We start from the raw sequence: 57671 nt of genomic DNA on the forward strand, positions 1-57671 counted from the left end.
GCCGGTTCGGGCACTGCGCGGCTGCGAAATATCTTGAGCGTGGCGTCGTCGAGCCCGTCGAGGCTGCTGCCTTCGGCCTCGAGTTCGGACCACGACGGAAGCGGGATCTCGGTGACCGAAGCGTCGAGATCCTCCCGGAGCGCGGTGCCGGTCTGCAGCGGTCCCGAGTCGACGTAGACGATGCGGGCCAGTCGGTCGGGCACCCGATCGCTCGCCGCGTAGGCCACCGGACCCGCACCGCTGTGCGCCACGAGCACCACCCGCTCCGACGACGGTGTGGCCGCGACGGCGTCCGCGATCGCGGAGATGTGATCGTCCAGTCGGATGCCTGCACGGTCGCTGTCCGCGGAGTCGAGTCCGGGCAAGGTCACCGCGGTGACGTGGTGTCCTCGCCGGACCAGGTCGGAAGCCACTGCCTCCCAAGCCCATGCGCCGAGCCAGAATCCGGGAGCCAGGATGATGTGAGTGCCTGTGCTGTCGTGTGCTTCGCTTGTCTGGGTCATGAGACAAGAGTGAACCCGTAACGGTGACAACTGCGTGTCACCGTATGTGTCACAGTCGCGTAACGGAATCGGTCGGCGAGAATCGGGACTTTGCCGCGGTCGTTCGGCAGACTGCCCTCATGGACCGTCCAGCCCGCCTCCACGCCATGACGGAAGAACTGCGCCGCGCGGGGAACCGGGGCCGGACCGCGGAGCAGTTGGCGGCGCAGTTCGAGGTGACCACCCGGACGATCAAGCGGGACATCGCCGTGCTGCAATCCTCGGGCGCCCCGATCCGGGCCACTGCCGGGCCCGGCGGGGGATACGGGATCATCGGGAACGGCACGTTGCCACCGGTGAATTTCACTCCCGCTCAAGCGGTCTCGGTGGCGTTGGCCCTCACGGCGTTTCGCGATGCGCCGTTCGCGACCGACGGCCGGGCCGCGCTGGCCAAACTGCTCGACGTGATGGACGCCGAGTCGAGGGAGCGAGTGGAGCGACTGGGCGCGAAGGTGTGGATCAGGCGAGACGCCGACACGGCGAGCGCGGAACCACGCATCCGCCGCGTCGTCGAGGACGGCGTGCAGCGCGAGCTGATGGTGTCGCTCCGGTATGTGGACCGGGACGGTGAGCGCACCGAACGCGTCGTCGAACCGCACCTTCTCGCTCACACGAGGGGATCGTGGTTCGTCGTCGCGTGGTGTCTGAGCCGCGCGGGTGTGCGGTGGTTCCGGCTGGATCGGGTGTCCGACGCCACCCTCACCGGCCGGTCGTTCGTCCCACGCGATCCGAGCCTCTTCGGCGAACCGCCGGCCGACGCGCGCAGCGTGTTCGAACGGTGAGATCCGATCAGAGCGCGCGGGCGGCGGCCACGGATCGGTTCAGCAACGAGACGAGAACCGATTCGTCGACGTCGGCGAGCTTCTTGACGTAGAGGCAGCCCTTGCCGAGTGTGTGCTTGCCGAGGGTGGCGAGTACGGCCTCGTGCTCGGTGAAGTCGAGCGAGAGGTACAGGGTGAGTGCCGCGGCCCGGGGCGAGAAGCCGATCAGTGCGGTATCGCCCTCGTGTCCGCTGGCGTACCTGTAGTGGCGGGAGCCGAACCCGACGATGCTCGTGCCCCACATCGCGGCGGGCTCTCCGCTCGCGGCGGTGAGCAGTTCCACCAGTCGTGCGCTGTCGGCGCGCTTGACCGGGTCGGCGATCGCGGCGAGGAACTCGTCGACGCCGGCGGGCGTCCGCGCGGTCTTGTTGCGGCTCGCCATGTCAGTACACGGGACCGGTGTACTTCTCGCCTGGACCCTTGCCCGGCTCGTCCGGGTGCGACGACGCTTCGCGGAACGCGCGCTGCAGCGCCTGGAGGCCTTCCCGGATCGGTCCCGCGTGCGGTCCGAGGTACTCGATGGACGCGGTCACCAGGCCGGCGAGGGCGGTGATGACCCGCCGGGCCTCGTCGAGGTCGCGGTGGGGGCTGGAGTCGGGATCGGCGTCGGAGAGGCCCAGTTTCTCGGCTGCCGAACTCATGAGCATGACCGCGGCGCGGCTGATGACCTCGACCGAGGGAACGTCGGCCAGTTCCCGGACGTCGGTATTCTGGTCACCGCCGGTCAGGGTGCCGTCGTTCGGGGTGTCATCGATGTTGTCCGTCATGCCTTAGAGGATTCCACCAGCGTCCGCCGGCGCAACGTCCCGGTATCGATTAGCTCACGACGTGCGCAAATGTTACTCTTGACGCAACGACCGCCTTCGGATTTGTCGGGGGCAGCAAGTGGAGTCCGACTCCCACCTCTGCGCGGCAGGTAAAACTGCAGTTCAGTGGTCCGGTCGCTCGGTCCGAGGCTACTCGGTTCGAGTTCCTCGAGTGTGAGGAGACGAGGGATCGGCGTGAGCCGTGAGTTCGTCTGACCGGTCGACATCGGGCCCCGCATGGTGAGAGTCATTCACCGCAGCGGGGCTTTTTTGTTGGGAATCCGGGCGTACGGGCTGCTGGCGGTCTCGAGACAAGACCGTTCAACCTAGGAGGCCCCATCAGCACTGAGACCCGCATCAACGATCGCATCCGAGTTCCCGAGGTCCGCCTCGTCGGACCCGGAGGTGAACAGGTTGGCATCGTGCGTGTTGAAGATGCACTCCGCTTGGCCCTCGAGGCCGATCTCGACCTGGTCGAGGTGGCCCCCGACGCTCGCCCGCCGGTCTGCAAGATCATGGACTACGGCAAGTTCAAGTACGAGGCCGCGCAGAAGGCGCGTGAGTCGCGCAAGAACCAGCAGCTCACGGTCATCAAGGAGCAGAAGCTCCGCCCCAAGATCGACGATCACGACTACGAGACGAAGAAGCGCAACGTCGTGCGCTTCCTCGAAGCCGGATCCAAGGTCAAGGTCACGATCATGTTCCGCGGACGTGAGCAGTCGCGTCCGGAGCTCGGATTCCGGCTGCTGCAGCGTCTCGGTGCAGACGTGGCGGATCTCGGGTTCGTGGAGACGTCCGCCAAGCAGGACGGTCGAAACATGACGATGGTGCTCGCTCCGCACAAGGGCGCGAAGACCCGTGTGAAGGCGCAGGAAAGCGCCGCTGCGCCGCCGGCGCAGCGGGCAACTCCCGCGCCGGCCGCGCCGGCACAGGCTCCTGCGGCACCTGCGGAGCAGGCGGGCGACAGTGCGCCCGGCGAAGCGCCGACCAGCTAGTCCGACTACACCAGCACGACCCGGATCACCGTCCGGATACAGAGAACTGAGGACTCCATGCCCAAGTCGAAGACCCACAGCGGCACCGCGAAGCGATTCAAGGTGTCCGGCAGCGGAAAGATCCTGCGCCAGAAGGCCGGTCGCCGCCACCTGCTCGAGCACAAGGCCACGAAGGTGACCCGTCGCCTCGATGGCGTGGCTGTCGTCAGCAAGGCTGACACTCCTCGCATCAAGCGCCTGCTCGACATCTGAGTCGACACCCTTTTACTGACCACCCGGGGCAGCTCACCGCCCCAAGATTGACAGGATTTTTCAGTGGCACGCGTAAAGAGGGCGGTAAACGCCCAGAAGAAGCGTCGTTCGATTCTCGAAGCCTCCAGCGGCTACCGCGGACAGCGCTCGCGCCTGTACCGCAAGGCGAAGGAACAGCAGCTCCACTCGCTGACCTACGCCTACCGTGACCGTCGCGCGCGCAAGGGTGACTTCCGCAAGCTGTGGATCACGCGTATCAACGCTGCTGCACGGGCGAACGACATCACGTACAACCGGCTGATCCAGGGTCTGCGTCTGGCCGAGATCGAGGTCGACCGCAAGAACCTCGCCGAGCTGGCCGTTTCCGACGCGGCGGCATTCGCCGGCCTCGTGGCCCTCGCCAAGGCGGCGCTCCCGGCCGACGTGAACGCTCCGGCCGGAGAAGCAGCCTGAGTCTCGCACCCCGGCCTTCAGAGCCTCGGAAACGACCCGTGGACCCGCTCACCGAGCGCACCCCACGGGTCGTTTCTGCTGTCAAGCTGCTGCGCACCGCGGAACGCCGCAAGGTCGGGCGCTTCCTGGTGGAGGGCGAGAACTCCGTCGGCGAGGCACTCGACACCCGCCCCGTACACGACCTCTTCTACACCGAGGACGCGGAGCAGCGGTACTCGCGGCTGATCGACCGGGCACACACGGCGGGCGTCCGTACGTCGCTGGTGACGGACCGGGCGGTCCGAGCTCTCAGCGACACGGTGACCCCGCCGGGTCTCGTCGCGGTGTGCGATCTCCTCGACGTTCCGCTGGCGGAGGCGATAGGCCCCGGAACTCGTCTGCTCGCGGTTCCGGTCGCGGTCGCGGAGCCCGGTAACGCGGGCACCGTCATCCGGGTCGCGGACGCGGTGGGCGCGGACGCGGCGATTCTCGCGGGCGACAGCGTCGACCCGCACAACGGCAAATGTGTTCGGGCGTCCGCCGGAAGCCTCTTCCACCTTCCCGTCGTGCGTGAACGGGACACCGCTGCGGTCCTCGACAGCATCAGCGCGGCGGGAATTCAACTGCTCGCCACGGCGGCCGACGGCGAAGTCGATCTGGACGATGCCGACGAACTGCTGGCCCGCCCCACGGCGTGGCTGTTCGGCAACGAGGCCCACGGCCTCGACGCAGCCACCTCGGCGCGAGCCGATCACCGTGTCCGGATTCCGATCCACGGTCGAGCCGAGAGCCTCAACCTGGCGACGGCGGCGTCGATCTGCCTGTATTCGAGCGCGCGGGTCCAGAACCGCAAGCGAACCGACAGCTGAAACGGCGAAAATCGGATCGCATAGGATTTGACGGCGAGCTGTTTCGGTTTCGTCGAGAGTGTTGACTGAAAGAACTTAAGGAGTGGCACCGGTCGTGGCTAAAAAAGAGGGCGCTGCCTCCACGGGGGTCGAAGGCGGCGCGGTCGATGCGAGTGCGCTCACCGAAGACGCTCTGACTGCGGCGGCGGAGAGCGCCGAGAAGGCGTTCGCGTCGGCGGCGGATCTCGACGACCTGGCGAAGGCCAAGGTCGAGCACATGGGTGACAAGTCGCCGATCGCCCTCGCCCGCCGCGGACTCGGAGCCCTCCCGGGCAAGGAGAAGGCCGACGCAGGCAAGCGCGTGAACGTCGCACGCACCCGGATCAGTGCGGCGTTCGACGAGCGCCGCGCCGTCCTGCTCGCCGAGCGCGACGCGGCCGTCCTCGTGGCCGAGGCCATCGACGTGACCCTGCCGTCGCAGCGTCAGCCGGTAGGCGCCCGCCACCCGATCAGCATCATCTCCGAGCAGGTCGAGGACGTGTTCGTGGCGATGGGCTGGGAGGTCGCCGAGGGCCCGGAGGTGGAGACCGAGCACTTCAACTTCGATGCCCTCAACTTCCTGCCCGATCACCCCGCGCGGACGATGCAGGACACGTTCCACATCGCACCGGAGGGCTCGCGCCAGGTGCTCCGCACGCACACGTCGCCGGTACAGGTGCGCACGATGCTCTCGCGCGAGGTGCCGATCTACGTGGTGTGCCCGGGGCGGACGTTCCGCACCGACGAACTCGACGCGACCCACACCCCGGTCTTCTCTCAGGTGGAGGGACTCGCCGTCGACAAGGGCCTCACCATGGCCCACCTGCGCGGGACACTCGACGCGTTCGCCCGCGCCCTGTTCGGTCCCGAGACCCGCACCCGGATGCGCCCGAACTACTTCCCGTTCACGGAACCGTCCGCCGAGGTGGACGTCTGGTTCCCGAACAAGAAGGGCGGCGCAGGCTGGGTCGAGTGGGGCGGCTGCGGAATGGTCAACCCGAATGTGCTGCGCGCTTCCGGAATCGACCCCGACGTGTACACCGGGTTCGCGTTCGGCATGGGGCTCGAGCGCACACTCCAGTTCCGGAACGGGATCCCGGACATGCGCGACATCGTCGAGGGCGACGTGCGATTCACACTGCCCTTCGGTGTCCAGGGCTGACCCCGCGTCACCCGGATCCCGTCCACCACAGTCACGACATTTTCACGAACGAGAGAGCTGAGCAGACGTGCGAGTAGCGCAATCCTGGCTGACCGAGATCCTGCAGCGTGCCACCCCGGACTGGGACGTCACCGCCGAGGAACTCGACGCAGGTTTCGTCCGGGTCGGGCTCGAGGTCGAGGAAGTCGACCGGCTCGAGCCCGTCGACGGCCCCCTCGTGGTCGGCAAGGTTCTCGAGATCACCGAGCTCACCGAGTTCAAGAAGCCGATCCGCTTCTGCAAGGTCGATGTGGGGGCGGCCGAGCCGCAGGGCATCGTGTGCGGCGCCCGGAACTTCGACGTAGGCGACCTCGTGGTGGTCGCACTCCCCGGCGCAGTCCTTCCCGGTGGTTTCGCCATCGCGTCCCGCAAGACGTATGGGCAGGTCTCCGACGGGATGATCTGCTCGGTGGCCGAACTCGGCATCGGCAAGGACCACTCGGGCATCCTCGTCCTCGAGCCGGGCACCGCGCTCCCCGGCGCGGACGCCAACGAGTTGATGGGCCTGCACGACACGGTCATCGAACTCAACATCACCCCGGACCGCGGCTACTGCTTCTCCGTCCGCGGGCTCACCCGTGAACTGGCGTGCGGGTTCGACCTCGACTTCGCCGACCCGGCGTCGGTGGCGCCGTACCCTGCGGAGGGGGAGGCGTGGCCGATCCGCGTCGAGCCGGAGTCGAAGGCGACGCGTTTCGCGGCCCGCCGGGTGACGGGTATCGATCCGAAGGCGGTCAGCCCGTGGTGGCTGCAGCGCCGGTTGCTGCTGTCGGGGGTCCGCCCGATCTCGCCGGCCGTCGATGTCACCAACTACGTTCTGCTCGAACTGGGCCAGCCGTTGCACGCGTTCGATGCCGCGAAGATCAGCGGCGAACTCGTCGTGCGCCGCGCGGTGGCGGGGGAGAAACTGACCACTCTCGACGAGACCGAGCGCGTCCTCGACCCCGAGGACGTCGTGATCGCCGACGATTCGGGCGTCCTGTCGCTGGCCGGGATCATGGGTGGCGCGTCCACCGAGGTCGGCTCGGAAACCACCGACATCCTGCTCGAGGCGGCCACCTGGGATCCGCTCGCGGTGTTCAAGACCGCGCGCAGGCACAAGCTGTCGAGTGAGGCCGGCAAGCGTTTCGAGCGTGTGGTCGACCCCGAGATCCCCGTGGCGGCACTGGACCGGGCGGCCGCGCTGCTCGTCGACATCGCCGGCGGGCGGGTCGAGCCGGCGCTCACCGACATCGGTGAGGTCACCCCGCACGAGCCCATCCACATGGACATCGACCTCCCCGACCGCGTGGCGGGTGTCGACTACCCCAACGGCACCGCTGCACGCCGGCTCACGCAGATCGGCTGCAACGTCGAGGTCGGGGTCAGCGACAGCGGACACGGTCAGCTCGTCGCCGGCCGGCCGTCGTGGCGGCCCGATCTGGTGCAGCCCGCCGACCTGGTGGAGGAGGTGCTGCGCCTCGAGGGACTCGAGAAGATTCCGTCGGTGCTGCCCGCAGCCCCCGCGGGTCGTGGGTTGACTCCGGCGCAGCGCCGCAAGCGCGCCGTCGGCCGGGCCCTGGCGTTCTCGGGATACGTCGAGATCCTGCCTCCGGTCTTCCTGCCCACGGCGATCTTCGACACGTGGGGGCTGGATCCCGAGGATCCGCGCAGGAACACCAGCAGGGTGCTCAACCCGCTCGAATCCGATCGGCCGGAACTGCCCACCACGTTGCTGCCCGGACTTCTCGAGGTCCTCGCCCGCAACGTCTCCCGCGGTCAACGCGACCTGTCGCTGTTCGGCATCGCGCAGGTCGTGCTGCCCGGTGCGGACACCAAGCCGGTCGAGGCGCTGCCGGTGGACCGGCGCCCGACCGACGAGCAGATCACGGCACTGCTGCAGTCGTTGCCGGATCAGCCGGTGCACGTGGCGGCGGTGCTCACGGGGCAGCGTGAGCCGAGCGGTCCGTGGGGCGAGGGCCGAGCGGCCGACGCCACCGACGCGTTCGCCGCCGCCCGGACGGTCGCTGCCGCTGCCGGTGTCGAACTGGAGTTCCGCGCGACGCAGTACCTGCCGTGGCACCCGGGTCGCGGCGCGGAGCTGCTCGTGAACGGTGTCGTCGTCGGACACGCGGGCGAGTTGCATCCCGCCGTGCTCGAGCGCGCCGGACTTCCCCCGCGGACGAGTGCCGTGGAGATCGATCTGGACGCCCTGCCGCTGGTGGAGAACCTGCCCGCGCCGAAGGTCTCGCCCTTCCCCGCGGTCCTTCAGGACGTGGCGGTCGTGGTCGACGCCGCGGTACCCGCTGCCGAGGTCCAGGCGGCCCTGCGGTCGGGCGGAGGGGAGCTGCTCGAGGACATCCGGCTGTTCGACGTGTTCGAAGGTGAGCAGGTCGGGGAGGGCCGGAAGTCGCTGGCGTTCGCGCTGCGATTCCGCGGCGTCGACCGCACCCTGACCGAGGACGAGGCGAGCGCCGCCCGCGACGCCGCGGTGGCTGCGGCGTCCGCTGCCGTGGGTGCCGAACTCCGCAGCTGACCCGTAGCCTGGGTGGAGGGCCCGGGACGGTGAGGAGCGGTGCGATGACCGAAGTGCGCGACGTCGTGGCGGCGGCGAGTCAGTTGACCGACGCCGAGTTCCTCCAGGTGGTGCGTGCGGTGGCCGCGGGTCGTCCGGGCCTCGGTGCGCTCCTCGCGGCAGTGGACGTGGGTGCGGCGATTCCGGCCGAGGATCCGGTGACCGCGGAGGTCGTGCCCCACATCGCACCGGATGTGCCCGAGCCGGACTACACGCCGAGTGGGGTCCCGACGTTCGACCGGGTGCGTGAGCGGATCGAGGGACGGTTCGGGACGGCGATGGGCTCCTCCGAACTCGCGCACGACAGCCCGTCGGGGCAGTCGCTGGACGAGGCGTGGGAGAAGCGGGAGAAGGCGGGTAAGGCCAAGCTCGACGAGATTCGGCGGTCGCTCGGCAAGCAGTGACCACGGATTGCGGCCCGTCGAGAGACCGCGGTGTGTATTAGCTTGCATGATGATGCATAATCAATCGTATGACTGAGCACGCGGGAAAACCGATCAGGATTGCCGTCGCCGGCGCGAGCGGATACGCCGGTGGCGAAGTGCTGCGTCTGCTGCTGGGGCACCCGTCGTATGCGGACGGTTCGCTCGTCATCGGCGCGCTCACAGCCGGCGGCAACGCCGGATCGACTCTGGGCTCGCACCATCCGCACCTGCTTCCCCTCGCCGACCGAGTGCTCGAGGACACCACCGTCGAGACGCTCGCCGGACACGACGTGGTGTTTCTCGGTCTGCCGCACGGTAATTCGGCGCAGTACGCGAAGGCGCTGCCCGAGTCCACGGTCATCATCGACTGCGGCGCCGACTTCCGGCTGACGAACGCCGAGGACTGGGAGCGGTACTACAAGAGCCCGCACGCGGGCAGCTGGCCGTACGGACTTCCGGAACTCCCGGGTGCCCGCGAGAAACTCGTCGGCGCCACCCGCATCGCCGTCCCCGGGTGCTTCCCGACGGTGTCGAGCCTGGCGATGGCTCCGGCGGTCGCGGCGGGTGTCGTCGAACCGCGGGTCACGATCGTCGCCGTCACCGGCGCCTCCGGCGCGGGACGCGCACCCAAGGCCGATCTGCTCGGCTCCGAGGTGATGGGTTCGGTTCGTGCCTACGGTGTCGGCGGCGTGCACCGCCACACCCCGGAGATCATCCAGAACCTCTCCGAACTCGCCGGTGAGCGCGTCACCGTGTCGTTCACCCCCGTGCTGGCGCCGATGCCGCGCGGCATCCTCGCCACGTGCACCGCGGCCACCACCGCGTCCGAGGACGAGGTGCGCGCGATCTACGAAAAGGCTTACGCGGACGAGCCGTTCGTGCACGTGCTGCCCCGGGGCGTGCTGCCACAGACCGGTGCCGTCGTCGGATCGAACGCGGTCCAGATCGCGGTGACGGTCGACGCCGACGCCGGTCAGATCGTCGTGGTCGCGGTGATCGACAACCTTGCGAAGGGCACCGCCGGGGGAGCGGTGCAATCGATGAATCTTGCGCTTGGACTACCCGAGACCGCCGGTCTCTCGACAGTGGGAGTTGCCCCGTGAGCAGTGACAGCACGATCGATCCGCATCCGACCCGGGAGGTCGCCGGCGGCACCCTGGTCCGAACCCAGGGAGTGTCGGGGCCCGCGGGCTTCCGCGCGGCCGGGATCAAGGCGGGTATCAAGGCGAGCGGCAACGCCGACCTGGCTCTCGTCGTCAACGAGGGACCCGAGCTTGCAGCGGCGGGCGTCTTCACCGCGAACAAGGTGAAGGCCGCCCCCGTGCTGTGGTCGCAACAGGTGCTCACCACGGGCAGGCTGCGCGCCGTCGTGCTCAATTCCGGTGGGGCCAACGCGTGCACGGGTGCAGGCGGGTTCCAGGACGCGCACAAGACGGCCGAGGAAGTGGCGTCCGCGCTGAGCAACTGGGGAACCGAGACCGGCGCCGTCGAGGTCGCGGTGTGTTCCACCGGCCTGATCGGCGACCGCCTGCCCATGGACAAGGTCCTGGCCGGGGTCACGGAGGCCGTGCACGAGCTCGCCGGGGGAATCTCGGGTGGCACCGACGCCGCGTACGCGATCATGACCACCGACACGGTGCCGAAGCAGGCCGCCCTGCACCATGCGGACAAGTGGAACGTGGGCGGAATGGCGAAGGGCGCGGGCATGCTGGCCCCCGCGCTGGCGACGATGCTGTGCGTGGTGACGACCGACGCCGTCGCGACCGCCGCGCAACTCGACGCCGCGCTGCGGGCGGCCACCCGGGTGACGTTCGACCGGCTGGACGTCGACGGCGCCACGTCGACCAACGACACGGTGCTGCTGCTCGCGTCCGGTGCGAGCAACGTGACACCGACCCAGGAAGAACTGAACGCGGCTGTGACGGCCGTCTGCGACGATCTGGCCGATCAGATGATGGCCGACGCGGAGGGCGTCACCAAGCGGGTGCGGGTCACGGTCAGCGGCGCCGTCAGCGAGGACGACGCCTTGATCGGCGCCCGGACGGTGGCGCGGGACAGCCTCGTCAAGACGGCGCTGTTCGGATCCGACCCCAACTGGGGCCGGGTGCTGGCCGCAATCGGCATCGCGCCGATCGAACTGGACCCCGACACGATCTCGGTGTCGTTCAACGGCGCCCCCGTCTGCATCGACGGCGTCGGCGCACCGGGTGCGCGGGACGTGGACCTGAGCGACATCGACATCTCCCTCGACATCGACCTCGGTCTCGGCGAACACGCGGTGACCATCCGGACCACCGACCTCTCGCACGCGTATGTCGAAGAGAACTCGGCGTATTCGTCATGACAGCGACCAGCGAGGCACTCAGCGGCATCACCGATCACCAGAAGGCGCACGTCCTGGCGGAGGCGCTGCCGTGGCTGCAGCAGTTCCGCGACAAGGTCGTCGTCGTGAAGTACGGCGGCAACGCCATGATCGACGAGGCGTTGAAGACGGCGTTTGCGGCCGACATGGCGTTCCTGCGGACGGTCGGAATTCAGCCGGTCGTCGTGCACGGCGGCGGCCCCCAGATCAATGCCATGCTCGGAAAGCTCGGCATGACAGGTGAATTCAAGGGCGGCTTCCGCGTCACCACCCCCGATGTCATGGACGTCGTCCGGATGGTGCTGTTCGGTCAGGTCGGCCGCGAACTGGTCGGATTGATCAATGCGCACGGACCGTACGCCGTCGGCATCTCCGGCGAGGACGCGCACCTGTTCACCGCCACCAAGCGCACCGTGATGGTCGAGGGCACGCCGACCGACATCGGTCTCGTCGGCGACGTCACGACGGTGAACCCGGAGGCGGTCCTCGATCTGATCCGTGCGGGCCGAATTCCCGTGGTGTCCACCATCGCCCCCGACTCGGACGGTGTGGTGCACAACATCAACGCGGACACCGCCGCCGCAGCGCTCGCCGAGGCCATCGGCGCCGAGAAGCTCGTGGTCCTCACGGATGTCGAAGGGCTGTACACGAACTGGCCGGACCGCGATTCGCTCGCCACCGAGATCGACGTGGACGCGCTCGCGCAACTGCTGCCCAGCCTCGACGCCGGCATGGTGCCGAAGATGGAGGCCTGCCTGCGCGCGGTCCGCGGCGGCGTGCCCACCGCGCACGTCATCGACGGCCGTGTCGCCCATTCCGTTCTGCTCGAACTGTTCACCGGCGAGGGCATCGGCACGATGGTCACGCCCGGCCCGACTTCACCTACCGAGGGAGTTGCCTCATGACCGGAACCCCGGAACTCCAGCAGCGCTGGTCCGGCGCTCTGATGAACACGTACGGCGTCCCCCGGGTGGCACTCACGCGCGGGCAGGGAGCGGTGCTGACCGACGCCGACGGCAAGGAGTACGTCGACTTCCTCGCCGGCATCGCCGTCAACATCCTCGGACACGCCCACCCGGCGATCATCGAGGCCGTCACCACGCAGTTGTCGACCCTCGGGCACGTGTCGAACCTGTACGCCAGCGAGCCGGCGATCGAACTGGCCGAGAAGCTGCTCTCCCATCTGGGCGCCCCCGGACGTGTCTTCCTGTGTAATTCCGGCACGGAGGCCAACGAGGCGGCGTTCAAGCTCGCGCGGGCCACGGGACGATCGAAGATCATCGCCGCGGAGAACTCCTTCCACGGCCGCACGATGGGTGCTCTCGCGCTCACCGGTCAGGCCGCCAAGCGCGCGCCGTTCGAGCCGATGCCCCCGGGCGTCGAGCACGTGCCGTACGGCGATCTCGACGCACTCGACCGCGCCGTCGACGCCGACACCGCGGCCGTGTTCCTGGAGCCGATGATGGGTGAAGGCGGTGTCGTCGTTCCGCCGGAGGGGTACCTCGCGGGCGCGCGACAGATCACCGCCGATCGCGGCGCCCTGCTCGTGCTCGACGAAGTGCAGACCGGGATCGGCCGCACGGGCTGGTTCTACGCACACCAGGCGGTCGGGATCGTGCCCGACGTCCTGACCCTCGCGAAGGGTCTCGGTGGCGGGATGCCGATCGGCGCGTGCATCGCGACCGGCGCGGCCGCGGACCTGTTCGGGCCGGGCAAGCACGGCACGACGTTCGGCGGGAACCCCGTCTGCGCGTCGGCGGCGCTCGCCGTGCTGCGGACGATCGCCGAAGACGACCTCATCTCCCGCGCCGACACGCTCGGCAAGTCGCTGTCGGCCGGGATTGAACGTCTCGGACATCCGTTGATCGACCACGTCCGCGGGGCCGGGCTGCTGCTCGGCATCGTCCTGACCCAGGACGTGGCCCCCGCGGTGGAGAACTCCGCGCGTGAGGCCGGATACCTGATCAACGCCGCACAACCGGGCGTCGTCCGGCTGGCTCCGCCCCTGGTCCTCACGGACGATCAGGCCGAAGGATTCGTCGCGGCGCTGCCCGCGATTCTCGACAACGCGCAATCGGCCGCTCAGCCGGGAAAGCAGTGACGACCGTGGTGAAACACTTTCTCCGGGACGACGACCTCACCCCTGCACAGCAGGCCGAGGTCCTCGAGCTCGCCGCCAGGCTGAAGAAGGCCCCATTCGCGGAGCGCCCGCTCGAAGGCCCCCGCGGGGTCGGCGTGATCTTCGAGAAGAATTCGACGCGTACCCGGTTCTCGTTCGAGATGGGCATCGCCCAGCTCGGCGGTCACGCGATCGTCGTCGACGGGCGCAGCACCCAGCTCGGCCGTGAGGAGACCCTGCAGGACACGGGCCGCGTCCTGTCGCGGTACGTCGACGCCGTGGTGTGGCGCACGTTCGGGCAGAAGCGGCTCGAGGCGATGGCGTCGGGCGCCGACGTCCCGATCGTCAACGCGCTGTCCGACGAGTTCCACCCGTGCCAGGTCCTGGCCGACCTGCAGACGCTCGGGGAGCGGAAGGGTTCGCTGAAGGGACTGAAGCTCACCTACCTCGGCGACGGCGCCAACAACATGGCGCACTCGCTGATGCTGGGCGGTGTGACCGCAGGCGTCGACGTGACCATCGCCAGCCCCGAGGGGTTCGCACCGCTGCCGTGGGTGGTCGAGGCCGCCCGCGCGCGGGCGGGCGAGACCGGCGCGACCATCACCCTCAGCGGTGACCCGCAGACGGCGGTCGTCGGCGCGGACGCACTCGTCACCGACACCTGGACGTCGATGGGCCAGGAGAACGACGGGCTCGACCGGGTCGGTCCCTTCCGCCCGTTCCAGATCAACGAGGCGCTCCTCGCGAAGGCCGACGCCGACGCGGTGGTCCTGCACTGCCTGCCCGCCCACCGCGGGGAGGAGATCACCGACGAGGTTCTCGACGGACCGCAGAGCGTCGTGTGGGACGAGGCGGAGAACCGGCTGCACGCGCAGAAGGCCCTGCTCGTGTGGCTGCTGGCGCAGCGAACCGGGGACCGTCCGTGAGTGCGGCACCCCCGCAGCGTGCAGGTGCGGCTCAGCCGCAGCGTGCAAATGCGGCTCAGCCGCAGCGCGCCGCCAACGCGGCGACGGCACCCACTCGGGCGGGACGGCAGGCGCGCATCGTCGCGATCCTGTCGAACAACCCCGTCCGCAGCCAGACCGAACTCGCGGCGCTGCTCGCGGCCGAGGGCATCGACGCCACCCAGGCCACGCTGTCGCGAGACCTCGAAGAACTGGGTGCCGTGAAACTTCGCGCCGCAGACGGCGGCGCCGGGGTCTACGTGGTGCCCGAGGACGGAAATCCCGTCCGCGGCGTCTCCGGCGGAACCGACCGGCTGTCGCGGTTGCTGGGGGAGTTACTGGTGTCGACCGATGCCAGTGGCAACATGGCGGTGCTGCGAACTCCCCCGGGGGCAGCGCACTATCTGGCGAGTGCACTCGATCGGGCATCATTACCTGACGTCGTGGGAACCATCGCGGGGGATGACACCATTCTCGTGGTGGCACGCGAGCCGCTGAGCGGGGCGGAACTCGCGGCCAAGATCGAATCCCTCGCCTGACAACTGAATCATCTCTACAGATCTTCAACCTAAGGAGCACAAGGACCATGGCCGATCGCGTCGTACTCGCCTACTCGGGCGGGCTGGACACCTCAGTCGCCATCAGCTGGATCGGCAAGGAGACGGGCAAGGAAGTTGTTGCTGTCGCCATCGATCTCGGCCAGGGCGGCGAGGACATGGAGGTCGTGCGTCAGCGTGCACTCGACTGCGGTGCGGTCGAGTCGGTCGTGGTGGATGCGCGCGACGAGTTCGCCGACGAATACTGCCTGCCGACCATCCAGGCCAACGCCCTCTACATGGACCGCTACCCGCTCGTGTCGGCCATCAGCCGCCCGCTGATCGTCAAGCACCTCGTCGAGGCGGCGCGCGCCCACGGCGGCACCACGGTCGCGCACGGCTGCACCGGCAAGGGCAACGACCAGGTCCGGTTCGAGGTCGGCTTCGGATCGCTCGCTCCCGACCTCGACGTGATCGCACCCGTCCGCGACTACGCGTGGACCCGTGAGAAGGCGATCGCGTTCGCCGAGGAGAACGAGATCCCGATCAACGTCTCCAAGAAGTCGCCGTTCTCGATCGACCAGAACGTGTGGGGCCGCGCCGTCGAGACCGGGTTCCTCGAGGACCTGTGGAACGCGCCGACCAAGGACGTCTACGACTACACGCAGGATCCGACCGTCAACTGGCAGGCCCCGGACGAGCTGATCATCAGCTTCGAGGCCGGCCGCCCCGTCGCGATCGACGGCAGGCCGGTCAGCGTCCTCGAAGCGATCCAGGAGCTCAACCGCCGCGCCGGCGCTCAGGGCGTCGGGCGCCTCGACGTCGTCGAGGACCGTCTCGTCGGCATCAAGAGCCGTGAGATCTACGAGGCTCCGGGAGCCATGGTCCTCATCAACGCCCACCAGGAACTCGAGCACGTCACGCAGGAACGCGAGCTCGGCCGCTACAAGCGTCAGACCGAACAGCGCTGGAGCGAGCTGGTGTACGACGGCCTCTGGTTCTCCCCGCTGAAGGTCGCGCTGGACACGTTCATCGAGAAGACGCAGGAACGCGTCTCCGGCGACATCCGGCTGGTGCTGCACGGCGGCGCGATCATCGTCAACGGCCGCCGCAGCAACCAGTCCCTGTACGACTTCAACCTGGCCACCTACGACGAGGGCGACACGTTCGACCAGTCCTACGCAAAGGGATTCGTGCAGATCCACGGACTGTCCTCGAAGGTCGCGGCGAAGCGCGATCTGGGCCTCTAGGTATGAGTGCTCACGGCACCAACGAAGGAGCCCTCTGGGGCGGCCGGTTCGAGTCCGGACCGGCCGCCGCCATGGCGGCGCTGAGCAAGTCCACCCACTTCGACTGGGTGCTGGCTCCGTACGACGTGCGCGCGTCCCAGGCCCATGCCCGGGTGCTGCACAAGGCCGGCCTGCTGGCTGACGACGACCTGGCGGCGATGCTCGACGGTCTCGGCAGGCTCGCGGCCGACGTCGCGAGCGGCGAGTTCGTCCCGAGCGAATCCGACGAGGACGTGCACGGGGCGCTCGAGCGCGGCCTGATCGATCGGGTCGGTCCCGAGGTCGGGGGACGCCTGCGCGCCGGGCGTTCGCGCAACGATCAGGTGGCGACGCTGTTTCGGATGTGGCTGCGGGACGCCGTCCGCCGCGTGGCCGCGGGTGTCCTCGACGTCGTCGACGCACTCGCGACGCAGGCCGCGGCGCACCCCTCCGCGGTGATGCCGGGCAAGACTCACCTGCAGGCCGCGCAGCCGGTGCTGCTCGCGCACCACCTGCTGGCACACACGCACCCGTTGCTCCGCGACGTTCAGCGGCTGCGGGACTTCGACGTGCGGGCGGCCGTGTCGCCGTACGGTTCCGGAGCGCTGGCCGGATCGTCACTCGGACTCGATCCCGAGGCGATCGCCGCGGAGCTCGCCTTCGATTCGTCGGCCGAGAACTCGATCGACGCCACGTCGTCGCGGGACTTCGCGGCCGAGGCGGCGTTTGTGCTCGCGATGATCGGCGTCGACCTGTCGCGGATGGCCGAGGAGGTCATCCTCTGGAGCACTCCGGAATTCGGCTACATCACGCTCGCCGACGCCTGGTCGACCGGCTCGTCGATCATGCCGCAGAAGAAGAACCCGGACGTGTCCGAGCTCACCCGCGGCAAGTCCGGGCGGCTGATCGGCAACCTGACCGGTCTGCTGGCCACCCTGAAGGCGCAGCCGCTCGCGTACAACCGGGATCTGCAGGAGGACAAGGAGCCGGTCTTCGATTCGGTGGCACAGCTCGAGTTGCTGCTCCCGGCGATCACCGGACTGGTGTCCACTCTCGAATTCCACACGGACCGGATGGCGGAACTGGCACCGGCGGGCTTCACGCTGGCCACCGACATCGCCGAGTGGCTCGTTCGTCAGGGCGTCCCGTTCCGGGTCGCGCACGAGGCGGCGGGGGCGTGCGTCCGCGTTGCCGAGGCGCGGGGCGTCGGACTCGAGGATCTCACCGACGACGAACTCGCCGGGGTCGATCCGGCGCTCACTCCGGACGTGCGGGAGGTGCTCACCGTCGACGGCTCGATCGCCTCGCGTAACGCCCGCGGCGGTACAGCCGGTATCCGTGTGGCCGAACAGTTGGGCGGGGTCCGTCAGCTGTCCGAGTCGCTGCGTGAGTGGTGTCGATGACGCCCGTGTCGGACGCCCCGGATTAGGGGCTGTGTGACGCGTCGAGCGCAGTAGGGTGAGGGCGGGCGGCAGTGAGACGTGCGTCACAGTTCGAGAGTCTGGGAGAGTGTTCGTGGGACTGAATACCGAAACGGTGATGGGCCCGATCCGTCGCGTGGTGGCGACGGCGCAGAACGGGTTGGAGGTAGTTCGCCTCGGTGGACTCGAGACGGACCTCACCACGTCGCCGTTCGAGGTGGTCGAACGCGCACCGATGTATCGGCTCCGCAGGTATTTCCCCGACACCGACCCTGCCGACGCCGGGCCCCCGATCGTTCTGGTCCCGCCGATGATGATGTCGGCCGACGTCTACGACGTGACCCGCGATCAGGGCGCAGTCGGCATCCTGCACTCGATGGGGATCGACCCGTGGGTGGTCGACTTCGGATCGCCGGATTCCGAAGAGGGCGGGTGGGATCGGAATCTCGCCGACCACATCGTCGCGATCAGCGAGATCATCGACCAGGTGCGGGCGCACACCGGTCGTGACGTCTACCTGTCCGGATACTCGCAGGGCGGCATGTTCGCCTACCAGGCCGCCGCCTACCGCCGCAGTCGCAACATCGCCGGCCTCGTGACGTTCGGCAGTCCGGTCGACACGCTCGCCGGGTTGCCGTTCGGTATTCCGGCGGGGTTCGCCACCGACGCTGCCGGCTTCCTCGCCGACCACGTCTTCAACCGGCTCGCGGTCTCGGGGTGGATGGCGCGCACCGGTTTTCAGCTCCTCGATCCCGTAAAAACGCTGAAGTCGAGGCTCGACTTCCTGCGTCAGTTGCACGACCGGGAAGCGTTGTTGCCGCGGGAGCAGCAGCGGCGGTTCCTCGCGACCGAGGGCTGGGTGGCGTGGTCCGGTCCGGCTGTTGCGGAGTTGCTCAAGCAGTTCATCGTGCACAACCGCATGATGACCGGCGGGTTCGTGATCAAGGACCAGGTGGTGTCGCTCGCGGAGTTGACCTGCCCCATCCTCGCGTTCGTCGGGGAGGTCGACGACATCGGTCAGCCGTTGGCTGTCCGCGGTATCCGCCGGGCCGCCCCACGGGCGAATGTGTACGAATCAACTTTGCGGGCAGGACATTTCGGCCTCGTCGTCGGTTCGGCTGCGGCGACCCACACGTGGCCCACGACTGGGAAATGGGTGCTGTGGAACGAGGGTCTCGGCCCACGGCCCACCACTATCGAGCTCATGCGCTACGACGAACATTTCGGCAGCGAATCCGGAGTCTCCATCAGCGACCGCATCATTCACACCGTGGCGTCGGTCGCCGAGGTCGGCGTCGGTGTCGGCAAGGGGATCAGTGATTTCGCTTCGGGCGCGCTGCGGGGAACGGTGGAGCTGTCCGGCGAGGCCACGCGGGCGCTGCCGCGGCTGGCCCGGCTCGGTCAGATGCAGCCCCACACCCAGATCTCGCTCAGCCGGTTGCTGGCCGAACAGGGTCGGAAGGCGCCGGGCGGCGAGTGCTTCCTCTTCGACAATCGCGTCCATACCTACGCGGCGGTCAATCAGCGGATCGACAACGTGGTGCGCGGCCTGATCCAGGCCGGTGTCCGTCCCGCCGCTCACGTCGGCGTCGTGATGCAGACGCGCCCGAGTGCGCTCGCCGCCATCGCGGCGCTGTCCCGTCTCGGTGCCGTGGCTGTCCTCCTGCCCCCGGGCCGGGAGGTCCACACCGCGATCCGCATCGACGGTGTCGAACGCATCGTCGCCGACCCGGAGAATCTCGACGCGGCGATCGCGACCGGGATGCAGGTCCTGGTTCTGGGCGGTGGCGACCAGCGCGACCTCGACGTGGATCCCTCGGCGAACGTCGTGGACCTCGAGAAGGTCGACCCCGCCGCCGTGACACTGCCGGGCTGGTACCGGCGCGATCCCGGTCTCGCTCGTGAACTGGCATTCATCATCTGCAGTGAGTCCAACGGCCACTGGGAGACGAAACAGATCACCAACTACCGGTGGGCGCTGTCGGCGTTCGGAACGGCCTCGGCCGCCGATCTGGACCGTGGCGACACCGTGTATTGCCTTGCACCCCTGCATCATTCGTCGAGCCTACTGGCCGCGATCGGTGGTGCCGTGGCAGGTGGCTCCCGGATCGCGCTCTCACGCGGAGTCGATCCCGAGCGGTTCGCCGAGGAAGTCCACCGCTACGGGGTGACCGTGGTGAGCTACACGTGGACGATGATGCGAGAAATCCTCGACGCCGAGAACCTCGCGCTCGACGGCAGTCACCCCGTCCGGCTCTTCATCGGATCCGGAATGCCGCAGGGGTTGTGGCGTCGCACGACGGAGCGGTTCGCACCGGCGAAGGTCCTCGAGTTCTACGCGTCCACCGAGGGCGACGTGGTTCTCGCGAACGTCGCAGGCGCGAAGGTCGGGGCAAAGGGGCGCCCCCTCCCGGGGAGCGCGGAGGTCCGGCTCGCGGCCTACGACCCGATCGCCGGGCGACTGCTGGAGGACGAGCAGGGGTTCATCCGGGAATGCCAGGACGATGAGGTCGGTCTGCTCCTCGGCAGGGCGGGCGTGCACGCCGAGATGTCCGGCGGCGCGATGCGGGGGATCTTTGCCGCGGGCGACGCCTGGATTCCGACGGAGAACCTCTTCCGTCGCGACGCCGACGGGGACTACTGGCTGGTCGACCACAGGAAGACCGTCATCGCGACTTCGAGGGGAGCCGTGTTCACCCAGCCGATCGTCGATGCGCTCGTGTCCGTCGATCGCGTCGACCTCGCGGTTGCCTACGGGGTGGAGGTCGGCGGCCGGACACTGGCCGTGGCCGCGTTCACCCTCCGCGAAGGGCGGGCGCCGAGGCTGGCGGAGATCTCCGACGCCTTCGAGGTGCTTCCTCCCGCGCTGCGACCCGACATCATCCAGGTGGTGGAGGACATCCCGCTGGGGTCCTCGTACCGTCCGAACGCCGAGGCGCTGAGCGCGGCCGGACTGCCCAAGCCGGGAACCCGTGTGTGGTACGTCGATCCGGAATCGCAGCAGTACAAGCGACTGACCAAGGCGGTGGCCGCGGAGTTTCGGAACGGCTCGGCCGGGGTGCCTGCCGGTGCGCGGTAACCTGACACTGCTCACCCGAACGGTTGGAGAGGACTTCCGTGGTTATTGATCCGACGTTGCTCGGCATTCTCGCGTGCCCACAGGACAAGGGTCCTCTGCTGTTGGTCGGCGACGAGCTGCTCTACAACCCTCGCCTGCGACGGGCGTATCCCATCGAGAACGGGATTCCCGTCCTCCTCATCGACGAGGCCCGGGACGTCGGCGCGGACGAGCACGAGACGCTGCTTGCCCGGGCTGCCGGCGAGGCCTGATCACACCGGACTCGGGCGAGCCCGATCACACCGGCAGAGCTTCGGTGAGGTAGCGCTGCAACGTCGGTCCGACGATCGCGACGAGGTCGTCGACGGGCAGCGACGCGAGTGGCTCGAATTCGAGGATGTACCGCGTCACCAGAACCCCGGCCATCTGGGATGCCACCAGCTGCATGCGCAGCATCCCGGTTCCCGGTGGCTCGTCGACGCGCGGTCCGAGGTCTCGGAGCACGACCTCCAGGAGGAAGGTGCGAATGAGATTGGGTTCGTTTCCCGCCATCGCGGACCGGAACGCCGCGACCACGGCGGGCTTGTGCGGCGACTCCCAGATGGAGAAGACCGCCCGGGCGAGGTGACTACCGACCTCGCCCGTCGGAATGTCGAGCACCGGAGCGATCACCTGCGTCGGATCCACGGGAATGTCGACCGAGGCGAGGAACAGATCTCGTTTGGTTCCGAAGTAGTGGTGGATCAGGGCGGAGTCGACGCCGGCACCGGTGGCCACGGAGCGCACGCTGGTTTTGTCGAAGCCGTTCTGTGCAAACAGTTTCCGTGCACTCGCCAGGATTCGTGACCGTGTGTCCGGGTTGCCCGGGCGTCGTCCCGTGCGCAGACCCGGGGTGGCGTCCGCGCCTGTCGCGGGGCCGGTCATGGTGTGCGACGCCTCAGAGTCGCGGCGCCCAGCGACAGTGCGAGGAGCGCGAAGGCGGCGACCACCGCCAGGTCGCGCCACATGAGCCCCGTCGCCCCGGTATGGGTGGCGACCTGCTGCAGCGCCTCGACCGCGTAGCTCAGCGGGAGGGCGTTGCTGATCCACTCGAGCCACGTGGGGAGCTGATCTCGCGGAACGAGCAGACCGCACAGGAAGAGCTGGGGCACCACCACCACCGGCATGAACTGCACCGCCTGGAACTCGGTGCGCGCGAAGGCGCTGCACAATAGGCCGAGGGCGACGCCGAGTATCGCGTTCAGCACGGCGATCAGCAGCACCCACGTCACGCTGCCCTCGGTGGTGAGGCCGAGGAATCCGAACGAGACGACGCAGGCGAGCGCCGCCTGCGCAGCAGCGGCCGTGGAGAACGCGGCAGCGTAGCCGCCGAGCAGGTCGAGTTTGCCCATGGGGGTCGTGAGCAGCCGTTCGAGTGTTCCCGACGTCCGTTCGCGCTGCATCGCGATCGACGTGACCAGGAACATCACGACGAACGGCAGGATGCCGAGCATCGTGATCGCGACGCGCTCGAACAGCGACAGCTGACCGGGTGGCGCCGGAACGTTCTGATACAGGAAGTACAGCAACACCATCAGCAGACTGGGTACCACCAGAATCATGGCGACGGTGCGGTGATCCGTCCGTAGTTGCGCGAGGATCCGGCCCGCAGTGGCTGCGAAGATCGTGACGTTCATCAGTTCTCGCTCCCGACATGTGATGCGCGAATGAGGTTCAGGAAGGCGTCTTCGAGGCTCGCCTCACCGGTCTGCTCCCGGAGTTCGCCCGGGGAGACCTGCGCGAGAACGTAGCCGTCGCGCATGAGGAGGAGCGAAGCGCAATGTTCGGCCTCGTCCATGACGTGGCTCGACACGAGCAGGGTGGTACCGGCGTCGGCGAGAGCGTCGAACCGTTCCCACAGTTCGACGCGCAGGAGTGGGTCCAGGCCGACGGTCGGCTCGTCGAGGACGAGGACCTCGGGGCGTGCCACCAGCGCGCAGGCGAGGCTGACCCGTCCCAGCTGTCCTCCCGACAGATCCGCCGCCTTCTGGGTTGCGAAGCGTGTCAGACCCACCGCCTCGACGGCTTCGGTGACCGCGTCCGACGGTTGGCCGTAGAGCGCGGCGAAGTAGGCCACGTTCTTCTTGACCGTGAGGTCGGCGTACACGCTGGGTGACTGGGTGACGTATCCGATGCGGCTTCGCAACGAGACCGAGCCTGCGGGGGCGCCCAGCACCGTGACCGTCCCCGATTCCACGATCTGCGTGCCGACCACGCACCGCATCAGCGTGGTCTTTCCGCAGCCGGAGGGTCCCAGGAGGCCGGTGATGGATCCGCTCGGCACCTGAACGTCGATGCCGTGCAGCACTTCGTTCCTGCCTCTTCGCACGTGCAGATCTCGGATGTCGATCACCGGGCTGCCGGTCATGGCGGGCCTCAATTCATCACTGGGTGAATTCATTGCTTGATGAATTATGCGACCGACGGGGTGGCGAAGTCAACGGTTGTGGAGAATCGGGACGTGACCATCGATCGACTTGACCGGGCGGACCCCGTCGACGCCGCGCGAATCGTTCTCGGATCCACGCTGATCGTTGGAGACGTCCGCATCCGCATCGTCGAAGTGGAGGCGTACGGCGGGGAGAAGGACGGCCCGTGGCCCGATCCGGCATCGCACTCGTACCGAGGGAGGACGCCGCGCAACGAGGTGATGTTCGGCCCGGCCGGGCACCTGTACGTCTACCGCAGCTACGGGATGCACTTTTGCATGAACGTGTCGTACGGGCCGGTCGGAAGCGCGGGCGGGGTGCTTCTCCGGGCGGGCGAAGTGCTCGACGGCTGCGCCACGGTTCAGGCGCGCCGGCCCCGCGCCACGCGACCTGCGGATTGGGCGCGCGGTCCCGGCAACCTGGGGTCCGCGACCGGCGTGACCCTCGCGGAGAACGGTGCGGCGTTGTTCGAGCACGATTCGCCGGTTCGGCTGGAGGTCGCGGAGTCGGACGGATGGGCGAGTGGCCCCCGGGTCGGCGTCAGCACGGCCGCGGACCGGCCGTGGCGCTTCTGGATTCCGGAGTCGCCGGCCGTCTCCGTGTACCGGAGGAGCCCGCGTGCGATGCCCGCCGACGAGCAGATGGGATGATCGGACCCGTGACTGAGAACATCATCGATGAACTGACCTGGCGCGGGCTCATCGCCCAATCAACCGATCTCGACGCGCTGCGTCGCGATCTCGACGCCGGACCGGTCACGCTCTATGCCGGTTTCGATCCGACCGGGCCGAGTTTGCACGCCGGCCATCTCGTGCCCCTGCTCGCGCTGAAGCGATTCCAGCGTGCGGGCAACCGCCCCGTCGTGCTGGCCGGTGGAGCGACGGGTCTGATCGGCGATCCCCGCGACGTCGGTGAGCGGACGATGAACTCCGCCGACACCGTGGCCGAATGGACCGATCGGATCCGGGGTCAGCTCGAACGTTTCGTTGACTTCGACGACTCGCCGAGCGGCGCGATCATCGAGAACAACATGAACTGGACCGGCAAGCTGTCGGCCATCGACTTCCTGCGCGACGTGGGCAAGCACTTCTCCGTCAACGTGATGCTCGCGAGAGACACCGTCAAGCGGCGCCTCGAATCCGACGGCATGTCCTACACCGAGTTCAGCTACATGCTGCTCCAGGCCAACGACTACCTGCACCTGCGGCGCAGTCACGGCTGCTCGCTGCAGGTCGGCGGATCCGACCAGTGGGGCAACATCATCGCCGGCGTCGAATTGAACCGTCGCATCGACGCCGAGTCGGTGCACGGTCTGACCGTCCCGCTCGTCACGTCGGCGGACGGCAAGAAGTTCGGGAAGTCGACCGGAGGCGGAAGCCTGTGGCTCGACCCGGAGATGACGAGCCCCTACGCGTGGTACCAGTACTTCGTGAACACCGGCGACGCCGACGTCATCAAGTACCTGCGGTGGTTCACCTTCCTCACGGCCGAGGAGTTGGCGGAACTGGAGACGGCGACGGCCGAGCGGCCGCATGCACGGGAGGCGCAGCGCCGGCTCGCCGCCGAAATGACGACTCTCGTGCACGGCGAAGCCAACACTCGTGCCGTGGAGCTCGCGAGCCAGGCGCTGTTCGGCCGCGCGGAACTGCAGGACCTGGATGAGCCGACGCTCGGTGCCGCCCTTCGGGAGGCGTCCGTCGCGGAACTTGCGCCGGGGGAGCCCGCCGGCATCGTCGACCTCCTGGTTCTCAGCGGATTGTGCGAGAGCAAGGGTGCGGCCCGCCGCACCGTGAAGGAAGGCGGCGCTTCGGTGAACAACCAGAAGGTCTCGAGTGAGGAATGGACCCCCGCACCGACCGATCTGCTGCATGGAACGTGGCTCGTGATTCGCCGTGGAAAGCGGAACTTCGCCGGCATCAAGGTGCTGTCGAACTAGCGTGCGGCGGGTCACACCGGCGTAATTCGGCGAATTCCGGTCTGGTGGCCCGCGCGCAGCGCGGGCCACCAGCGGGTTTTACATACCAGATGCCTGTGACCTGGGGATTTGACGCTCCGTTTCCCGTCGCGTAACTTATTCCAGGTCAGAGCGACACGGACACCAACCCCGACCGAGAGGCCGGGGACACGAGGTTGGACGCAGGCGCCTGAACTTCCCGAGAATACCGAACCTGGTTCGATGCTTTCGAGATGTCCTGATCGCCCCGGTTTGCGCCGGGACGCGGCAGGAGATAAGCTGGAACGGTTGCCCCGGAGCGGCTGGCGAGTGAGCCAGCGGTGATGGTGTGCACGTGTTCTTTGAGAACTCAACAGTGTGTCGATGAATGTCAGTGCCAAATGTTTTTGGTACTCCGCATCACGGATGATCAACTGGCCCTTGTGGTTTGGTTGTGAGCTGTGGTGTGGGTATGTGCTGGCTCTTCTCCTTCTTCCGTCGGAGGGGGGTCAGTGTTTGAAATGCTAGTTTGAGTTTTTGATTGCTAGTGATTTGACTCGATGTCTATGACTGATTAGAGACTCCTTTTGGGGGTTTCGAAATCTAGAGTCTTCAACGGAGAGTTTGATCCTGGCTCAGGACGAACGCTGGCGGCGTGCTTAACACATGCAAGTCGAGCGGTAAGGCCCTTCGGGGTACACGAGCGGCGAACGGGTGAGTAACACGTGGGTGATCTGCCCTGCACTTCGGGATAAGCCTGGGAAACTGGGTCTAATACCGGATATGACCTTCGGCTGCATGGCTGAGGGTGGAAAGGTTTACTGGTGCAGGATGGGCCCGCGGCCTATCAGCTTGTTGGTGGGGTAATGGCCTACCAAGGCGACGACGGGTAGCCGACCTGAGAGGGTGACCGGCCACACTGGGACTGAGACACGGCCCAGACTCCTACGGGAGGCAGCAGTGGGGAATATTGCACAATGGGCGAAAGCCTGATGCAGCGACGCCGCGTGAGGGATGACGGCCTTCGGGTTGTAAACCTCTTTCAGCAGGGACGAAGCGAAAGTGACGGTACCTGCAGAAGAAGCACCGGCCAACTACGTGCCAGCAGCCGCGGTAATACGTAGGGTGCAAGCGTTGTCCGGAATTACTGGGCGTAAAGAGCTCGTAGGCGGTTTGTCGCGTCGTCTGTGAAAACTCGAGGCTCAACCTCGAGCTTGCAGGCGATACGGGCAGACTTGAGTACTGCAGGGGAGACTGGAATTCCTGGTGTAGCGGTGAAATGCGCAGATATCAGGAGGAACACCGGTGGCGAAGGCGGGTCTCTGGGCAGTAACTGACGCTGAGGAGCGAAAGCGTGGGTAGCGAACAGGATTAGATACCCTGGTAGTCCACGCCGTAAACGGTGGGCGCTAGGTGTGGGTTTCCTTCCACGGGATCCGTGCCGTAGCTAACGCATTAAGCGCCCCGCCTGGGGAGTACGGCCGCAAGGCTAAAACTCAAAGGAATTGACGGGGGCCCGCACAAGCGGCGGAGCATGTGGATTAATTCGATGCAACGCGAAGAACCTTACCTGGGTTTGACATATACCGGAAAGCCGTAGAGATACGGCCCCCCTTGTGGTCGGTATACAGGTGGTGCATGGCTGTCGTCAGCTCGTGTCGTGAGATGTTGGGTTAAGTCCCGCAACGAGCGCAACCCTTGTCTTATGTTGCCAGCACGTAATGGTGGGGACTCGTAAGAGACTGCCGGGGTCAACTCGGAGGAAGGTGGGGACGACGTCAAGTCATCATGCCCCTTATGTCCAGGGCTTCACACATGCTACAATGGCCAGTACAGAGGGCTGCGAGACCGTGAGGTGGAGCGAATCCCTTAAAGCTGGTCTCAGTTCGGATCGGGGTCTGCAACTCGACCCCGTGAAGTCGGAGTCGCTAGTAATCGCAGATCAGCAACGCTGCGGTGAATACGTTCCCGGGCCTTGTACACACCGCCCGTCACGTCATGAAAGTCGGTAACACCCGAAGCCGGTGGCCTAACCCCTTGTGGGAGGGAGCCGTCGAAGGTGGGATCGGCGATTGGGACGAAGTCGTAACAAGGTAGCCGTACCGGAAGGTGCGGCTGGATCACCTCCTTTCTAAGGAGCACATCTCCAGACGTGTACCACTGAACAGTCAGTGGATGATGTTCTGGCAGAGACTGTTTCGTTCCCACATGTGGAACGGCAGACGCTCATGGGTGGAACACTGACAAACATTCTTTTCACTACTGCCGGCCCGAGTGCCGGTGGGAGAAGAGTTATATCGATGCACTGTTGGGTCCTGAGAGAACACGTGAGTGTTTTTTCTAGGCAAAAACGATCCGGTTCGAATGTCAGGCAGACCGCATCATTTCGGTGGTGGGCATGGTGCTGATGGGAGTTCGAGCGGGGTGTGTTGTTTGAGAACTGCACAGTGGACGCGAGCATCTTTGTTGTAAGTAATGAAGAGCGTACGGTGGATGCCTTGGCACCAGGAGCCGATGAAGGACGTAGGAGGCTGCGATAAGCCTCGGGGAGCTGTCAACCGAGCTGAGATCCGAGGATGTCCGAATGGGGAAACCCAGCACGAGTGATGTCGTGTTACCCGCACCTGAATATATAGGGTGTGTGGAGGGAACGTGGGGAAGTGAAACATCTCAGTACCCACAGGAAGAGAAAACAATAGTGATTCCGTGAGTAGTGGCGAGCGAAAGCGGAAGAGGCTAAACCATGGATGTGTGATAGCCGGCAGGTGTTGCATTCGTGGGGTTGTGGGGTTCATCTTGTCAATGCTGCCGTGTTGGCCGACAGTAAGAAATCATTGTGTTAGTGGAAGTGGTCTGGAACGGCCTGTCGTAGAGGGTGAGAGTCCCGTACACGAAAACATGATGACTGTCGTGATGGAAACCCAAGTAGCACCGGGCCCGTGAAATCTGGTGTGAATCTGTCGGGACCACCCGATAAGCCTGAATACTCCCTGGTGACCGATAGCGGACTAGTACCGTGAGGGAAAGGTGAAAAGTACCCCGGGAGGGGAGTGAAATAGTACCTGAAACCGTGCGCTTACAATCCGTCAAAGCCTTTGCACACTTCGGTGTGGGGGGTGATGGCGTGCCTTTTGAAGAATGAGCCTGCGAGTTAGTGGCATGTCGCGAGGTTAACCCGTGTGGGGTAGCCGTAGCGAAAGCGAGTCCGAATAGGGCGTCCGTAGTGGCATGTTCTAGACCCGAAGCGGAGTGATCTACCCATGGCCAGGTTGAAGCGACGGTAAGACGTCGTGGAGGACCGAACCCACTTAGGTTGAAAACTGAGGGGATGAGCTGTGGGTAGGGGTGAAAGGCCAATCAAACTCCGTGATAGCTGGTTCTCCCCGAAATGCATTTAGGTGCAGCGTCGCGTGTTTCTCACCGGAGGTAGAGCTACTGGATGGTCTAGGGGGCCCACAAGCTTACCGAAATCAGCCAAACTCCGAATGCCGGTGAGTGAGAGCGCGGCAGTGAGACTGCGGGCGATAAGGTTCGTAGTCGAGAGGGAAACAGCCCAGATCGCCAGCTAAGGTCCCTAAGCGTGTACTAAGTGGAAAAGGATGTGGGGTCGCGAAGACAACCAGGAGGTTGGCTTAGAAGCAGCCACCCTTGAAAGAGTGCGTAATAGCTCACTGGTCAAGTGATCCTGCGCCGACAATGTAGCGGGGCTCAAGTACACCACCGAAGCTGCGGCATTCACACAATGCACCCCCTTGATTCTGCGGAGTCTTGGGCAGTGGTGTGGATGGGTAGGGGAGCGTCGTGTGGCCATGGAAGCGGCAGGGTGACCTAGCCGTGGAGGCCACACGAGTGAGAATGCAGGCATGAGTAGCGAAAGACGAGTGAGAAACTCGTCCGCCGAATGACCAAGGGTTCCTGGGCCAGGTTAATCCGCCCAGGGTGAGTCGGGACCTAAGACGAGGCCGACAGGCGTAGCCGATGGACAACGGGTTGATATTCCCGTACCCGTGTGAACGCGCCCCTGGTGAATCAGTGATACTAACCATCCTGAAGCGTCCTTACGCCCCTTCGGGGGCCCTGGATGTGGATGCATGGGACCTGATCTGGTAGTAGCCAAGCGATGGGGTGACGCAGGAAGGTAGCTGAGCCAGTCAGTGGTAATACTGGTGTAAGCCTGTAGGGCGAATGGTAGGCAAATCCGCCATTCACACAGCCTGAGAGGTGACGCATAGCCGAATGAGGCGAATTCAGTGATCCTATGCTGCCGAGAAAAGCCTCTAGCGAGCTTTCACACGGCCCGTACCCCAAACCGACACAGGTGGTCAGGTAGAGAATACTAAGGCGATCGAGATAACTATGGTTAAGGAACTCGGCAAAATGCCCCCGTAACTTCGGGAGAAGGGGGGCCTCGTCCGGTGATCACTCTTGCAGTGTGAGCTGGGTGGGGCCGCAGAGACCAGTGAGAAGCGACTGTTTACTAAAAACACAGGTCCGTGCGAAGTCGTAAGACGATGTATACGGACTGACGCCTGCCCGGTGCTGGAAGGTTAAGAGGACCGGTTAGCCAGCAATGGCGAAGCTGAGAATTTAAGCCCCAGTAAACGGCGGTGGTAACTATAACCATCCTAAGGTAGCGAAATTCCTTGTCGGGTAAGTTCCGACCTGCACGAATGGCGTAACGACTTCTCAGCTGTCTCAACCATAGACTCGGCGAAATTGCATTACGAGTAAAGATGCTCGTTACGCGCGGCAGGACGAAAAGACCCCGGGACCTTCACTACAGCTTGGTATTGGTGTTCGGTTCGGTTTGTGTAGGATAGGTGGGAGACTGTGAAGCGCTCACGCCAGTGAGTGTGGAGTCGTTGTTGAAATACCACTCTGATCGTATTGGACCTCTAACCTCGGACCATGATCTGGTTCAGGGACAGTGCCTGGTGGGTAGTTTAACTGGGGCGGTTGCCTCCCAAAATGTAACGGAGGCGCCCAAAGGTTCCCTCAGCCTGGTTGGCAATCAGGTGTCGAGTGCAAGTGCACAAGGGAGCTTGACTGTGAGACTGACAGGTCGAGCAGGGACGAAAGTCGGGACTAGTGATCCGGCACCGGCAAGTGGAAGCGGTGTCGCTCAACGGATAAAAGGTACCCCGGGGATAACAGGCTGATCTTCCCCAAGAGTCCATATCGACGGGATGGTTTGGCACCTCGATGTCGGCTCGTCGCATCCTGGGGCTGGAGTAGGTCCCAAGGGTTGGGCTGTTCGCCCATTAAAGCGGCACGCGAGCTGGGTTTAGAACGTCGTGAGACAGTTCGGTCTCTATCCGCCGCGCGCGTTAGAAACTTGAGGAAGGCTGTCCCTAGTACGAGAGGACCGGGACGGACGAACCTCTGGTGTGCCAGTTGTTCCACCAGGAGCACCGCTGGTTAGCTACGTTCGGAAGGGATAACCGCTGAAAGCATCTAAGCGGGAAGCCTGTTCCAAGATGAGGTTTCTCACCCCCTCGAGGGGGTAAGGCCCCCGGCAGACCACCGGGTTGATAGGCCAGAACTGGAAGCCAGGTAACTGGTGCAGGTGACTGGTACTAATAGGCCGAGGACTTACCACAAAGAAGCTACGCGTCCACTGTGCAGTATCTGAAACAACACACACGTTTCAGAACAGAAGAAAGAAGAACACCACCAACAACACTGTTTGTTGTGTGTCTTCGCTGATGTTCCGTGTGACAGTTTCATAGAGTTACGGCGGCCATAGCGGAGGGGAAACGCCCGGTCCCATTCCGAACCCGGAAGCTAAGCCCTCCAGCGCCGATGGTACTGCACCCGACAGGGTGTGGGAGAGTAGGACACCGCCGAACATCCGTTACCGAAAGGGGACCCAATATACTGGGTCCCCTTTCGTGGTTTGTGTGAAAGGAATGACTGTGTCGGAGAGTGACGACGGACGTCGGTCCTTCCGCGGAGGCGGCGCCTCCAACAGCAATCGTGGCGGCGCCTCCAGCAGCAATCGTGGCGGCGCCTCCAGCAGCAATCGTGGCGGCGCCTCCAGCAGCGACCGTGGCGGCGTCGGCGGTTCGGGTCGTGGTGGCTCGACCGGTGGTCCCCGTCGCGATTCGCGCGACAACCGTGGCGGTGCCGGTGGTGATCGTCGCGGTGGCGGACCCCGTCGTGGTGGCGAGGGCGGCTTCGCGCCTCGCGGACGTGACGGTGACCGTCCGCAGCGGCAGCAGGCCCGTCCGGACGAACCGGATCTGCCCGAGAACGTCGAGGCCGGCGAGCTCGATCCCGCTGTGCGCCGCGACCTGCTGAGCCTGGACAAGACGAATGCGAACACGGTGGCGCGTCACCTGGTGATGGCCGGCAAGCTCGTCGACGACGATCCGCGACTTGCGCTCGCGCATGCCCGCGCCGCACGCCAGCGTGCGGGCCGAATCGCCATCGTCCGTGAGGCCGCGGGTATCACCGCGTATCACGCCGGCGAATGGGCGGAGGCGCTGTCGGAACTGCGCGCCGCTCGTCGCATGGCCGGTGGTCCCGGACTGCTCGCGGTGATGGCGGACTGCGAACGCGGACTGGGCCGCCCGGAGCGGGCAATCGAACTCGGGCGGAGCGAGGAAGCTGCTGCGCTGTCCGGTGACGAGGCAGCCGAACTGCGCATCGTGGTCGCCGGAGCGCGCATGGACCTCGGTCAGTTCGACCAGGCCGTGGTGACACTGCAGACCCCCGATCTCGACGCCTCGCGAACCGGTCCCGGTGCCGCTCGCCTGTTCTACGCGTACGCGGATGCCTTGGTGGCGGCCGGTCGCATCGAGGACGGACTCAAGTGGTTCCTCAATTCCGCCGCGGCGGATCTCGAGGGTGACACCGACGCGGAGGAGCGTGTGGCCGAGCTGACCGGAGACGATCAGTGACGGCTCTGCGCGACGGTTACGACGCACTGCTGCTCGACCTCGACGGCACCCTGTACCAGGGGCCGCAGGAAATCCCCGGTGCGCGAGGGGCTTTGGCGGCCGGGGAGCAGTCCTGCTATTACGTGACCAACAACGCCAGTCGCAGGCCGGGTGAGGTCGCGGAACACCTCACGGAACTCGGTTTCGACGCTGACGAGTCGACGGTGGTGACGAGTTCACAGACCGCGGCCAGGCTGCTCGCGGAGAACGTCGCCCCCGGTTCGCCGGTGCTCATCGTGGGCACCGAAGCGCTCGCCGACGAAATCCGACACGTCGGACTGCGTCCGGTGCGGTCGTTCGAGGACGCGCCCGCGGCTGTCGTCCAAGGACATTCGCCGACGACGGACTGGGCGATACTCGCCGAGGCGACCCTCGCGATCCGGGCCGGCGCGGTCTGGGTGGCGGCGAACCTGGACACGACCCTCCCCACCGAACGCGGACTCGTCCTCGGCAACGGATCGATGGTCGCAGCGCTCCGCACGGCGACGTCCCGCGAACCACTGGTGGCGGGTAAACCGGCCGCGCCGCTGATGGAAGACGCGATGCGCCGCAGCAAGTGTGTACGCCCGCTCGTCGTGGGCGACAGGCTGGACACCGACATCGAAGGCGCCAACAACGTCGGCCTCGATTCGCTGCTGGTGCTCACCGGAGTGAGCACCGCGGTCGACGTGCTGCGCGCCGCCCCGGAGCAACGGCCCACCTACCTGGCGTCCGAACTGGACGCGCTCAACCGGCCCGCCGAGGAATCCCTCATCGGCGAGGATAACCGGTGGTCCGTCGAGTTCGACGGCAGCGACCTGGTGATTGAACCGACAAGCGAATCCGCTGCGCCGGTGGATTCGGCTGCGCTGCTGCGGGCTGTGACCGCCGGCGCCTGGAAGTTCCCCGACTTCTCGCGGATCACGTCGACGACGCACACGGTGAGTGCGGTCGTCTCCGGCTGGGGTGCCTGAAACCCGGCAGGCCCGCGTTGTCCGTCACGCGATTCGCTGTATGCGTATCGGAACGCGATGGACTAGCGTTGTGCCCGATGAGCACGCCAATACCGCGCCCGGGAGCCCATCTACCTGGGCCTCCTCAGAGTGTCGACCCCGAGACGATTCACACGGAGGTCGACGGATTGTTGTTGCGGCTCGGAGCCGTCGAACCTGATCCTGACGACGAGCACGGCGTCGGGGTCATCCCGCGCAAAGCCCATCTTCTCGAGAAGGCGCACGACGTGCTGGTGGAGGCGCTTGCCACCGTGGACAAGATCTGACGTGGCCCGTCGAGCACGGGTGGATGCCGAACTCGTTCGGCGGGGACTGGCCCGGTCCCGCGAACACGCGCAAGAACTCATCGCCTCCGGCCGAGTACTGATCTCGGGAGCGGCAGCGACCAAACCGGCCACCGCAATCGAAGCGGGAACTCCGCTGCGGGTGGTCGAGGTCGACAACGAAGTGACCTGGGCATCGCGCGGGGCGCACAAACTCCTCGGTGCGCTCGAGGCGTTCGGCCCCCGCGGACTCGAGGTCGAGGCCAAGCGCTGCCTCGACGCCGGCGCGTCCACCGGCGGCTTCACCGACGTGCTGCTTCACCACGGCGCGCGAGAAGTCGTGGCGGTGGACGTCGGATACGGCCAGCTGGTGTGGCGGCTGCAGTCCGACGACCGCGTCCACGTCGTCGACCGGACCAACGTGCGATCCATCGACGCCGAGCAGATCGGCGGCCCGGTCGATCTGGTGGTCGCGGACCTCTCGTTCATCTCCCTGAAGCTCGTCCTCCCGGCGTTCGTCGCCTGCGTGGCTGACGGCGCAGATCTGATTCCGATGGTGAAGCCGCAGTTCGAGGTCGGCAAGGACCACGTGGGCTCCGGTGGTGTGGTGCGTGACCCGGAGCTGCGCGTCGCCGCGGTACTGGACGTCGCGAAGACCGCAGAGTCGCTGGGACTGCGTACCGTCGGTGCAGTGGCCAGTCCGCTGCCGGGACCGTCGGGGAACGTCGAATACTTCCTGTGGCTCCGCGCGGATGTCACACCCGGGACGGATGATGTACCGGTCGAGTCGGTTGAAGAGTTGATCCGCACCGCGGTGCAGGAGGGACCACAGTGAGCGGGGGAAGCAGCGGCGCCCAGCAACGCGAGCGGGAGATCCTGCTCGTCGCGCACCCGGGCCGCGCCGAGATCACGGAGACGGCGCGGCGCGTTGGCAAGATCTTCGAGCGGGCCGGGATCGGACTGCGCGTCCTCGTCGACGAGGTCGACAGCACCCGCATCGAACCGATGGACGGCATGGCGGCCGACGAATTCCTGGTTCCCGGGCTGGAAGTCACCATCGTGCAGGCCGGCCCGGATGCCGCCGTCGGTTGCGAGATGGTGCTCGTCCTCGGCGGAGACGGAACGTTCCTCCGGGCAGCGGAACTCGCCCAGGCCGCGTCCATTCCGGTACTGGGCATCAATCTGGGCCGCATCGGGTTCCTCGCGGAAACGGAGGCCGAGCACCTCGACGAGGCGCTCGCCCAGGTCGTGCGTCGTGAATACCGCATCGAACACCGTATGACGCTGGACGTGCTGGTCCGCGTGGACGACGAGATCATCGAACGCGGCTGGGCGCTCAACGAGGCGAGCATCGAGAACCGGTCCCGGCTCGGTGTCCTCGAGGTGGTGCTCGAGGTGGACGGCCGCCCCGTGTCGGCTTTCGGCTGCGACGGCGTCCTCATCTCCACCCCGACCGGGTCGACGGCATACGCGTTCTCGGCCGGCGGGCCCGTGGTGTGGCCGGAACTGGAGGCCCTGCTGGTGGTCCCGAGCAATGCGCACGCGCTGTTCGCGCGCCCCCTCGTGACGAGCCCGAATTCGCTGATCGCGGTCGAGACGGTGGCGGGCAGCCACGACGGCCTGGTGTTCTGTGACGGTCGCCGGACCCTCGAGCTGCCCGCGGGCGCCCGCGTCGAAGTGGTGCGTGGCAAGGAACCCGTTCGTTGGATACGACTGGATTCGGCGCCGTTCGCGGACCGGATGGTGCGAAAGTTCGAGCTGCCCGTCACCGGGTGGCGAGGAAGGAAGCCCTAGACGTGCTGGCAGAGATCAGGATCGACAACCTCGGTGTGATCTCCGAGGCGTCGGCGCAATTCCACGAAGGTTTGACGGTGCTCACCGGTGAGACCGGTGCGGGCAAGACGATGGTGGTGACGAGCCTGCACCTGCTCAGCGGTGCGCGAGCGGACGCCGGCCGGGTGCGTCTCGGCGCGCCCCGTGCCGTGGTCGAGGGCCGGTTCATGACGGACGAGGGCTCGGAGCACGTCGAACGTGCCGTGTCCCGGCTGCTCGAATCGACCGGCGCGGAGCGGGACGAGGACGGCACCATCATCGCGGTGCGGACCGTCGGCAGCGACGGACGGTCCCGCGCCCACCTCGGTGGGCGCAGCGTTCCGGCGGGCGTGCTGTCCGAGTTCACCGATCCACTGCTCACCGTTCACGGTCAGAACGATCAGCTGCGGCTCCTCCGGCCCGACCAGCAGTGCGCCGCCCTGGACAGGTTCGCGGACAAGACGGTCGGCCCGCTGCTGGCGCGGTACCGCAAGCACCGCGACGAATGGGTGACCGCACGGTCCGAACTGATCGAACGCACCGGCCGTACCCGGGAACTCGCGCAGGAGGCCGACCAACTGACGTTCGCCCTCAACGAGATCGTCGGCATCGCGCCCACTCCGGGTGAGGACGAGTCGATCGTGTCAGAGGTCCGCAGGCTCAGCGAACTCGACTCGCTGCGCTCGGCGGCCGAGGAAGCGCACGCCGCGCTCACCGGCGGCGACGACATGGACGGCGACGGTGTGGGCGCACCCGCGCTGGATCTGTTGTCCGAGGCGCGGGCCCGGATCGAATCGGCGACCGACCCCGAACTCGACGGGCTCGGACCGCGTCTCGCCGACGCGATCGCGGTGGTCACCGACGTCTCCGCCGACCTGACCACGTATCTCGCCGGGCTTCCGGCGGATCCGGGGGCACTGGACTCCTTGCTGTCGCGGCAGGCGGAACTGAAGAACCTCACCCGCAAATACGCCGCCGATGTCGACGGCGTACTGGAATGGGCAGACAACGCCCGTGCGAGGCTCGAGAAGATCGACGTGTCCTCCGATGCTCTGGCGGCGCTGACGAAGCAGGTCGAGGAGTCGGCGGCGTCCACCGCGGAGGCCGCGTCGAAGCTGACCGCGGCGCGCGTCAAGGCGGCGGCCAAACTCGCCAAGGCAGTCAGTTCCGAACTCGCAGGTCTGGCGATGGGCCGGGCCGCTCTCGAGGTGTCGGTCCGCCCCCGGATCGCCGGACCTCAGGACACGGCACCGCTCACCATCGACGGGACGGAACTGCACGCGGGATCGTCCGGCGTAGACGAAGTGGAATTTCGGCTGTCGGCGCACAGCGGCGCTCAGTCGCTGCCCATCAGCAAGAGCGCGTCCGGCGGTGAACTCTCGCGCGTGATGCTGGCCCTCGAGGTCGTGCTCGCCGGGTCCGATTCGGGCGCGACGATGGTGTTCGACGAGGTCGACGCCGGCGTCGGCGGTCGGGCCGCGGTCGAGATCGGCCGGCGGCTGGCCCGGCTCGCCCGGACACACCAGGTCATCGTCGTGACGCACCTGCCGCAGGTCGCGGCATTCGCGGACACCCACCTGGTGGTCGACAAGGTCGACGACACGGACGGGGTCGTCAGCAGCGGTGTGCACGCACTCACCGACGACGAACGGGTGGTGGAACTGGCGCGCATGCTCGCCGGACTCGACGACACCGAGACCGGTCGGGCGCACGCGGAGGAACTGTTGGCCACCGCCAACGCCGAGCGTTCCGTCTGAACCGGCCCGGCGGACCGTCAGCTGCACCCGTGGTAATGGTGTGACTGATGTGGTAAACGGTTCGGCGCGCCTCCACAGGTAGGTCCTGCTTCCGGTCCATCATCGAACTCATGAAGATGCCGGCACTGCTGTCACGTAACACCGAAACTTTGCCTGGGGTCAGCGGCATCGCCAGGGTGGATCGCAACACGGCCAAGTTGCTGCGACGCGTCGGACCCGGTGACATCGTCGTTCTCGACGAGCTCGACCTCGATCGCGGGACCGCGGACGCCCTGGTCAAGGCCGGCGTTCTCGCAGTGATCAACGCATCGCCCTCGATCTCGGGGCGTTATCCAAACCTCGGTCCGGAGGTGATCGTCGCCAACGGCATCCTCCTGGTGGATTCGGCCGGCGCCGAGATCTTCAAGAGCATCAAGGACGGCAGCAAGGTCCGGGTAAACGGGGGAGGTGTCTACTCCGGGGAACGGCGCATCGCGAAGGGCGACGAACAGACCGAGGCGGAGATCTCCGACCGGATGATCGAGGCGAAGACCGGGCTGGTCGACCACCTCGAGGCGTTCTCCGGCAACACCATCGAGTTCATCCGCACCGAGAGTCCACTGCTGATCGACGGCGTCGGAGTCCCCGACGTGGACGTCGACATGAAGGAACGGCACGTCGTGATCGTGTCCGACGGCCCGGATCACGCCTCCGACCTGAAGAACCTCAAGCCGTTCATCAAGGAGTACTCGCCGATCCTCATCGGCGTCGGGGCAGGCGCCGACGTCCTGAAGTCGGCGGGCTATCGCCCGGATCTCATCGTCGGCGACCCCGAGGACATCACGAGCGCGACGCTCAAGTCGGGCGCCGAGGTTGTACTTCCCGCCGACCAGGACGGTCACGCACCCGGTCTGTCACGGATCCAGGACCTCGGCATCGGAGCGATGACGTTCCCCGCGTCCGGATCCCCGTCCGACCTGGCGCTGCTGCTGGCCGATCATCACGGCGCGTCGCTGATCGTCACGGTCGGGAGCACTGTCTCCCTCGACGAATTCTTCGACCGCGGCCGCCGCGACAGCAACCCGTCGGCGTTCATGACCCGCCTGAAGGTCGGGCCGAAACTGGTGGACGCGAAGGCCGTGGCGACCCTGTACCGGAGCCGGGTGTCGGGCGGCGCGATCGCGCTGCTCGTACTGGCCGCACTGGTCGCGGTGATCGTGGCCCTGGTGGTGTCGAACATCGGTGGTGAGGCACTGGACTGGGCCGTCGCGACATGGAACAGCTTCGCGTTGTGGGTCCAGGGGTTCTTCAAGTGATTTCTCTGCGTCAACATGCCATTTCCATAGCGGCGATCTTCCTGGCTCTGGCAATCGGCGTGGTGATGGGTTCCGGCCTGTTGTCGAGCGGTCTCGTGTCGGGGTTGCGCGACGACAAGGCCGACCTGCAGACCGACGTGGAGAAGGCGAACGAACGCAACAACCAGCTGACCGAGCAGTTGAACTCGGCGGACGGCTTCGATTCCGCGGTCGGCGGCCGGGTGGTGGCCGACTCTCTCGCGCAACGCACCGTGATGGTCGTGACGACCCCGGATGCCGACCCCGCCGACCTCGACGGGGTCAACCGCATGATCGCGCAGGCCGGTGGATCGGTGACCGGCCGGGTGTCGTTGACCGATTCGTTCGTGGATGCCACGGGCGGTGACCGGCTGCGGACAGTCGTCAACAACGTGATCCCCGCGGGTATCACGCTGAAGACCGGGGCCGTCGACCAAGGCAGCCTGGCCGGTGACCTGCTGGGCTCGGTCCTCATGCTCGGCAAGGAGACGGGCCAGCCGCAGAGTTCCGCGCAGGAGATGGCGCTCGCCCTCGAGACCCTCCGCGGGGCGGGATTCGTCAGCTACGACGACGGTGCGGTCCAACCGGCGCAGGTCGCGGTGGTGCTGACCGGCGATCGCGACGTGGAGGACGGCGTCAGCGGCAACCGCGGTGCCGTGGTGGCCAGGTTCGCGGGTGCGCTGGATTCGCGCGGTGCCGGGGCGGTTCTCGCCGGGCGTCCGGCCTCGGCGCAGGGCAACGGTGCGGTCGCTGTGGCGCGGGCCGACGCCGCCCTCTCCGCGGCGCTGACCACGATCGACAACATCGACCGGGAAGCGGGCAAGATCACCGTCCCGCTCGCGCTGCAGGAGCAACTGAACGGCGGCGCCGGCCGGTACGGCACCGGGCCCGGCACCACCGGAGTCACCGTGGGTGCCACCCCGGCGTAGCGCGCGTCACATCACGACGGGCAATCGCGGCGCGTTGTTTCCGGGACGTACGTCAAGGTGTTACCGTGAAGTCCCGTGGGTCGGCAGGCCCCAGCATTGCTCGAACAGACCAAGCCCTGCACAGTCGTCACGGGAGCCCCTTTGCCACAGTCACGCACTCATTCGCGTACCGCTACCAAGCACATCTTCGTGAGCGGCGGCGTCGCCTCCTCACTCGGCAAGGGCCTCACAGCCTCGAGCCTCGGGCAATTGCTCACCGCGCGGGGAATGCGCGTGACCATGCAGAAACTGGATCCGTATCTCAACGTCGATCCGGGCACGATGAACCCCTTCCAGCACGGTGAGGTGTTCGTCACCGAGGACGGCGCCGAGACCGACCTCGACGTCGGTCACTACGAGCGCTTCCTCGACCGCGACCTGTCCGGTCAGGCGAATGTGACCACCGGCCAGGTGTATTCGACGGTCATCGCCAAGGAGCGGCGCGGCGAATACCTCGGCGACACCGTCCAGGTCATCCCGCACATCACGGACGAGATCAAGAGCCGGATCCTCGCCATGAGCGGACCGGACCTCCAGGGACACCGGCCCGACGTCGTCATCACGGAGATCGGTGGCACCGTCGGTGACATCGAGTCGCAGCCGTTCCTCGAGGCCGCCCGTCAGGTGCGCCACGACGTCGGTCGCGACAACGTCTTCTTCCTCCACGTCTCCCTGGTGCCGTACCTGGCGCCGTCGGGCGAGCTCAAGACGAAGCCCACCCAGCACTCGGTCGCGGCCCTGCGGAACATCGGTATCCAGCCCGACGCGCTGATCCTGCGCTGCGACCGCGAGGTTCCCCCGGCGCTGAAGAACAAGATCGCGCTCATGTGCGACGTCGACGTCGACGGCTGCATCTCGACCCCCGACGCGCCCTCGATCTACGACATCCCGAAGGTGCTGCACAGCGAGGGCCTCGACGCGTACGTGGTGCGGCAGCTGGGTCTGCCGTTCCGCGACGTGGACTGGACCGTGTGGGGCAACCTGCTCGAGCGCGTCCACCAGCCGCGCGAGACCGTGCGGATCGCCCTCGTCGGAAAGTACGTCGACCTGCCGGACGCCTACCTGTCCGTCACCGAGGCGCTGCGTGCCGGTGGGTTCGCGAACCGCTCGAAGGTGGAAATCTCCTGGGTGCCGTCCGACGCGTGTGAGACGGAGGCGGGCGCGCAGGCCGCCCTGGGCGACGTCGACGGCGTGCTGATTCCCGGTGGCTTCGGAATCCGCGGTATCGAGGGCAAGCTCGGCGCGATCAGGTACGCGCGCCACCGGAAGATCCCGCTGCTCGGACTGTGCCTCGGCCTGCAGTGCGTCGTAATCGAGGCCGCGCGCAGCGTGGGTCTCGACGACGCCAACTCCGCCGAGTTCGAGCCCGAGACCACGCACCCCGTGATCTCCACGATGGCCGACCAGGAAGACGTCATCGCCGGCGAGGCGGACCTCGGTGGCACGATGCGCCTCGGCGCGTACCCCGCCGTCCTGGCGAAGGGGTCCGTCGTCGCCCGGGCGTACGGCAGCGAAGAGGTGTCGGAGCGCCACCGTCACCGCTACGAGGTCAACAACGCGTACCGCGACCGGATCGCGAAGAGCGGACTCCGGTTCAGCGGGACCTCGCCGGACGGTCACCTCGTCGAGTTCGTCGAGTACCCGGCCGACCAGCACCCGTTCTTCGTCGCGACGCAGGCGCACCCCGAGCTGAAGAGCCGTCCGACGCGCCCGCACCCGCTGTTCGCGGCGTTCGTCGACGCGGCGTTGAAGCACAAGCTCGAAGAGCGGCTTCCCGTCGATGTGCACGGCGAGGAGCGGGCCGCCGCCGTCGCCACCGATGACGAGCTCGCCGACTCCGCCGACCGCGACGAGGTCGCGTCCGTCGACAGCGCGGGATAGGGCGAGACCGACCATGACCGACACCGGCCGGCACGAATTCGAGACTCTCGACTCGCGCGCCGTCTACAGCGGCGCGATCCTCGCCCTGCGGGTGGATCACGTCGCGATGCCGGACGGCCGGACCGCCGAACGTGAGGTCGTCGAGCACCACGGCGCCGTCGCCGTCGTGGTGCTCGACGACGAGGACCGGGTCGTCCTGATCCACCAGTACCGGCACCCGGTGGGGCGCCGGTTGTGGGAGATCCCGGCGGGCCTGCTGGACGAGCCGGGGGAGGACCCCGTCGACGCCGCCGGGCGCGAGCTGGCGGAGGAGACCGGACTCGGAGCCCGTCGCTGGTCCGTTCTCGTGGACGTCGTTCTCTCGCCCGGATTCACGGACGAGTCGGTGCGCGTGTTCCTCGCCGAGGACCTGTACGACGTGCACCGGCCCGACCCGGAGGACGAGGAAGCCGACCTCGAGATCGAGCGGATTCCACTCGACGAGGTCGTGTCGATGGTGCTGAACGGGACAATCGTGAACGCCACGGCCGTAGCCGGTGTGATGGCCCTCGCGGCCGCCCGGTCCCGGCCGGGCGGTCGCGGCGAACTCCGCGACGTGACCGCGCCCTGGGTCGATCGCCCCGACAGGTTCAGCGAGAGAAGACGCTCGCGCGCCGCCGGGGACGAGGCCGCGCGGGCATGACATGGTGATTGCGCGGCAGGTGGATTCGTACCTCGACCACCTGGCCGTCGAGCGCGGAGCTGCGCGCAACACCCTCGGTTCGTATCGCCGCGACCTCGAGCGGTACACGCAGTTCCTCGCGGACCGGGAGGTCACCGACATCGGGCGCATCCGCGAACAGGATGTCAGTGACTTCGTGATCGCTCTGCGAACCGGCGATCCGGCTCGCGAACTGCCGCCGCTGGCCGCGAGCTCGGCGGCCCGCGCCCTGATCGCGGTGCGCGGATTTCACCGCTTCGCCGCGGCCGAGGGGATGACCGCCGTCGACGTCGCCCGGGACGTGCGGCCGCCGTCGCCGGCGAAACGGCTCCCCAAATCCCTGCCGGTCAACGAGGTGCTGGCGCTGCTGGAGGCGGTCGGAGGCAGCGGACCCGCAGACGGACCGCGGGCGGTCCGCGACCGCGCGCTACTCGAGTTGCTGTACTCGACGGGCGCCCGCATCTCCGAAGCCGTCGGCCTGGACGTCGACGACGTCGACACCGAGACCCGGTCGGTGCTGCTGCGGGGCAAGGGCGGCAAGCAGCGGGTGGTGCCGGTGGGCCGGCCCGCCGTCGAATCCCTCGACGCCTACCTGATCCGGGGCCGGCCGGCACTGGCGTCACGCGGAACACCCGCGCTGTTCCTCAATGTCCGCGGCGGACGGCTGTCCCGTCAGAGTGCGTGGAAGGTGCTGCAGACCGCGGCGGACGCGGCGGGCATCTCGTCGGCGGTGTCACCGCACACACTCCGTCACTCGTTCGCGACGCACCTGCTCGACGGCGGCGCCGACGTCCGTGTCGTCCAGGAGCTGCTGGGACATGCCTCGGTGACGACCACCCAGATATATACGCTGGTGACAGTGGGTGCGCTGCGCGAGGTATGGGCCGGAGCGCACCCTCGGGCGCGGTGACGGAAAGCGTGTCGAGGGGAAAATTCACGGTACGAGGCGGTAGCGTTCGTATAACGATGTGGGATCGGCAGCGATCATCGAGAGAACAGGGGATCATCGGACCGTGGTGACACCGCAGCCGCCAGCGGCGGAGTCAGAGCACTCGCAACAGGAGGGCGACATGTTCGTGCGGCAAACCGAATCCGCAGCCTTGTTCGAGGACACTGCCGTGGTCGTGGAGGAAGAGCTCGGCCCCACGGGGCGGCCGACGCGCGAGGTGCCGGAACCGGCCCCGTTGCCCTCGCACGGCCCGGCCAAGATCATCGCGATGTGCAACCAGAAGGGTGGCGTCGGCAAGACGACGTCGACGATCAACCTGGGAGCGTCGCTGGCCGAGTTCGGCCGCCGTGTCCTGCTCGTCGACCTCGATCCCCAGGGGGCGCTGTCCGCGGGCCTCGGCGTCGCCCACCACGACCTCGAACTGACCGTCCACAATCTGCTGGTCGAACCCCGTGTCGCGATCGACGACGTCCTGATGCGGACACGTGTCGAGGGCCTCGACCTCCTGCCAAGCAACATCGACTTGTCGGCGGCGGAGATCCAGCTCGTCACCGAGGTCGGGCGGGAACAGACGCTCGGACGTGTGCTGCATCCGGTGCTCGACCGGTACGACTACGTCCTGATCGACTGCCAGCCTTCCCTCGGTCTGCTCACGGTGAACGCGCTTGCCTGCGCGGACTCGGTGATTATCCCGATGGAATGCGAGTACTTCAGCCTGCGCGGCCTGGCGCTGCTCAACGACACGGTCGAGAAGGTTCACGACCGGCTCAACCCGCGGCTCGAACTCGCCGGCATCGTCGTCACGATGTTCGACTCGCGGACCCTGCACGCGCGTGAGGTGATGGCCCGTGTGGTGGAGGTGTTCGGGGATCTCGTCTACGACACCGTGATCAACCGCACCGTGCGCTTCCCGGAGACCTCGGTGGCCGGGGAGCCGATCACCACCTGGGCGCCGAAATCGACCGGCGCCGAGGCGTACCGTGCTCTGGCACGCGAGGTCATACACCGGTCCGGCCGGTAAGTGGTGAATACGCAAGACATTTCGGCTCCACCGCAGACCGAGGGCTCGCAGACCCAGGTATCGCACGCCGAGAATCAGGCGCCCGCGGTCAAGCCCGGCTTCCGGGTGACGCTGCGGAATTTCGAGGGACCGTTCGACCTGCTCCTCACCCTGATCAACCAGCGACAGCTGGACGTCACGGAAGTCGCGTTGCACCAGGTGACGGACGACTTCATCGCCTACACCCGCACGCTGGGCGCGGAGATGGGTCTCGATCAGACCACCGAATTCCTGGTGGTCGCGGCGACGCTGCTCGACCTGAAGGCGGCCCGTCTGCTCCCCGCGGGGCAGGTGGAGGACGCCGAGGATCTCGCGCTCCTCGAGGCGCGCGACCTGCTGTTCGCCCGGCTGCTGCAGTACCGCGCGTACAAGCAGGTGGCGCAACTGTTCGGCGAGCTCGAGGCGGCCGCGCTGCGCCGGTACCCGCGGTCGGCGGCACTGGAGGACCAGTTCACCCAGTTGCTGCCGGAAGTGCTGCTCGGTGTCGACCCGCAGCGGTTCGCGGAGATCGCCGCGACCGTGTTCACACCCCGCCCGAAGCCCACCGTGGGACTGGACCATCTGCACGACATGCACGCGGTGTCGGTGCCGGAACAGGCGGCGCGGATGCTGGAACTGCTCCGCGAACGCGGGGCCGGGGAGTGGGCGACCTTCGGTGACCTGGTTTCAGAGTGCGAAGTGACCACCCTGATCGTGGCAAGATTCCTCGCGCTGCTCGAGCTGTATCGCGAGCAGTCGGTGTTGTTCGAACAGCCCGAGCCGCTCGGGGAATTGCTGGTGAGCTGGACTGGGGAGGGCACACACGCCCCGGTGACCGAGGAGGATTACGGATGAGTTCGGCCCCGTTCGACGAGTCGGACGACCAGGGCGCCGTCGACGCAGAACCCGAGCTGTCGGACACCGAACTCGAAGCTGTTCTCGAGTCGCTGCTGCTGATCGTCGACTCTCCCGCCGGAGCCGAACAGCTCGCCTCCGCGACCGGCGCTTCTGTGAATCGCATCACGGACGTGCTGAACTGCATGTCCGCCGAGCTCACCGCCCGTGGAAGCGGGATGGACCTCCGATATGCCGGTGACGGTTGGCGTCTCTACACGCGCACCGCGTACGCACCCTACGTGGAACGTCTCCTGCTCGACGGTGCCCGGTCCAGACTGACGAGGGCGGCTTTGGAAACTCTGGCAGTGGTGGCATACCGTCAACCGTTGACCCGCGCACGGATCAGTGCGGTGCGCGGCGTCAACGTGGATGGTGTGGTGCGCACACTTCTCGCTCGCGGATTGATCGCCGAAGCCGGCGTCGATCCCGATACCAACGCCACGCAGTATTCGACGACGGAGCTCTTCCTGGAACGGCTCGGCTTGGCGTCTCTCGCCGATCTTCCCGCCTTGGCCCCGCTGTTGCCGGACGTGGATCTGATAGATGACATCAGTGACAGTCTGGAATCTGACCCACGATTTGCGAGAATGAATAAGGCTACGGCTTCCACAGAAGAGTTGGACACCGGGCTGGACACCGAAGACTGACAGGGATAGTACAAAAGTGAAGAAACCCGCTCGCCGAGATGGCACACCGGATCGCAACAACAAGAAGCAGCGCCCCACCAGGTCGGAGACCGGGGGTCGCTCGGACAGGTCGGAGGCCGGAGGGCGACCGAGCCGCTCCGAGACCGATCGGCGTCCGACCAGGTCGGACGCCGTCAAGGGCAAGTCGGGCAGGCCCGACTCCGCGGCTGCGAAGAACAAACGCGGCAAGCCCAAGTCGGCCAAGCCGCAGCGCGCCCAGGCCCACGCGCCCAAGATCAGCAACGCCAAGCCGGCCCGGCACCAGTACGCCGACGCCGCCGATCGGCCCGTCGGCCCGCCGCAGGGCGACGGCATGCGACTGCAGAAGGTTCTCGCCCAGGCCGGCGTCGCGTCGCGCCGTGCGGCCGAGGAACTGATCTCGCAGGGTCGCGTCGAGGTCGACGGCCGCATCGTCATCGAGCAGGGCCTGCGCATCGACCCCGAGAACGCGGTGGTGCGCGTGGACGGGGTCCGCGTCGTGGTGCAGAAGGACCTGGTCCACCTCGCGCTGAACAAGCCCCGCGGCTGGCAGTCGACGATGTCGGACGACCTGGGTCGCCCGTGCGTCGGCGACATCGTCTCCGAGCGGGTCGCCGCAGGTCAGCGGTTGTTCCACGTCGGTCGACTGGACGCCGACACCGAGGGACTGCTGCTGCTCACCAACGACGGTGACCTGGCGCACCGGCTGATGCACCCGTCCTTCGAGGTGTCGAAGACATACCTGGCGACCGTGTCGGGTGCCCTCGAACGCGGTGTCGGCAAGAAGCTCAAGGAGGGTGTCGAGCTCGACGACGGACCGGCGAAGGTCGACACGTTTACGCTCCTCGACATCAACGAGGGCAAGTCCCTCGTCCGCGTCACCTTGCACGAAGGCCGCAAGCACATCGTGCGCCGCCTGTTCGAGGCCGTGGGACACCCCGTCATCCGGCTCGTCCGGACGGACATCGGCGCCGTCGCTCTCGGCGACCAGCGTCCCGGCACGCTCCGCGTACTCGGTCGAGGCGAGGTCGGCGGTCTCTACGGGGCGGTGGGCCTGTGAGTACGTCGTCGCTGGTCGTCGCGATGGACGGCCCGTCCGGAACCGGGAAGTCGAGCGTCTCGCGGATGCTCGCGCAGCGGCTCGATGCCCGGTACCTCGACACCGGCGCCATGTACCGGATCGCGACGCTGCATGCGTTGCGCAAGGGCGTGGACCTCACCGATCCCGCCGCGATCGCCGACGCGACCGCCGGTCTGCCGTGGTCGATCGGCACCGACCCGTCGGGCGAGCAGGTCCTGCTCGACGGTGAGGACGTGGGAGAGGAGATCCGCGGCGACGCGGTGACCAAGGCCGTCTCGGCGGTCTCCGCCGTTCCCGCCGTGCGTGAACTGCTCGTCGCGGCGCAGCGCCGTCTCGCGGGCGAGGCCGAACGGATCGTCGTCGAGGGCCGGGACATCGGCACCGTCGTGATCCCGGACGCCGACGTGAAGATCTACCTGACCGCCTCGGCGGAAGCCCGGGCCCAGCGCAGGAATGCGCAGAATCTCGCGGAAGGACGAGGCGACGACTACGCGGCCGTGCTGGCCGACGTGCAGCGTCGTGACCACCTCGACTCCACGCGCGCCGTGTCGCCGCTGCGGCCGGCCGACGATTCCGTGCTGGTCGACACCAGCGAACTCGGAATCGACGACGTGATCGGCAGGTTGCTGCTGGTGGTAAGCGAAAGAACTGGAGCAGGGCAGTGACCGAACAATTCACCACCGAGTTCGCAGGCGACGGCACCTGGAGTGAGGAATCCGACTGGGAGGTCCTGGACCTCGAAGACGGCGGCGACGGAGAGTCCCACGTCCCGGTTCCCACCCTCGCAGTGGTCGGGCGCCCGAACGTCGGCAAGTCGACGCTCGTCAACCGGATCATCGGCCGACGCGAGGCCGTGGTCGAGGACATTCCCGGTGTCACCCGGGACCGCGTCTCGTACGAGGCGAACTGGAGTGGCCGCCGCTTCATGGTGCAGGACACCGGCGGCTGGGAACCCGACGCCAAGGGCCTGCAGCAATCGGTGGCCCGGCAGGCGGAACTGGCGATGCAGACCGCGGACGCGATCCTCCTCGTCGTCGACGCCGTCGTCGGCGCCACCGCAACGGACGAGGCCGTGGCCAAGGTGCTGCGCCGGTCCAAGACCCCGGTTCTGCTGGTGGCCAACAAGGTGGACGACGGCCGCACCGAATCCGAGGTGGCCGCACTGTGGTCGCTCGGTCTCGGACAGCCGCACTCGGTGAGCGCCACGCACGGCCGCGGTACCGGCGATCTCCTCGACGAGGTGCTCGCCGCACTCCCGGAGACCCCGCGTGAAGGCATTCCTGGCGGTGGGCCGCGACGCGTGGCTCTGGTCGGGAAGCCGAACGTCGGGAAGTCGAGCCTGCTGAACAAGCTGTCGGGCGACGAGCGTTCGGTGGTCCACAACGTCGCGGGCACCACCGTCGATCCGGTCGACTCGATCGTGGAGCTCGGCGGCAGGCCGTGGCGTTTCGTGGACACCGCCGGTCTGCGCAAGCGGGTCAGCCACGCCAGCGGCGCCGAGTTCTACGCATCGCTGCGGACGAAGAGCGCCATCGAGGCCGCCGAGGTCGCGATTCTGCTGATCGACGCATCCGAGCCGATCTCGGAGCAGGACCTGCGCGTGCTGAGCATGGTGGCCGACGCCGGCCGGGCCCTCGTCATCGCGTTCAACAAGTGGGATCTCGTCGACGAGGACCGACGCCTCCAGCTCGACCGGGAAGTCGATCGGGACCTGGTGCGGGTGCCGTGGGCGCAGCGCGTCAACATCTCGGCGCAGACGGGGCGCGCGGTGCAGAAGCTCGTCCCCGCCCTGGACACCGCACTGGAGTCCTGGGACAAGCGCATTCCCACGGGCCGGCTCAATACCTGGCTCAAGGAAGTCGTCGCCGCGACGCCGCCGCCGATGCGCGGTGGCCGGCTGCCTCGCGTGATGTTCGCCACGCAGGCCGGAACACGTCCGCCGACGTTCGTGCTGTTCACGACGGGGTTCCTGGAGGCGGGCTACCGCCGGTTCCTGGAGCGGCGTCTGCGCGAGGAGTTCAATTTCGACGGCAGCCCCGTCCGCATCTCGGTGCGGGTGCGGGAAAAGCGTGAGCGGCGAAATCGTTGATCCGACAGAATGCGCTCTGACCAGGCGATTAGCGTTACGGACTGGCCCTGATGTAATCTCATCGAGCACCTGAACGAGGGTGTGGACGGGCTGTGGCGCAGCTTGGTAGCGCACTTGACTGGGGGTCAAGTGGTCGCAGGTTCAAATCCTGTCAGCCCGACCAGATGATCAGCGAAGGCGGTTTCCCGGAAACGGGAAACCGCCTTTTCTGTGTCTCCGGCCCCGCGCATTCGGGTGTCTCCGACACCGTGCGGGACTCAATCCGTGACGATGACCGGATCGCCGATCTTGGCGTTGTCGTAGAACCACCGTGCGTTCTCGGTGCTGAGATTGATGCAGCCGTGGCTGACGTTCTCGACGCCCTGCGAGTTCACCGACCATGGTGCGGCATGCACGAAGATCCCGCCCCACGTGATGCGGGTGGCGTACTCGACGTAGAGGCGGTAGCCCTCTTCGTCATCGATCGGGACGCCGTACGTCGACGAATCCATGATCATGTCGCGGAACTGCTCGATGACGGGGAACGTCCCGAGCGGTGTCTCGTATCCGGGTTTGCCCATCGACGCCGGCATGGTCTGCACGACTTGATCGTTGATGCTGACCGTGAACTGGTGCGTCGTCGTGTTCGCGACTGCGACGAGTGCGTCACCGACCTGGAACTGCGACCTCGCGCCCGCCCCCTCGACGGTCACCCGGGTGTCGGGCGGCCAGAAGTGGTCCGGGGTCCACTGCACGGTGCGGTCGTCGATCCAGGAGAACTGCCCGGGCACGGGTTTCGAGGGGGTGATCTGGACACCACGCTCGGCGAGCGCGCGATCGGACACCGGTGACGCGAACCGGACGACGACAGGATGCGCGATGCCGACGACCTGCCCGCTCGCGGGGGAGAGTGTCGGCGCGACGACCTTCCCGGTGACTGCCGGGGAATGCGCCGACGCGGTGGCGCTCACTCCGCACACGGCCAGAGCCGCGAGCACCGAGACGAGAAACAGACGTCCGACCTGCTGTGCTTTCCACATGCCGTCCAGCCCTTCAGAGACTGTGAGCGTCATTTCAGTTAACCACGGCGATATCGGACAGCGGAACCAGGGAAACTGGATGCAGTACGCGCATCACGGGGCCACGGACGACGCACCCGCCGTCACATCGGCCGCGTTTCGCCGGTCACACAGTTGACAGACCTCGACGGAAGGGCGTGACCGATGAACGAGAACGACATGCTGGCGCAGCAGTTCGAGGCCCATCGCACACACCTGCGGGCGGTGGCCTACCGGATGCTCGGCTCGATCGGCGAGGCCGAGGACGCCGTGCAGGAATCCTGGCTGCGACTGAGCCGCACCGACGCCGGCACGGTCGAGAACCTGGGCGGCTGGCTGACGACGGTAGTGGCACGGGTGTGCCTGAACATGCTGCAGTCCCGCAGGTCACGGCGGGAAGATCCCCTGGATGCGGCAGTGCCTGACCCGATCGTGACCCGGGCGGACGGCAGTGACCCCGAACACGAGGCGGTGCTCGCCGATTCGGTCGGTCTCGCGCTGCTCGTGGTCCTCGGCACGCTCACTCCTGCGGAGCGACTGGCATTCGTGCTGCACGACATGTTCGCGGTGCCCTTCGAGGACATCGCCCCGATCGTGGAGCGAACCCCGGCGGCCGCCCGGCAACTGGCCAGCCGCGCACGCCGGCGTCTGCAGGGAGCCCCCGTTCCCGACACCGATCCGGTCCGCCAGCGTGTGGTCGTCGACGCGTTCCTGGCGGCCGCGAGGAGCGGCGACTTCGACGCGCTCGTGGCCGTGCTCGATCCGGATGTCGTGCTCCGCGCCGATACCGGAGCGTTGCCGGCGGGAGCCTCCACGATGGTGCGCGGCTCGGAGACGGTCGCGGGCCGGGTCCTCGGGTTCGCCCGGCTGGCTCGATTCGCGCATCCGGCGCTCGTCAACGGTGCCGCAGGAGTGGTCGCGATCTCCGACGGGCAGCTGCTGTCGGTCATGGGCGTCACGATCCGGCGCGGCAAGATCGTCGAGATCGACATCCTCGCCGACCGCGAGCGCCTCGCCGGGCTCGTCGTCGAGAACCTCGACTGACGAGCCCACCGGGGTCAGTTCGTGCGGTGCTCGACGTCTCCGTGTGCGTTGCCGGTGCGCAGGCCGATCAGGGCCGCGGCGACGAGGAAGATGCTGCCGGTCAGCAGCGCTCGCTGGAAGCCGAGGGTGAGTGCCTCGGGCACAGGCGAATTCGCTGCGAGCAGATGCTGTGAATGTGACGTGGCGATCGCGGCGAAGATCGCGAGACCGAGTGCGCTGCCGACTTGCTGTGAGGCGTTCAGCAACGCTGCCGCGAGCCCTGCCTCGCCGGCAGGCACACCGGCGTTGGCTGCGGTCGTGACGCCGACGAAGACGGCGCCGAGACCGAACGACACGATCATCAGTCCGGGTAGTAGATCGCTGAGATAGGAGCCGTCGACGGGGATCCGGGACAGGATGTAGAGGCCGGCGGAGGCCACCAGCGCTCCCGCGACGACGACGGGACGGGTTCCGGTCCGGGTGAGCACCTGGGAGGAAATCCCGGCGACACCGACACCCAGGCAGAGCGGGAGGTAGGCCGCACCGGTCTGGACGGGGGAGTAGCCGAGAACGTTCTGCATGTAGAGAGTCAGGAAGAAGAACATCGCGATGAGACCCGCAAAGGCGATCAGCCCCGTGACATTCGCGGCGGCCAGACCTTTGACGCGGAAGATCGACAGCGGCAGCAGGGGGTGCGGGCTGCGCTGCTCGTTGATCACGAACGCCACGATCAGCACGAAGGCACCGACGAACCCGGCGATCGTGCGGGCGGTGCCCCATCCCTGGTCGGGTCCCGTCACCAGGGCGTAGACGAGCAACAGCATCCCGCCGGTGCCGAGCACACTGCCCGCGACGTCGAAGTCCGCGAACCGGGCGCGGCGCCGGTCGCCGGGAATGAGCGCGAAGACCGCCGGAAGCACGAGCGCGCACACGACAGGGTTGACGAACAGCACCCATCGCCAGCCCGGCCCCTCGGTGAGCACGCCGCCGAGAAAAACACCGACGGCGGAAGCGAGACCACCCACTCCGGCCCAGACGCCGAGCGCGGTATGCCGCTCGGGGCCGTCCTCGAACGTCGTGGTCAGAATCGACAGCGCGGCCGGAAGCATCAGTGCCGCACCGACACCCTGCGCGAGTCGCACCCCGATCAGGACTTCCGCGCTCCCGGCGAACCCGCCGATCAACGACGACAGCCCGATCACGACGGTGCCGGTGACGAGCACACGACGGCGACCGAGCAGGTCGGCCAGGCGGCCGCCGAGCAGCATGAATCCGCCGTAGGTGAGGAGGTACGCGCTCGGGACCCATTGCAGTTCCTGAACCGAGATGTCCAGGTCGCTGCGCATGTCGGGCAGGGCGATGTTGACGATGGATGCGTCGACGAAGTCGAGAAATGCCACGGCGCACAACAGCGTCAGCGTGAGTGTGCCGCGGGCGGTGGAGAGAAACGGGCGTGCCGGGGTCGATCGCCCGACCCGGGAGGTGTCGCTGACCGAGATGTCCATGTCGAAGCCTTCCTGTGCTCAGGGTCCGTGCGGGGAGACGCCGCGTTGCGCGCCGTCACTTCTATGACCGTCGGCCCGGCGGCGATGTGACCGCGCCGCGGCTGCGTCGCGAGTACTGTCGGAACCCGGCAGATCACGGAAGCGGGAGGCTGGCATGGCTGGACGGTTCGAAGGCACTGTTGTGATCAACCGCCCCGTCGAGGAAGTGTTCGAGTACCTCGCTGCCGGGGTCAACGACCGGGACTTCAGTCCCCGGGTGCAGGAGATCGTGAAGAAGACGGACGGTCCGCCGGGTGTCGGCACCATCTTCGTCAGCACCGTCAAGGACGCCGGGATGACCACGAGGCGGGAGTTCGAGATCACCGAATTCGAGGTGCCGCGGAAGATTCGCTGGGCGGAGCGTTCGAAGAATTCCATCACCGCGAAAGAGGGTGGTTACGACCTCGAACCCTCGGGCGCAGGCACCAAGGTGACGATCTTCAACGTGCTGGAGGGTCACGGAATCGGAAAGCTGATCGCACCTCTCGCCCTCCGAGCGGCCCGGAAGGACGCACCCGCTTTCGCACAGCGGATCAAGGCGGCCGCGGAAAGGTGACCTGCCCTACCGTGCCGGAATGACGAGCGCCAGTACCTGATCGACGTTGTCCGCGAGGCTGTCCGCCGCGGTGTCGTCGCCCGACAGATGCCGTGCGAGGCTCTGCTGGAACAGTCCGTCGAAGACCGCGTACATGGTGGCCGGGGCGATGGTGATCGTGCGCCCCGCCAAGTCCGCGTACCGGGACACGATGCGCCAGATCATGTTTTCGAGACTCTTGTCGATCGCCGCGACGTCTGCGCGGAACGACTCCTCGAACAGCGACTGCGAGCGCAGGTCGTACCAGAGGCGATGCATGGTGGCCTCGTCGCGGAGCGAATCCACCAGCACCCGGCCGAATCCTGCCTTCAACTCCTCGGGAGTGTGCGCTGTGGCGACCACGCCGTCGTATCGCGTGACGCACCGGGCCTTGTAGTGCCGCACGCAGTGCGTGATCAGATCGACCTTGTCGCTGAAGTAGTAGTGCAGGACGCCGTGGGAGAACTCGGAGTTCTGGGCGATCTCCCGGAGGCTGGTGCGGGCGTAGCCGAGTTCCGAGAGCGTCTGCAACGCGGCCTCGGCGAGCTGATCCCGGCGCTCGGCGAATTTGTCGACCTGGCGGCGCGAGACCCGATCGGCGTTCTTCTCGGCGACGGGTGTCACGGCATTCTTCCTGTTCGGCTCACATGGTCCAGCACGGGTCCAGCACGGTGTGCATCAGTCTAGCCCGCGTTCCTTGACGACTGTGCAACAAAAACTTGACAGTCGTCAAGAGAATTCTTGACAGTCGTCCAAACTCGAATACTCTGTGATCCACACCACATTGCGGACTCGATCTCGTGACGTGGTTTCCGCGAATCGTCTCGTACGAAGGCAGGTCGGAATGAGCGTGAGTGATCTTGCAGGACGGAAAGCGCTGGTCACCGGTGGTGCGAAGGGGTTGGGCGCCGGTATGGCTGCCGCCCTCGCCGACGCCGGTGCGGCGGTCGTGATCGGCGACGTCCTCGAGGAGGAAGGTCGCGCGACTGCCGACTCCGTCGGGAAGTCCGGTGCCGCCACCGGATTCGTGAAACTCGACGTCACCGACGACGGCAACTGGGAGCGTGCCGTCGCTGCGACCGTGGAGCAACTCGGCGGATTCGACCTCCTCGTCAACAACGCGGGCATCGAGATCTCGTCCCTCGTGGTCGACATCGACCCCGCCGACATTCGCCGGATGTGCGACGTCAACATTCTCGGTGTCGCACTCGGCCTGAAACACGGTCTGCGCGCCATGCGTCCCGGAGGCGCAGCGGGAGCGGGCGGGGCGATCGTCAACGTCTCCTCGGTGGCCGCGACGATCCCGTTCCCGGGCATCGCCGGGTACTCCGCCACCAAGTCGGCCGTCGACCGGCTGACCAGGGTCGCGGCTCAGGAGGCCGGCAAGCTGGGGTACGGCGTCCGCGTGAACTGCGTGTACCCCGGGCTGGTCGCCACGGAGATGGGACTCGGGCTGGCTGCCGACATGGAGAGGCTCGGGCTGTGGCCCAGCGCCGACGCCGCGGTCGCCGACGTGATCGGCCTGACTCCGCTCGGGAGGCTCGGCGAGGTCGCGGACATCGCCGACACCGTCGTCTTCCTGGCCTCCGACGCCGCTCGCTTCGTCACCGGGATCGGCCTGCCGGTCGACGGTGGCATGGGCATGTAACCGATCTCCCCGGACTTTTCTCCCATTCTGAAAGGCGCGTCATGACCGACAAGAAACCCGTCATCGTCTACGGAGTCTCCGGTTACACCGGGCGGCTCGTGTGTGAATACCTGCGCGAGTTCAACATTCCGTTCATCGCTGCGGGACGGGACAAGAAGCGGATCCAGGAAGTGCTCGACCGCATTCCCGGGCTGGACACCGTCGACCACGAGGTGGTCGAGGTGGAGCACACCGTCCCGGCGCTGACCGAACTGTTCAGCGGTGCACGGGTTGTCAGCAACATGGTCGGCCCGTTCATCAAGCACGGTGCCGTCGTCGTCGAGGCGGCTCTTGCCGCGGGTTGTCACTACACCGACACGACCGGTGAGCAGGACTGGGTTCTGGACGTGCAGGCGAAGTTCGGCGACAAGTTCGCGGAGAAGGGGCTGCTGCTGTCTCCGGGCGTCGCTCAGATGTACACCACGGGTGAGATCGCCGCGAACATCGCGCTGGAGACGCCGGGGTTGGACACTCTCGACATCCTGGTGTTGTGGAAGGGTTTTCCCACCTACGCGTCCACGCAGACGATCTTCACGATCCTCAAGGCCGACTGGTACTACCTGGAACAGAACCGATACCAGAAGTGGGACCCTGGTACCACATTCGAGGTCGTGGTGCCAGGACAGCACCAGATGGCCCTCGCGCTGCCGTGGGGCGGCACCTGTCATCCCGTGTGGTTCAAGGACGATCCGCGGGTGGCGAACGTGAAGGCGGCAGGCGGCGTGTTCGACCGTTCCGTGATGGAGGGTGTCGTCGCGACGCAGAAGATGGTCGAGGAGCAGATCAAGACCCTTCCCGCGGACGAGCAGGACGCGGCGCTCGCGGAGATCGCCGGCTCCGTGCAGGCGGGAATGCCGCCGAGGGAGAACCCGCGCGTCAACACGTCGCTCGACTCCGTGTACGCGTCGGGCCCGCTGGGTCGGGCGCACTGCGTCATCCACGGAAACTGCAATTACAAGCAGACGGGGCTCCTGCAGGCGTACGCCGCGTACTCCCTGCTGCAGCAACCCCCGAAGCGAACCGGTCTCGCGTCGGCGTGCCAGGCGTTCGGGCATCGCGAACTCCTGGGAGTCCTGCGCAGCTTCGGTCTCGTGATGGAGCCGGTTCTCACCGTGCAGAGCTGACCGTCCCGGCCGCGACTTCGAGGAGGACCGCACCATGCGCTTGACCGACTACCTCGACAAGGGTGCCTCGCTCGGTCCGTCGTCGCCGTGCCTGACGATGGGCGACCGGACACTGACGTACGCCGATGTCCAGGACCTGAGCCGGCGCGTCGCGGCCGGGCTGGCACGGTCGGGGATCGGCGCGGGCGACAAGGTGGCCGTCCTGTCCGGCAACGACCCGGCCGCGTTCTCCTGCGTGTTCGGGATCAGCCGGGCGGGTGCGGTGTGGTGCCCGATCAACCCGCGGAACGAGGCAGCGGAGAATCGGGACCTGCTCGACCTCTTCGACTGTCGCTGCCTGATCTTCCAGAAGGCGTTCGCGCCCCTGGTCGATCGGATCCGGCAGCAGTTGCCGCTGCTGACGACCCTTGTGTGTCTCGACGGCGACGAGGAGTACGCCCACCCGTTCGACGACTGGCTGGGCACCGAACGTCTCGACGTCGCTCCCGTCGACGACCTCGCGCTGATCGTCGGCACCGGCGGGACGACGGGGAAGCCGAAGGGGGTGATGCTCACCGGCCGGAACATCGAGACGATGTCTGCGCTGACCCTGATGAGCTACCCGTTCGACGGCAGACCGGTCTACCTCGCCCTCGCGCCGTTGACGCACGCGGCCGGTGTCCTGTGTTTCCCGATCCTCACCCTCGGCGGGCAGGTGGTCATCATGCCCGCGCCCGACCTGGGGCAGTTCCTCGCGCACATCGACCGGGACCGGGTCACCCACACCTTCCTTCCGCCGACCCTGATCTACATGCTGCTTGACCACGCAGACCTGGAGACGACGGACCTGAGTTCGCTGCAATGCTTCTGGTACGGCGCGGCGCCGATCTCGCCGACCCGGCTCGAAGAAGCGCTGACCCGCATCGGGCCGGTGATGGCCCAGCTGTTCGGGCAGAGCGAGGCGCCGATGATGATCGCGACGATGGCGCCGAAAGACCATTTCCGTGCGGACGGTTCGGTCGCGACCGCCCGGCTGAGCTCCGCGGGCAGGCCCTCCCCGCTGGTCACCGTCGCGATCATGGACGGGCAGGGGACGCTGCTACCTTCCGGTGAGCGCGGCGAAGTGGTGGTGCGCAGTTCGCTCGTCATGACGGGGTACTACAAGAATCCCGTTGCGACGCAGGAGGCGTCGGCGCACGGCTGGCATCACACGGGCGACATCGGGTACCTCGGCGAGGACAACTTCCTGTACATCGTCGACCGGGCCAAGGACATGATCATCACCGGCGGATTCAACGTTTATTCAGTCGAAGTGGAACAGGCGCTCATGGCGTACCCCGGAATCCAGGACTGCGGGGTGATCGGGCTCCCCGACGAGAAATGGGGCGAACGTGTCGTCGCCGTCGTCCAGTCCCGAGCCGGAACACCGATCGAGGCCGACGCACTCACGGCGTTCGTGAAAGCGCGCATCGGCAGCGTGAAGACCCCGAAGGACATCCTGGTCTGGCCCGATCTGCCTCGTTCCACACTGGGGAAGGTCCTCAAGAACGAGATCAGGCAGCAGCTGCTCGACTGACGGCGGGCGCGGGGTTCGAAACGCGGGGGATCGGAGCGTGGGTTTCGCCGCGACTGGCGATACTGTCGGGTGATGGTGAATGGGCACGCACTGAGCAGGGGACGGCTCGCCGACGCGCTGGCACGCTTCGAACCACGGATCGTGGACCCGACGAATCGGCGGTCCGCGGCGGTCGTGATCGCCGTGATGAACGACGGCGCCGACGGTCAGGCCGTTCCGCTGACCATGCGCCCGAGCAAGATGCGTGCGCACCCTGGGCAGTTCGCGTTGCCCGGCGGCGGAGTGGATCCGGGGGAGACCGGCGAGGACGCCGCCCGGCGCGAGCTGCACGAGGAACTCGGCCTCGACGTGGAGCCGTCCGCGGTGCTCGGCAGGCTCGACGACTACGTCACCCGCTCCGGGTACGTCATCACACCGTTCGTCGTGTGGTCGGACCAGCCGATCACGTCGCTCGTCCCCAACCGGGAGGAAGTGGCGGAAGTGTTCTCGGTGGGCGTTCCCGAGATCGACGCGGAGCCGCGCTTCGTCGAGATCCCCGAATCGTCGAAACCGGTGATCCAATGGCCGTTCCGGCGTCACCTCGTGCACGCCCCGACAGGCGCGGTCGTGTACCAGTTCCGGGAGGTCGCGCTGCACGGCAGGCACACCCGGATCGACGGTTTCGACCAGCCGGTCTTCGCCTGGCGTTAGCGAGACCACGTCGAGGGGGGCGACTAATCTCACGGTTCGTGACCTTCTTCGAGTCTCTCGCCCGCA

Annotated in this window: 52 protein-coding genes, 1 tRNA gene, 3 rRNA genes and 1 pseudogene (2 of these 57 only partly in view); 48 read left to right on the forward strand and 9 right to left on the reverse strand. The window is 66.9% G+C overall.

Going from position 1 to position 57671, the window contains the following annotated elements:
- Positions 1 to 503, reverse strand: the 5' portion of a protein-coding gene (locus GO592_RS09485; protein WP_039950434.1) for an alpha/beta fold hydrolase. It extends 244 nt beyond the left edge of the window; 503 of the gene's 747 nt are visible here — the first part of the coding sequence; it begins with the start codon at positions 501 to 503; the stop codon falls past the left edge of the window.
- Between the two features lie 119 nt (positions 504 to 622).
- Between GO592_RS09485 and GO592_RS09490 the strand changes: the two genes are divergently transcribed.
- Positions 623 to 1324 (forward strand): helix-turn-helix transcriptional regulator, encoded by a 702-nt coding sequence (locus tag GO592_RS09490; protein ID WP_039950431.1) that lies wholly within the window; start codon positions 623 to 625, stop codon positions 1322 to 1324.
- A gap of 7 nt (positions 1325 to 1331) precedes the next feature.
- Here the strand turns inward: GO592_RS09490 and GO592_RS09495 are convergent, their stop codons facing one another.
- Complete coding sequence (locus tag GO592_RS09495) at positions 1332 to 1745, reverse strand: DUF1801 domain-containing protein (protein WP_007295792.1); 414 nt, start codon at positions 1743 to 1745, stop codon at positions 1332 to 1334.
- A 1-nt stretch (position 1746) separates the two neighbouring features.
- A complete protein-coding gene (locus GO592_RS09500; RefSeq protein ID WP_005247396.1) occupies positions 1747 to 2130 on the reverse strand; it encodes a DUF1844 domain-containing protein in 384 nt (127 codons plus the stop codon).
- Positions 2131 to 2507: 377 nt separating this feature from the next.
- Between GO592_RS09500 and infC the strand changes: the two genes are divergently transcribed.
- From infC to GO592_RS09585, 17 genes are all read left to right on the forward strand, one after another.
- Positions 2508 to 3164 (forward strand): translation initiation factor IF-3, encoded by a 657-nt coding sequence (gene infC, locus GO592_RS09505; protein ID WP_080606194.1) that lies wholly within the window; start codon positions 2508 to 2510, stop codon positions 3162 to 3164.
- Positions 3165 to 3221: 57 nt separating this feature from the next.
- Positions 3222 to 3416, forward strand: coding sequence for a 50S ribosomal protein L35 (gene rpmI / locus GO592_RS09510; protein ID WP_005247390.1), 195 nt, complete (start codon positions 3222 to 3224; stop codon positions 3414 to 3416).
- 63 nt (positions 3417 to 3479) lie between these two features.
- The gene (gene rplT, locus GO592_RS09515; protein WP_005247385.1) at positions 3480 to 3869 is read left to right on the forward strand and encodes a 50S ribosomal protein L20; all 390 of its coding nucleotides are present in this window, start codon (positions 3480 to 3482) and stop codon (positions 3867 to 3869) included.
- 38 nt (positions 3870 to 3907) lie between these two features.
- The gene (locus tag GO592_RS09520) at positions 3908 to 4717 is read left to right on the forward strand and encodes a TrmH family RNA methyltransferase (RefSeq protein WP_005247382.1); all 810 of its coding nucleotides are present in this window, start codon (positions 3908 to 3910) and stop codon (positions 4715 to 4717) included.
- Between the two features lie 94 nt (positions 4718 to 4811).
- Positions 4812 to 5897, forward strand: a complete 1086-nt coding sequence (gene pheS, locus GO592_RS09525) for a phenylalanine--tRNA ligase subunit alpha (RefSeq protein ID WP_037204920.1) — start codon at positions 4812 to 4814, stop codon at positions 5895 to 5897.
- 67 nt (positions 5898 to 5964) lie between these two features.
- Entirely contained in the window at positions 5965 to 8451 is a 2487-nt protein-coding gene (gene pheT / locus GO592_RS09530; RefSeq protein ID WP_007295791.1) for a phenylalanine--tRNA ligase subunit beta, read from the forward strand.
- A gap of 44 nt (positions 8452 to 8495) precedes the next feature.
- Complete coding sequence (locus GO592_RS09535) at positions 8496 to 8894, forward strand: hypothetical protein (protein ID WP_007295790.1); 399 nt, start codon at positions 8496 to 8498, stop codon at positions 8892 to 8894.
- 68 nt (positions 8895 to 8962) lie between these two features.
- On the forward strand, positions 8963 to 10018 hold the full coding sequence (gene argC / locus GO592_RS09540) for an N-acetyl-gamma-glutamyl-phosphate reductase (protein WP_005247372.1): 1056 nt from the start codon (positions 8963 to 8965) through the stop codon (positions 10016 to 10018).
- On the forward strand, positions 10015 to 11259 hold the full coding sequence (gene argJ, locus GO592_RS09545) for a bifunctional glutamate N-acetyltransferase/amino-acid acetyltransferase ArgJ (RefSeq protein WP_005260419.1): 1245 nt from the start codon (positions 10015 to 10017) through the stop codon (positions 11257 to 11259). The genes argC and argJ overlap by 4 nt, the downstream gene beginning before the upstream one ends.
- Complete coding sequence (gene argB / locus GO592_RS09550) at positions 11256 to 12182, forward strand: acetylglutamate kinase (RefSeq protein WP_007295789.1); 927 nt, start codon at positions 11256 to 11258, stop codon at positions 12180 to 12182. Before argJ ends, argB begins: the two co-directional genes overlap by 4 nt.
- Positions 12179 to 13378, forward strand: a complete 1200-nt coding sequence (locus GO592_RS09555; protein ID WP_007295788.1) for an acetylornithine transaminase — start codon at positions 12179 to 12181, stop codon at positions 13376 to 13378. The genes argB and GO592_RS09555 overlap by 4 nt, the downstream gene beginning before the upstream one ends.
- Entirely contained in the window at positions 13375 to 14322 is a 948-nt protein-coding gene (gene argF, locus GO592_RS09560; protein ID WP_007295787.1) for an ornithine carbamoyltransferase, read from the forward strand. Before GO592_RS09555 ends, argF begins: the two co-directional genes overlap by 4 nt.
- Positions 14319 to 14879 (forward strand): arginine repressor, encoded by a 561-nt coding sequence (locus GO592_RS09565; RefSeq protein WP_007295786.1) that lies wholly within the window; start codon positions 14319 to 14321, stop codon positions 14877 to 14879. The genes argF and GO592_RS09565 overlap by 4 nt, the downstream gene beginning before the upstream one ends.
- Positions 14880 to 14926: 47 nt before the next feature.
- Positions 14927 to 16126, forward strand: a complete 1200-nt coding sequence (locus tag GO592_RS09570; protein WP_007295785.1) for an argininosuccinate synthase — start codon at positions 14927 to 14929, stop codon at positions 16124 to 16126.
- 2 nt (positions 16127 to 16128) lie between these two features.
- The gene (argH, locus tag GO592_RS09575; RefSeq protein ID WP_007295784.1) at positions 16129 to 17547 is read left to right on the forward strand and encodes an argininosuccinate lyase; all 1419 of its coding nucleotides are present in this window, start codon (positions 16129 to 16131) and stop codon (positions 17545 to 17547) included.
- A gap of 106 nt (positions 17548 to 17653) precedes the next feature.
- Entirely contained in the window at positions 17654 to 20644 is a 2991-nt protein-coding gene (locus GO592_RS09580) for an acyl-CoA synthetase (protein WP_007295783.1), read from the forward strand.
- 38 nt (positions 20645 to 20682) lie between these two features.
- Positions 20683 to 20895: a Trm112 family protein gene (locus GO592_RS09585; RefSeq protein ID WP_005247353.1), complete on the forward strand. Its 213-nt coding sequence runs from the start codon at positions 20683 to 20685 to the stop codon at positions 20893 to 20895.
- Between the two features lie 25 nt (positions 20896 to 20920).
- On the opposite strand, the gene GO592_RS09590 is transcribed toward GO592_RS09585, so the two are convergent.
- Genes GO592_RS09590 through GO592_RS09600 form a run of 3 tightly spaced genes read right to left on the reverse strand, consistent with a single transcriptional unit; the run spans position 20921 to position 23030 of the window.
- Complete coding sequence (locus GO592_RS09590) at positions 20921 to 21547, reverse strand: TetR/AcrR family transcriptional regulator (RefSeq protein ID WP_007295782.1); 627 nt, start codon at positions 21545 to 21547, stop codon at positions 20921 to 20923.
- Positions 21544 to 22299, reverse strand: a complete 756-nt coding sequence (locus GO592_RS09595; protein ID WP_039950418.1) for an ABC transporter permease — start codon at positions 22297 to 22299, stop codon at positions 21544 to 21546. The genes GO592_RS09590 and GO592_RS09595 overlap by 4 nt, the downstream gene beginning before the upstream one ends.
- Positions 22299 to 23030 carry an ABC transporter ATP-binding protein gene (locus GO592_RS09600; RefSeq protein WP_007295780.1) on the reverse strand — a complete coding sequence of 244 codons (732 nt, stop codon included), beginning with the start codon at positions 23028 to 23030 and terminating at the stop codon, positions 22299 to 22301. The genes GO592_RS09595 and GO592_RS09600 overlap by 1 nt, the downstream gene beginning before the upstream one ends.
- A 39-nt stretch (positions 23031 to 23069) precedes the next feature.
- Between GO592_RS09600 and GO592_RS09605 the strand changes: the two genes are divergently transcribed.
- The 23 genes from GO592_RS09605 (at position 23070) to GO592_RS09715 (ending at position 48534) form a co-directional block, all read left to right on the forward strand.
- Complete coding sequence (locus GO592_RS09605; protein ID WP_007295779.1) at positions 23070 to 23741, forward strand: DNA-3-methyladenine glycosylase; 672 nt, start codon at positions 23070 to 23072, stop codon at positions 23739 to 23741.
- An 8-nt stretch (positions 23742 to 23749) separates the two neighbouring features.
- Entirely contained in the window at positions 23750 to 25027 is a 1278-nt protein-coding gene (gene tyrS, locus GO592_RS09610; protein ID WP_007295778.1) for a tyrosine--tRNA ligase, read from the forward strand.
- A 609-nt stretch (positions 25028 to 25636) separates the two neighbouring features.
- Positions 25637 to 27155, forward strand: a 16S ribosomal RNA gene (locus GO592_RS09615).
- 335 nt (positions 27156 to 27490) lie between these two features.
- Positions 27491 to 30624: ribosomal RNA gene (locus tag GO592_RS09620) — 23S ribosomal RNA — on the forward strand.
- A gap of 132 nt (positions 30625 to 30756) precedes the next feature.
- A 5S ribosomal RNA gene (gene rrf, locus GO592_RS09625) occupies positions 30757 to 30873 on the forward strand.
- Together the 16S, 23S and 5S rRNA genes form the textbook arrangement of a ribosomal RNA operon.
- A 60-nt stretch (positions 30874 to 30933) precedes the next feature.
- The gene (locus GO592_RS09630) at positions 30934 to 31926 is read left to right on the forward strand and encodes a tetratricopeptide repeat protein (RefSeq protein WP_082324865.1); all 993 of its coding nucleotides are present in this window, start codon (positions 30934 to 30936) and stop codon (positions 31924 to 31926) included.
- The gene (locus tag GO592_RS09635) at positions 31923 to 32918 is read left to right on the forward strand and encodes an HAD-IIA family hydrolase (RefSeq protein WP_007295567.1); all 996 of its coding nucleotides are present in this window, start codon (positions 31923 to 31925) and stop codon (positions 32916 to 32918) included. The genes GO592_RS09630 and GO592_RS09635 overlap by 4 nt, the downstream gene beginning before the upstream one ends.
- 77 nt (positions 32919 to 32995) lie before the next feature.
- Complete coding sequence (locus tag GO592_RS09640) at positions 32996 to 33223, forward strand: hypothetical protein (RefSeq protein WP_050998559.1); 228 nt, start codon at positions 32996 to 32998, stop codon at positions 33221 to 33223.
- Position 33224: 1 nt separating this feature from the next.
- A complete protein-coding gene (locus GO592_RS09645) occupies positions 33225 to 34055 on the forward strand; it encodes a TlyA family RNA methyltransferase (RefSeq protein ID WP_005264165.1) in 831 nt (276 codons plus the stop codon).
- Entirely contained in the window at positions 34052 to 35014 is a 963-nt protein-coding gene (locus GO592_RS09650; RefSeq protein ID WP_005560437.1) for an NAD kinase, read from the forward strand. Before GO592_RS09645 ends, GO592_RS09650 begins: the two co-directional genes overlap by 4 nt.
- 2 nt (positions 35015 to 35016) lie before the next feature.
- Positions 35017 to 36789, forward strand: coding sequence for a DNA repair protein RecN (recN, locus tag GO592_RS09655; RefSeq protein WP_007295569.1), 1773 nt, complete (start codon positions 35017 to 35019; stop codon positions 36787 to 36789).
- 110 nt (positions 36790 to 36899) lie between these two features.
- The gene (gene steA, locus GO592_RS09660) at positions 36900 to 38084 is read left to right on the forward strand and encodes a putative cytokinetic ring protein SteA (RefSeq protein WP_005243185.1); all 1185 of its coding nucleotides are present in this window, start codon (positions 36900 to 36902) and stop codon (positions 38082 to 38084) included.
- Positions 38081 to 39031 (forward strand): copper transporter, encoded by a 951-nt coding sequence (locus GO592_RS09665; protein ID WP_037207207.1) that lies wholly within the window; start codon positions 38081 to 38083, stop codon positions 39029 to 39031. The genes steA and GO592_RS09665 overlap by 4 nt, the downstream gene beginning before the upstream one ends.
- A gap of 141 nt (positions 39032 to 39172) precedes the next feature.
- Positions 39173 to 40951 (forward strand): CTP synthase, encoded by a 1779-nt coding sequence (locus GO592_RS09670; RefSeq protein WP_050998560.1) that lies wholly within the window; start codon positions 39173 to 39175, stop codon positions 40949 to 40951.
- Between the two features lie 13 nt (positions 40952 to 40964).
- On the forward strand, positions 40965 to 41633 hold the full coding sequence (locus GO592_RS09675; protein WP_007295571.1) for an NUDIX domain-containing protein: 669 nt from the start codon (positions 40965 to 40967) through the stop codon (positions 41631 to 41633).
- A gap of 1 nt (position 41634) precedes the next feature.
- Positions 41635 to 42561: a site-specific tyrosine recombinase XerD gene (gene xerD, locus GO592_RS09680; RefSeq protein ID WP_007295572.1), complete on the forward strand. Its 927-nt coding sequence runs from the start codon at positions 41635 to 41637 to the stop codon at positions 42559 to 42561.
- A 160-nt stretch (positions 42562 to 42721) separates the two neighbouring features.
- Positions 42722 to 43621, forward strand: coding sequence for a ParA family protein (locus tag GO592_RS09685; protein WP_007295573.1), 900 nt, complete (start codon positions 42722 to 42724; stop codon positions 43619 to 43621).
- Positions 43622 to 44494, forward strand: a complete 873-nt coding sequence (locus GO592_RS09690) for a segregation and condensation protein A (protein WP_007295574.1) — start codon at positions 43622 to 43624, stop codon at positions 44492 to 44494.
- Positions 44491 to 45183, forward strand: a complete 693-nt coding sequence (gene scpB, locus GO592_RS09695; RefSeq protein ID WP_007295575.1) for an SMC-Scp complex subunit ScpB — start codon at positions 44491 to 44493, stop codon at positions 45181 to 45183. The genes GO592_RS09690 and scpB overlap by 4 nt, the downstream gene beginning before the upstream one ends.
- Before the next feature lie 16 nt (positions 45184 to 45199).
- Positions 45200 to 46261: a pseudouridine synthase gene (locus GO592_RS09700; protein WP_007295576.1), complete on the forward strand. Its 1062-nt coding sequence runs from the start codon at positions 45200 to 45202 to the stop codon at positions 46259 to 46261.
- Positions 46258 to 46947 carry a (d)CMP kinase gene (gene cmk / locus GO592_RS09705; protein ID WP_005562874.1) on the forward strand — a complete coding sequence of 230 codons (690 nt, stop codon included), beginning with the start codon at positions 46258 to 46260 and terminating at the stop codon, positions 46945 to 46947. The genes GO592_RS09700 and cmk overlap by 4 nt, the downstream gene beginning before the upstream one ends.
- On the forward strand, positions 46944 to 48371 hold the full coding sequence (der, locus tag GO592_RS09710) for a ribosome biogenesis GTPase Der (RefSeq protein WP_005243157.1): 1428 nt from the start codon (positions 46944 to 46946) through the stop codon (positions 48369 to 48371). Before cmk ends, der begins: the two co-directional genes overlap by 4 nt.
- A gap of 86 nt (positions 48372 to 48457) precedes the next feature.
- Positions 48458 to 48534: transfer RNA gene (locus tag GO592_RS09715), tRNA-Pro, on the forward strand.
- A gap of 94 nt (positions 48535 to 48628) precedes the next feature.
- Here GO592_RS09715 and GO592_RS09720 read toward each other — a convergent pair.
- Positions 48629 to 49423, reverse strand: coding sequence for a L,D-transpeptidase (locus GO592_RS09720; RefSeq protein WP_007295577.1), 795 nt, complete (start codon positions 49421 to 49423; stop codon positions 48629 to 48631).
- Between the two features lie 150 nt (positions 49424 to 49573).
- Here GO592_RS09720 and GO592_RS09725 point away from each other — a divergent pair, with 150 nt between their 5' ends.
- A complete protein-coding gene (locus GO592_RS09725; RefSeq protein ID WP_007295578.1) occupies positions 49574 to 50452 on the forward strand; it encodes a sigma-70 family RNA polymerase sigma factor in 879 nt (292 codons plus the stop codon).
- 266 nt (positions 50453 to 50718) lie between these two features.
- On the opposite strand, the pseudogene GO592_RS09730 reads toward GO592_RS09725, so the two are convergent.
- Positions 50719 to 51936: pseudogene (locus GO592_RS09730) on the reverse strand (MFS transporter); the annotation flags it as partial.
- Between the two features lie 154 nt (positions 51937 to 52090).
- Between GO592_RS09730 and GO592_RS09735 the strand changes: the two are divergent.
- Entirely contained in the window at positions 52091 to 52531 is a 441-nt protein-coding gene (locus tag GO592_RS09735) for an SRPBCC family protein (RefSeq protein WP_007295580.1), read from the forward strand.
- A 6-nt stretch (positions 52532 to 52537) separates the two neighbouring features.
- Here the strand turns inward: GO592_RS09735 and GO592_RS09740 are convergent, their stop codons facing one another.
- A complete protein-coding gene (locus tag GO592_RS09740) occupies positions 52538 to 53173 on the reverse strand; it encodes a TetR/AcrR family transcriptional regulator (RefSeq protein WP_007295581.1) in 636 nt (211 codons plus the stop codon).
- Positions 53174 to 53393: 220 nt separating this feature from the next.
- On the opposite strand from GO592_RS09740, the gene GO592_RS09745 reads away from it, so the two are divergent.
- The 5 genes from GO592_RS09745 to GO592_RS09765 all read left to right on the forward strand — a co-directional run.
- Positions 53394 to 54197 carry an SDR family NAD(P)-dependent oxidoreductase gene (locus GO592_RS09745; RefSeq protein WP_005562885.1) on the forward strand — a complete coding sequence of 268 codons (804 nt, stop codon included), beginning with the start codon at positions 53394 to 53396 and terminating at the stop codon, positions 54195 to 54197.
- A 41-nt stretch (positions 54198 to 54238) separates the two neighbouring features.
- Positions 54239 to 55360 (forward strand): DUF5938 domain-containing protein, encoded by a 1122-nt coding sequence (locus tag GO592_RS09750; protein WP_005264191.1) that lies wholly within the window; start codon positions 54239 to 54241, stop codon positions 55358 to 55360.
- A 34-nt stretch (positions 55361 to 55394) separates the two neighbouring features.
- The gene (locus GO592_RS09755) at positions 55395 to 56915 is read left to right on the forward strand and encodes an acyl-CoA synthetase (protein ID WP_007295582.1); all 1521 of its coding nucleotides are present in this window, start codon (positions 55395 to 55397) and stop codon (positions 56913 to 56915) included.
- Positions 56916 to 56987: 72 nt separating this feature from the next.
- Complete coding sequence (locus GO592_RS09760; protein WP_005264193.1) at positions 56988 to 57605, forward strand: NUDIX hydrolase; 618 nt, start codon at positions 56988 to 56990, stop codon at positions 57603 to 57605.
- Positions 57606 to 57643: 38 nt separating this feature from the next.
- Positions 57644 to 57671, forward strand: partial view of an SMP-30/gluconolactonase/LRE family protein gene (locus GO592_RS09765; RefSeq protein ID WP_007295583.1) — the beginning only. It continues 1031 nt past the right edge of the window; the window shows 28 of its 1059 coding nt (coding positions 1–28); the start codon lies at positions 57644 to 57646; its stop codon lies off the right edge, out of view.

This window comes from Rhodococcus sp. 21391 (assembly GCF_016772255.1).
Classification (GTDB): Bacteria; Actinomycetota; Actinomycetes; order Mycobacteriales; family Mycobacteriaceae; genus Rhodococcus_F; species Rhodococcus_F opacus.

Coding starts and splice junctions, on each gene's coding strand:
- GO592_RS09535 (WP_007295790.1), top strand. CDS start 8,496: ATGACCGAAGTGCGCGACGTCGTGGCGGCGGCGAGTCAGTTGACCGAC.
- steA (WP_005243185.1), top strand. CDS start 36,900: ATGAAGATGCCGGCACTGCTGTCACGTAACACCGAAACTTTGCCTGGG.
- GO592_RS09605 (WP_007295779.1), top strand. CDS start 23,070: ATGAATTATGCGACCGACGGGGTGGCGAAGTCAACGGTTGTGGAGAAT.
- GO592_RS09630 (WP_082324865.1), top strand. CDS start 30,934: ATGACTGTGTCGGAGAGTGACGACGGACGTCGGTCCTTCCGCGGAGGC.
- GO592_RS09675 (WP_007295571.1), top strand. CDS start 40,965: ATGACCGACACCGGCCGGCACGAATTCGAGACTCTCGACTCGCGCGCC.
- GO592_RS09760 (WP_005264193.1), top strand. CDS start 56,988: ATGGTGAATGGGCACGCACTGAGCAGGGGACGGCTCGCCGACGCGCTG.
- GO592_RS09595 (WP_039950418.1), bottom strand. CDS start 22,299: ATGAACGTCACGATCTTCGCAGCCACTGCGGGCCGGATCCTCGCGCAA.
- GO592_RS09490 (WP_039950431.1), top strand. CDS start 623: ATGGACCGTCCAGCCCGCCTCCACGCCATGACGGAAGAACTGCGCCGC.
- GO592_RS09725 (WP_007295578.1), top strand. CDS start 49,574: ATGAACGAGAACGACATGCTGGCGCAGCAGTTCGAGGCCCATCGCACA.
- argB (WP_007295789.1), top strand. CDS start 11,256: ATGACAGCGACCAGCGAGGCACTCAGCGGCATCACCGATCACCAGAAG.
- GO592_RS09735 (WP_007295580.1), top strand. CDS start 52,091: ATGGCTGGACGGTTCGAAGGCACTGTTGTGATCAACCGCCCCGTCGAG.
- GO592_RS09720 (WP_007295577.1), bottom strand. CDS start 49,423: ATGACGCTCACAGTCTCTGAAGGGCTGGACGGCATGTGGAAAGCACAG.
- GO592_RS09745 (WP_005562885.1), top strand. CDS start 53,394: ATGAGCGTGAGTGATCTTGCAGGACGGAAAGCGCTGGTCACCGGTGGT.
- GO592_RS09750 (WP_005264191.1), top strand. CDS start 54,239: ATGACCGACAAGAAACCCGTCATCGTCTACGGAGTCTCCGGTTACACC.
- GO592_RS09500 (WP_005247396.1), bottom strand. CDS start 2,130: ATGACGGACAACATCGATGACACCCCGAACGACGGCACCCTGACCGGC.
- GO592_RS09755 (WP_007295582.1), top strand. CDS start 55,395: ATGCGCTTGACCGACTACCTCGACAAGGGTGCCTCGCTCGGTCCGTCG.
- xerD (WP_007295572.1), top strand. CDS start 41,635: ATGGTGATTGCGCGGCAGGTGGATTCGTACCTCGACCACCTGGCCGTC.
- GO592_RS09590 (WP_007295782.1), bottom strand. CDS start 21,547: ATGACCGGCCCCGCGACAGGCGCGGACGCCACCCCGGGTCTGCGCACG.
- GO592_RS09570 (WP_007295785.1), top strand. CDS start 14,927: ATGGCCGATCGCGTCGTACTCGCCTACTCGGGCGGGCTGGACACCTCA.
- GO592_RS09555 (WP_007295788.1), top strand. CDS start 12,179: ATGACCGGAACCCCGGAACTCCAGCAGCGCTGGTCCGGCGCTCTGATG.
- scpB (WP_007295575.1), top strand. CDS start 44,491: ATGAGTTCGGCCCCGTTCGACGAGTCGGACGACCAGGGCGCCGTCGAC.
- GO592_RS09685 (WP_007295573.1), top strand. CDS start 42,722: ATGTTCGTGCGGCAAACCGAATCCGCAGCCTTGTTCGAGGACACTGCC.
- argH (WP_007295784.1), top strand. CDS start 16,129: ATGAGTGCTCACGGCACCAACGAAGGAGCCCTCTGGGGCGGCCGGTTC.
- rpmI (WP_005247390.1), top strand. CDS start 3,222: ATGCCCAAGTCGAAGACCCACAGCGGCACCGCGAAGCGATTCAAGGTG.
- GO592_RS09600 (WP_007295780.1), bottom strand. CDS start 23,030: ATGACCGGCAGCCCGGTGATCGACATCCGAGATCTGCACGTGCGAAGA.
- argC (WP_005247372.1), top strand. CDS start 8,963: ATGACTGAGCACGCGGGAAAACCGATCAGGATTGCCGTCGCCGGCGCG.
- GO592_RS09640 (WP_050998559.1), top strand. CDS start 32,996: ATGAGCACGCCAATACCGCGCCCGGGAGCCCATCTACCTGGGCCTCCT.
- GO592_RS09495 (WP_007295792.1), bottom strand. CDS start 1,745: ATGGCGAGCCGCAACAAGACCGCGCGGACGCCCGCCGGCGTCGACGAG.